Annotated in this window: 38 protein-coding genes and 5 pseudogenes (1 of these 43 running past the window's edge); 24 read left to right on the forward strand and 19 right to left on the reverse strand. The window is 45.4% G+C overall.

Annotated features, from left to right (window positions below):
• Nucleotides 1-159: 159 nt before the first annotated feature.
• A pseudogene (locus R7Z77_RS09835) lies at nt 160-465 on the forward strand (S1 RNA-binding domain-containing protein); the annotation flags it as partial.
• 400 nt (nt 466-865) lie between these two features.
• The gene (gene trpB / locus R7Z77_RS09840) at nt 866-2089 is read left to right on the forward strand and encodes a tryptophan synthase subunit beta (RefSeq protein WP_005375643.1); all 1224 of its coding nucleotides are present in this window, start codon (nt 866-868) and stop codon (nt 2087-2089) included.
• Nucleotides 2090-2220: 131 nt separating this feature from the next.
• Here the strand turns inward: trpB and R7Z77_RS09845 are convergent, their stop codons facing one another.
• Entirely contained in the window at nt 2221-3678 is a 1458-nt protein-coding gene (locus R7Z77_RS09845) for a DUF3360 domain-containing protein (protein WP_053303744.1), read from the reverse strand.
• Between the two features lie 418 nt (nt 3679-4096).
• Here R7Z77_RS09845 and R7Z77_RS09850 point away from each other — a divergent pair, with 418 nt between their 5' ends.
• Nucleotides 4097-4513 carry a VF530 family DNA-binding protein gene (locus tag R7Z77_RS09850; protein ID WP_005375544.1) on the forward strand — a complete coding sequence of 139 codons (417 nt, stop codon included), beginning with the start codon at nt 4097-4099 and terminating at the stop codon, nt 4511-4513.
• Nucleotides 4514-4664: 151 nt separating this feature from the next.
• Here R7Z77_RS09850 and R7Z77_RS09855 read toward each other — a convergent pair.
• The 5 genes and pseudogenes from R7Z77_RS09855 to R7Z77_RS09880 form a co-directional block, all read right to left on the reverse strand.
• Nucleotides 4665-5915 (reverse strand): annotated as a pseudogene (locus R7Z77_RS09855) (DEAD/DEAH box helicase).
• A gap of 393 nt (nt 5916-6308) precedes the next feature.
• Entirely contained in the window at nt 6309-6779 is a 471-nt protein-coding gene (locus tag R7Z77_RS09860; protein ID WP_017821094.1) for a hypothetical protein, read from the reverse strand.
• Nucleotides 6769-7679 (reverse strand): annotated as a pseudogene (locus R7Z77_RS28900) (hypothetical protein). Before R7Z77_RS28900 ends, R7Z77_RS09860 begins: the two are co-directional and overlap by 11 nt.
• 319 nt (nt 7680-7998) lie before the next feature.
• Nucleotides 7999-8244, reverse strand: coding sequence for a hypothetical protein (locus R7Z77_RS09875; RefSeq protein ID WP_033906842.1), 246 nt, complete (start codon nt 8242-8244; stop codon nt 7999-8001).
• Between the two features lie 40 nt (nt 8245-8284).
• The gene (locus R7Z77_RS09880) at nt 8285-8500 is read right to left on the reverse strand and encodes a DUF3820 family protein (protein WP_005375557.1); all 216 of its coding nucleotides are present in this window, start codon (nt 8498-8500) and stop codon (nt 8285-8287) included.
• 144 nt (nt 8501-8644) lie between these two features.
• Here R7Z77_RS09880 and R7Z77_RS09885 point away from each other — a divergent pair, with 144 nt between their 5' ends.
• On the forward strand, nt 8645-8953 hold the full coding sequence (locus R7Z77_RS09885; RefSeq protein ID WP_080276966.1) for a cysteine-rich CWC family protein: 309 nt from the start codon (nt 8645-8647) through the stop codon (nt 8951-8953).
• Between the two features lie 38 nt (nt 8954-8991).
• Here the strand turns inward: R7Z77_RS09885 and R7Z77_RS09890 are convergent, their stop codons facing one another.
• On the reverse strand, nt 8992-9336 hold the full coding sequence (locus R7Z77_RS09890) for a HopJ type III effector protein (RefSeq protein ID WP_017634382.1): 345 nt from the start codon (nt 9334-9336) through the stop codon (nt 8992-8994).
• A 199-nt stretch (nt 9337-9535) separates the two neighbouring features.
• Between R7Z77_RS09890 and R7Z77_RS09895 the strand changes: the two are divergent.
• Nucleotides 9536-11305, forward strand: a pseudogene (locus R7Z77_RS09895) (choice-of-anchor I family protein).
• Nucleotides 11306-11375: 70 nt separating this feature from the next.
• Here the strand turns inward: R7Z77_RS09895 and R7Z77_RS09900 are convergent.
• Complete coding sequence (locus R7Z77_RS09900) at nt 11376-11714, reverse strand: 4a-hydroxytetrahydrobiopterin dehydratase (RefSeq protein ID WP_053303750.1); 339 nt, start codon at nt 11712-11714, stop codon at nt 11376-11378.
• Entirely contained in the window at nt 11704-12498 is a 795-nt protein-coding gene (gene phhA / locus R7Z77_RS09905; RefSeq protein WP_053350625.1) for a phenylalanine 4-monooxygenase, read from the reverse strand. The genes R7Z77_RS09900 and phhA overlap by 11 nt, the downstream gene beginning before the upstream one ends.
• A 222-nt stretch (nt 12499-12720) precedes the next feature.
• Here phhA and R7Z77_RS09910 point away from each other — a divergent pair.
• Nucleotides 12721-14694, forward strand: a pseudogene (locus R7Z77_RS09910) (acetoacetate--CoA ligase).
• A gap of 149 nt (nt 14695-14843) precedes the next feature.
• Here R7Z77_RS09910 and R7Z77_RS09915 read toward each other — a convergent pair.
• The gene (locus R7Z77_RS09915; RefSeq protein WP_054728907.1) at nt 14844-15419 is read right to left on the reverse strand and encodes a class I SAM-dependent DNA methyltransferase; all 576 of its coding nucleotides are present in this window, start codon (nt 15417-15419) and stop codon (nt 14844-14846) included.
• Nucleotides 15420-15590: 171 nt separating this feature from the next.
• Between R7Z77_RS09915 and R7Z77_RS09920 the strand changes: the two genes are divergently transcribed.
• Together R7Z77_RS09920 and R7Z77_RS09925 are read left to right on the forward strand one after the other, a co-directional pair.
• Nucleotides 15591-16469 carry a LysR family transcriptional regulator gene (locus R7Z77_RS09920; RefSeq protein ID WP_053307827.1) on the forward strand — a complete coding sequence of 293 codons (879 nt, stop codon included), beginning with the start codon at nt 15591-15593 and terminating at the stop codon, nt 16467-16469.
• Between the two features lie 176 nt (nt 16470-16645).
• On the forward strand, nt 16646-17539 hold the full coding sequence (locus R7Z77_RS09925) for a cation diffusion facilitator family transporter (RefSeq protein WP_005389400.1): 894 nt from the start codon (nt 16646-16648) through the stop codon (nt 17537-17539).
• Between the two features lie 151 nt (nt 17540-17690).
• On the opposite strand, the gene yddG is transcribed toward R7Z77_RS09925, so the two are convergent.
• Nucleotides 17691-18593, reverse strand: coding sequence for an aromatic amino acid DMT transporter YddG (gene yddG, locus R7Z77_RS09930; RefSeq protein ID WP_005389394.1), 903 nt, complete (start codon nt 18591-18593; stop codon nt 17691-17693).
• A 120-nt stretch (nt 18594-18713) separates the two neighbouring features.
• Here yddG and R7Z77_RS09935 point away from each other — a divergent pair, with 120 nt between their 5' ends.
• From R7Z77_RS09935 to R7Z77_RS09955, 5 genes are all read left to right on the forward strand, one after another.
• Complete coding sequence (locus R7Z77_RS09935; protein ID WP_017634379.1) at nt 18714-18863, forward strand: hypothetical protein; 150 nt, start codon at nt 18714-18716, stop codon at nt 18861-18863.
• A gap of 12 nt (nt 18864-18875) precedes the next feature.
• On the forward strand, nt 18876-19526 hold the full coding sequence (elbB, locus tag R7Z77_RS09940) for an isoprenoid biosynthesis glyoxalase ElbB (protein WP_017634378.1): 651 nt from the start codon (nt 18876-18878) through the stop codon (nt 19524-19526).
• A 333-nt stretch (nt 19527-19859) separates the two neighbouring features.
• Nucleotides 19860-21008 (forward strand): L-threonine dehydrogenase, encoded by a 1149-nt coding sequence (gene yiaY, locus R7Z77_RS09945; RefSeq protein WP_005388247.1) that lies wholly within the window; start codon nt 19860-19862, stop codon nt 21006-21008.
• Between the two features lie 149 nt (nt 21009-21157).
• The gene (locus tag R7Z77_RS09950; RefSeq protein ID WP_213967844.1) at nt 21158-22234 is read left to right on the forward strand and encodes a PQQ-dependent sugar dehydrogenase; all 1077 of its coding nucleotides are present in this window, start codon (nt 21158-21160) and stop codon (nt 22232-22234) included.
• A 142-nt stretch (nt 22235-22376) separates the two neighbouring features.
• The gene (locus tag R7Z77_RS09955) at nt 22377-22991 is read left to right on the forward strand and encodes an HAD family hydrolase (protein ID WP_021707668.1); all 615 of its coding nucleotides are present in this window, start codon (nt 22377-22379) and stop codon (nt 22989-22991) included.
• Nucleotides 22992-23099: 108 nt separating this feature from the next.
• Here the strand turns inward: R7Z77_RS09955 and R7Z77_RS09960 are convergent, their stop codons facing one another.
• The 4 genes from R7Z77_RS09960 to R7Z77_RS09975 form a co-directional block, all read right to left on the reverse strand.
• Nucleotides 23100-23579 carry a Dps family protein gene (locus tag R7Z77_RS09960; RefSeq protein ID WP_033906834.1) on the reverse strand — a complete coding sequence of 160 codons (480 nt, stop codon included), beginning with the start codon at nt 23577-23579 and terminating at the stop codon, nt 23100-23102.
• Nucleotides 23580-23879: 300 nt separating this feature from the next.
• Nucleotides 23880-25880, reverse strand: coding sequence for a methyl-accepting chemotaxis protein (locus R7Z77_RS09965; protein ID WP_033906833.1), 2001 nt, complete (start codon nt 25878-25880; stop codon nt 23880-23882).
• A 121-nt stretch (nt 25881-26001) separates the two neighbouring features.
• Nucleotides 26002-26355 carry a hypothetical protein gene (locus R7Z77_RS09970; protein WP_033906832.1) on the reverse strand — a complete coding sequence of 118 codons (354 nt, stop codon included), beginning with the start codon at nt 26353-26355 and terminating at the stop codon, nt 26002-26004.
• 432 nt (nt 26356-26787) lie between these two features.
• Complete coding sequence (locus tag R7Z77_RS09975) at nt 26788-41736, reverse strand: tandem-95 repeat protein (RefSeq protein WP_318136647.1); 14949 nt, start codon at nt 41734-41736, stop codon at nt 26788-26790.
• Nucleotides 41737-41919: 183 nt separating this feature from the next.
• Between R7Z77_RS09975 and R7Z77_RS09980 the strand changes: the two genes are divergently transcribed.
• The 7 genes from R7Z77_RS09980 (at nt 41920) to R7Z77_RS10010 (ending at nt 51472) form a co-directional block, all read left to right on the forward strand.
• A complete protein-coding gene (locus R7Z77_RS09980; protein WP_031777210.1) occupies nt 41920-42288 on the forward strand; it encodes a hypothetical protein in 369 nt (122 codons plus the stop codon).
• A gap of 9 nt (nt 42289-42297) precedes the next feature.
• Nucleotides 42298-43647 (forward strand): HlyD family type I secretion periplasmic adaptor subunit, encoded by a 1350-nt coding sequence (locus R7Z77_RS09985; RefSeq protein ID WP_064354597.1) that lies wholly within the window; start codon nt 42298-42300, stop codon nt 43645-43647.
• A 3-nt stretch (nt 43648-43650) separates the two neighbouring features.
• Nucleotides 43651-45882 (forward strand): response regulator, encoded by a 2232-nt coding sequence (locus tag R7Z77_RS09990; protein ID WP_054577120.1) that lies wholly within the window; start codon nt 43651-43653, stop codon nt 45880-45882.
• A complete protein-coding gene (locus R7Z77_RS09995) occupies nt 45857-47281 on the forward strand; it encodes a TolC family protein (RefSeq protein ID WP_318136648.1) in 1425 nt (474 codons plus the stop codon). Before R7Z77_RS09990 ends, R7Z77_RS09995 begins: the two co-directional genes overlap by 26 nt.
• A complete protein-coding gene (locus R7Z77_RS10000; protein ID WP_053303763.1) occupies nt 47271-48857 on the forward strand; it encodes an ATP-binding cassette domain-containing protein in 1587 nt (528 codons plus the stop codon). The genes R7Z77_RS09995 and R7Z77_RS10000 overlap by 11 nt, the downstream gene beginning before the upstream one ends.
• A complete protein-coding gene (locus R7Z77_RS10005) occupies nt 48854-50992 on the forward strand; it encodes an ATP-binding cassette domain-containing protein (RefSeq protein ID WP_213967842.1) in 2139 nt (712 codons plus the stop codon). The genes R7Z77_RS10000 and R7Z77_RS10005 overlap by 4 nt, the downstream gene beginning before the upstream one ends.
• A gap of 105 nt (nt 50993-51097) precedes the next feature.
• On the forward strand, nt 51098-51472 hold the full coding sequence (locus R7Z77_RS10010) for a hypothetical protein (RefSeq protein WP_005375619.1): 375 nt from the start codon (nt 51098-51100) through the stop codon (nt 51470-51472).
• Nucleotides 51473-51498: 26 nt separating this feature from the next.
• On the opposite strand, the gene R7Z77_RS10015 is transcribed toward R7Z77_RS10010, so the two are convergent.
• The 3 genes from R7Z77_RS10015 to R7Z77_RS10025 all read right to left on the reverse strand — a co-directional run bounded on the left by R7Z77_RS10015 (nt 51499) and on the right by R7Z77_RS10025 (nt 54664).
• Nucleotides 51499-52389: an RNA polymerase sigma factor RpoD/SigA gene (locus tag R7Z77_RS10015; RefSeq protein ID WP_017635872.1), complete on the reverse strand. Its 891-nt coding sequence runs from the start codon at nt 52387-52389 to the stop codon at nt 51499-51501.
• Nucleotides 52390-52722: 333 nt separating this feature from the next.
• Complete coding sequence (locus R7Z77_RS10020; protein ID WP_054577116.1) at nt 52723-54165, reverse strand: diguanylate cyclase domain-containing protein; 1443 nt, start codon at nt 54163-54165, stop codon at nt 52723-52725.
• 202 nt (nt 54166-54367) lie between these two features.
• A complete protein-coding gene (locus R7Z77_RS10025) occupies nt 54368-54664 on the reverse strand; it encodes an alternative ribosome-rescue factor A (RefSeq protein ID WP_017635870.1) in 297 nt (98 codons plus the stop codon).
• A gap of 365 nt (nt 54665-55029) precedes the next feature.
• Between R7Z77_RS10025 and R7Z77_RS10030 the strand changes: the two genes are divergently transcribed.
• From R7Z77_RS10030 to R7Z77_RS10045, 4 genes are all read left to right on the forward strand, one after another.
• A complete protein-coding gene (locus R7Z77_RS10030; protein WP_005375625.1) occupies nt 55030-55239 on the forward strand; it encodes a cold-shock protein in 210 nt (69 codons plus the stop codon).
• Between the two features lie 89 nt (nt 55240-55328).
• Nucleotides 55329-55874: a YaeQ family protein gene (locus tag R7Z77_RS10035; protein ID WP_005375627.1), complete on the forward strand. Its 546-nt coding sequence runs from the start codon at nt 55329-55331 to the stop codon at nt 55872-55874.
• Entirely contained in the window at nt 55861-56403 is a 543-nt protein-coding gene (locus R7Z77_RS10040; RefSeq protein ID WP_017635869.1) for a hypothetical protein, read from the forward strand. Before R7Z77_RS10035 ends, R7Z77_RS10040 begins: the two co-directional genes overlap by 14 nt.
• A gap of 111 nt (nt 56404-56514) precedes the next feature.
• Complete coding sequence (locus R7Z77_RS10045; RefSeq protein WP_054574391.1) at nt 56515-56874, forward strand: glutaredoxin family protein; 360 nt, start codon at nt 56515-56517, stop codon at nt 56872-56874.
• A gap of 191 nt (nt 56875-57065) precedes the next feature.
• Here R7Z77_RS10045 and R7Z77_RS10050 read toward each other — a convergent pair whose 3' ends face one another.
• Nucleotides 57066-57671, reverse strand: partial view of an OmpA family protein gene (locus R7Z77_RS10050; RefSeq protein WP_025768460.1) — the 3' portion only. It continues 21 nt past the right edge of the window; 606 of the gene's 627 nt are visible here — the last part of the coding sequence; the start codon falls outside the window, past its right edge; it ends in the stop codon at nt 57066-57068.

Consider the following 57671-nt stretch of genomic DNA (forward strand, 5'->3'; position numbering starts at 1 on the left):
GCATCAGACTCGGCTGCTTAAGCTTCTTGGTGTTCTGTATGAAGCAGTTTATTCCTAAATTGGCTGCGGAATCTCGGGAATATAAGAGAAAAAATGAAATTAAATATATCTGCTCAATCAATAAATTCTAATAACTACGAGCACATAATCCCTAGCTGAGAGGTTGAGTCAGCACTGAAATGTCATTACATGAAGCCATTTATCGGACAACACTTCATAGGGACAGCGTGTGGAGTCACACACTTCGGGGTATTTGTTGAGTTAGGGAACCGAACCGAAGGTCTCATTCCTTTATCAAGTTTCCAAAATGGTGAGTTCGAATTTGATGCAGTCAAACAAAAAATTTCCAGCCAGAGCGCCACGTTTACTTTAGGAGCTAAAGTGCACGTGTTGGTTAAAGACGCCGATTCGAGACAAAGAAAGATCATGTCCAACTTAAAAGACGCGGAACACGCGGTAGGTTAGCCTGTTTTAGGTTACTTTCTAATCCATTAATCAAAAATAAAAAATAAGCTTTTAATACCGCAATTAACTTGTGACATTTCGCTGACATCGACTCATTCTAAAACCCTAATATCTGACAAAGGAAACGAATCTAATTTTTGTTTCCAGACACCATCGCAGAGTGTATTTCCAGCATTCTGTTTGCCTCGAGAGGTTCTTATGACAGCCTAGGATCTCTCGAGGCTTTTTTGCATCTATTCAAACCACCTGATTCTACATCACAACTATTATCCCCTACACAAGTTGTACTTTTTAACTAGTGCACTAGATCGCGAACTCTGATTTAAGCAACTGATCACACAACCACTTCTAAATTTTGGGTATAAAAGTATCAATACTTTCGTTAACTAGGATGTAAATAATGAAAAACTCGTTTGATCTCACTATGCCCAACGAAGAAGGATACTTTGGTGAATACGGTGGTAGCTTTGTTCCACCTGAGCTTGAACAAATCATGCATGACATCAACGCAGCTTATGAGGAATGCAGCAAAGATCCTGAATTTAAAGCGGAACTCGCTCGCCTGTATAAGCACTTTGTTGGACGACCTAGCCCAATCTTCCATGCGGAAAACTTGTCTAAAAAATACGGAGCAGACATCTACCTAAAGCGCGAAGACTTAAACCATACAGGCGCACATAAAATTAACCACTGCTTAGGGGAAGCCATTCTCGCTAAAAAGATGGGTAAGAAGAAACTAATTGCAGAAACTGGCGCAGGGCAACACGGTGTTGCGCTTGCTACAGCCGCGGCATTGGTTGGCTTGAAATGCGACATTTACATGGGTGAAGTTGATATCGCCAAAGAACATCCGAATGTCGTCCGCATGAGAATCCTTGGTGCTAATGTCATTCCTGCCACTCATGGGCGCAAAACCCTCAAAGAAGCGGTAGATTCTGCATTCGAAGCTTATCTGAAAGATCCTGATACACAACTTTATGCGATAGGCTCTGTCGTTGGCCCTCACCCATTCCCTAAAATGGTACGAGATTTCCAATCAATTATCGGTAACGAAGCACGAGTTCAATTCAAAGAAATGACCGGCAAGTTACCCAATAATCTCGTCGCATGCGTTGGAGGTGGTTCTAACGCGATGGGGCTATTTACTGCTTTCTTAGAGGATGAACAAGTCGCCATTCACGGCGTTGAACCTGCGGGCCGCTCTTTGCAAAAGGTTGGCGAGCATGCTGCAACACTCACACTCGGTGAGCCAGGTATCATGCACGGATTTAAGTCTTACATGCTTAAAGATGCGCAAGGCGAACCTCAGGAAGTGTACTCTGTAGCAAGTGGCTTGGATTACCCATCGGTTGGGCCTCAGCATAGTTACTTAAAAGACATTGGCCGTGTCAATTACGGCTCAATCAGTGATGACGAAGCGATTGATGCCTTCTTTGAGCTGTCTCGTGAAGAGGGAATAATCCCTGCTATTGAATCCTCACACGCTGTCGCTTACGCAATTAAACTCGCACAGCAAGGAGAAACCGGCTCGATTTTGATCAACTTATCAGGCCGTGGTGACAAAGACATTGATTTTGTCGTTGAACACTACGGCGCAAAATACGGCATTGAATCACTCATATAGCCTAACTCCGTAGCCTAACCCTACATGCAAAAAGCTACCTGGTACTAGGTAGCTTTTTGTTTTTGTCTACTATTTTAAGAAGCAAGTCCCTTTACTCACTGCTCTCACTATACCTTTAGAGCATAATTCGATTAACCGATAAGAGCTGGAATGCCTGGAAGCTGACCAACAATAGCAAGGGAGCCTGCACATACGATAAACGCAGTGCCAGGAATCAGATATTTATCTTTGCGCGATAGTTCGTTAGCACGCTCATGGTCGCCGATAAGCCCGAGGTTATCCAACAGCATCGTGATTGCCCAACCGAAGACTGGATTAACGAATGCACAGGCAAAAATACAGATACCTGCACTGAGTGAATCTTTATGCTTATGGATCATCTGCATACCCGCTTCAAGGAGTGGTAAGAATACACCCACAATCAAAGCAACGCGCAGAACAGGTTCCCACATTGCTAGATCCATTGGGTAGCCAATTACCGCCGCCGCAATACACATGAAACCCGTCAACAGAGCGCCACCTGGAATAGGACGCTTGGCAATTGCGGCAGGAATCATGTACGTTCCCCAAGAAGAAGCTAGGTTTCCGCCCCCTAAGAGTGAACCAACCCCCTGACGAACAGATGCTCCGACCATCGTGTCGTCGACATCCATGAGTACACCTTTCGCTTCTTTTGGGTAGTTAAGTTCTTGAAACACACGATGGCCGAGATAATCAGGGGACCACATAGCGACTGCCAGTAGAGCAAATGGAGTCACGGCAATAAAGTGCTCTAGGGTTGGCCAGCCTAGCTGCCAGCCTGTATCTTCCCCCCACCAGTAGAATGGACTGAAATTAGGTAGGCCCGGTTCTGTGGTAAAAGCAAACTCAGCGCCCATCAAATAAGCAACAATACCCGCGAGTGCAGAGCACAATGGGATAGCGAGCCAACGTTTATTGATCTTGGCTAAGTAAGCGTAAACCATAACGGTTAGGCCTATGACCACAAACGAAATGTAACCTTGGTCCGTACTTGCAGCCCACGCTTCCGTCTTATTAATTTGCCCGAGCAACCCAACGGCACCAAGGTAGATCAACAACCCTCCTCGAACCCCGATACCAGTAAGAGTCATGAGTTTAGAGCCACCTTTGGTTAAGGCGAGAATTAACCCAAAAACACACACCATCAAACCTAGCGCGAGAGGGTGCCCTCCTGCAGCTGCAATCATAGGAATCAGCGGTATCATTGGGCCATGGGTTCCCGCTAAGTTTGCATTCGGGTTTAGGATGGCAGAAAACAGTATGACGAACAGGGCTCCAGCGATAAGTAATTCGTAACGCACGTTTTCTGCGATGAATTCCGGAGATAAACCAAACTGAGCAGCAAAAGCGGAAACCATGGCAGTGACCATAACCACTTTACCAATGGTTGCTGCTAATGCCGGTACCCAGTCTTCGATTTCAATACTGTAATCACGTGAAGGCAAATGAATTCCCCAGCGACGGAAACTCATGACGGTTAAATCATGATTTAGAAAGTCTTCTCGGCTTTCAAATTCATGCGGTTTTTTGCGCACATCCCTGTAAAAAGTCTTACTTTTGTCAGACATTGAGTCATCCTTTTATGTTTCAACGTTGAACTACGTCAACTAGAGTTTCGCTTGGTAGACAGGCCTTCGACCAATACGAGACAACACCCACATCAAACTTCTAGGCCATACTAAGAAAGCGGCATGAACCAATTTTGATTTTGAGCTTATTAAGCATGTGTTGCTATGGGTAGGAATATTAGACATTAGTAAAAGAACAACAAAAATCTCACTTATTACACAATAATTTAACATCGAGCTGGGACGCTTGAACTTTTAAGAGTCATTTTTGAGCAGAGAGCCAAGTAGAGCGGCCAATTCCGATTTATACTTTCAAGGTAGAGAGCACTGTGCTCGCATCCATCGCAAAGTAACTATAGATATCTCTACATTGTATACTTTGTTAAACTCCGCCCTTTAATGAGTAAGGCCCTTAAAAATGATGACTGACGAAGAGAGAATCGAGCTGCAACAGAACAATCCACTGCACGGATTAAAGCTAGAGACTATGTTGCAAGAGTTAGTGGATTTTTACGGCTGGGACATTCTAGATACAGCAATGCGTTTTAATTGCTTTAACACTAAGCCTTCGATTGCAAGTAGCGTGAAGTATTTAAAGAAAACCGAATGGGCGAGAGAAAAATTAGAAAACTTTTACCTTTATCGCTTTAAGCGCATGCCACGCGCGAGCGAAGAAGAATACAACTTACCACCAAGAGCTCGTACCTTCCCTCATGGCCTTGAACCTAAAGAGCCAATGCCGCTAACCGTTGACTCTATTCTTAAGTCACAAGCCAAAGCAGCGTCTGCATTTAAAAAGCGTTCACCTCGCGGACGCCCTGCTCGTCGCCAATAACACTATCTTGAAAAGCAATAGAGCCCTACTGGTAGCTCCAGCAGGGCTCTATTGTTCTTTAAAGGAATGGCTAGAAGCGAAGACTCAAGCTAGTGAGCATTCCTTTTCTCTAACAACTCCCGTAAGTAAACTCACATGTAGTTTACGTTTTCTATTGATTACGCTTTTTCTTCTTTTTACCCGTACCTGCCGGCTTCGCTCGCGGCTTCATTGGTAAAAAGTAGGCTTCACTCTGATCGTCTTCCACTTCAAAACCGACTACCTGCTCGCGTTCAAGTTGGAACTTATTTTTCTTTTCTATCACTTTGAAATGGTGGTAGTCGTCGTAATCGATAAGAGATAATCCTAAACCTACTTCACCAGCACGACCACTACGACCGATTCGATGCATATAATCAGCAGGGCTACGCGGAAGATCGAAGTTAATCACCACTGGAAGTTTTTCAATATCAAGGCCGCGTGCTGCGATATCAGTGGCAATAAGAACTTGAATCTCGCCAGACTTAAAACCGTCAAGGACACGAGTACGAGCGCCCTGCCCTTTATCACCATGGAAAACTTCAGCGGTAATACCGCGTTTTGACAGCTATTGAGCTAAATGGTTACAGGCATTCTTAGCATTCACAAAAATCAAAGTCTGTCGCCACTGATGCTGTTTGATTAAGTGCGCGAGTACCGCCGTCTTCTCACCTTTATTTACACTAAACACGCGCTGCACCAAAGTGCTGGCTTCTGCGCTCTGCAACTGAACATCAACAGGGTCGCGGAGCAACTGCTGAGCCAGCGTCGTGACTTTATCAGGGAAAGTAGCAGAAAATAACAGCGTCTGTTTCTTCTCTGGTAGTAACGCAAGAATCTTATTGAGTTCTTCGGTAAATCCGAGGCTCAACATTCGGTCGGCTTCGTCAAGAACAAGCGTTTTTACTTGGTCCAACTTAATCGCGTTACTGGATACCAGATCAAGTAATCGACCCGGCGTTGCAACAATAATGTCACAGCCACCACGAAGCGCCAGCATTTGTGGGTTCACCGATACACCACCAAATACGGCAACCGTTTTGATCTTATCTCTGAGATGGTATGAGTAAGATTTGACGTTATATGCCACCTGTGATGCCAACTCACGAGTTGGTACTAAAATCAGGTGGGAAACGAAGTTGCCACGGCGATTGTTTGATTCGTCTTGCTGAACAATTTTTTGCAAGATTGGCAGCGAAAAAGCAGCGGTTTTACCAGACCCCGTATTGGCACCACCAATAATATCTTTCCCTTCAAGGATATCAGGAATAGAACGGGATTGAATGGGCGTCGGTTGGCTGTATTCCAACGCTTCTAGTCGCTCGACTAATGTTGGAATCAGGCCAAGATCGGCAAATGTCGCTTGCTGTGTTTTATCTGTCATTACGATGAGTGGCTCAGTGCTAGTAAAGGCCGTGTATCTTATGCTATTTCGCGTCTGGATGTTAGAGATAATGGCCCAAACAGAAGATTGGTGAAAGAAGCACTATAGAGTTCAGGAATTTCCTTTCACTAACATGAGTTAATGGTTTCGATAACCAATACTCTACGACCAAGATGGTAGCGTTCGCGACAAGCAAAGGGAAAAGGAGCCAGGCACTCTGACTCCTGTAAAGCAAAATACAGCTTGAGAAAACCCTATAGCTTATAATTGGACAAAAATGCGTTACGACAAATAGAATATTAGCAACTAATGGATAACTTCAAGTATTGAGAGCTAGCGCATGACATGTACATACGCTAGCAGGGTGCTTGTGCCAAGAGCTTGAAAGATGATTTAATCGCACGAACTAGGGTCTAAAACATACGTCCGACTTGAGGATTTTAATGTAAGTTCTTGTTCAGAAGTACATTCAATATAGTCATATTGCTTTATTTTTTCTCTCGTGTTGTTATCTAACCATATGGCAGAGGCAATAGAACTTAATACTATTATCGCTATAGAATATAGCCCTGTTTTTGTCGAAAATGGTACTTTTAGTAATAGTTCTGTTGACCTGTGTAGCATAGCTATGGGAATGATCGCTATAAAACCAAATATTAGAAGGCCTACAAAAGAAGCAACATTGTTCACTAAACCTGCTAGTTTTACTTTAGGAATGATACCGATTGAGTTGTTAATGCTAATTAACTCATTAATTGAGCTGTAGCTCAACCACACCATAAAAACCATAAGAGGCCAACTAGCCATCACTTTAAGCCAACGCTTTATCTTTAGTCTTCGGTTAAATTTTTCATTAGAAATCATTAATAGTTTTCTCTACTTGATTCTTCATCGGTTCCGTAAATTTAAATTGGTCATCTAGTTTAGATATTTCCTTTCCTACAATAAACGCAGTAACAGCGAAAATACCAAGTGTTAGAGCGGTTGGCACAACAAGTACCGTACTTAATGTTGCGACTCCCAGAATAGTTATTCCTTGAGCGATAACTCCTGCGGCAATGCCCTTAGATATATCCGCTGTAAATTGGCCGACCACTTCACCTAGCGTTTTTTCATCATGTAGAATGTAGTCAACCGCATTAACCGCACCACTAAACACAAGTTCAACATAGATGTTGCCTTTCAAGAAACTGACATTGCCTTGAACAGTATTTAGAGCATGACCAATTTTAAGCATTTGTGGTGTTGCTTCTTGCCAACGGATACCTAGGTCTAAATATTTAGGCTTGTAGTTCTCAACCACAATATTCATTACACCATTGATATTGACAGCTTTAGCGGTTGCCCCCAACCGCCAAGCTCTTTAGCGACCTCATAAGCGCCTTTAAGCCCCATGCCTACGCCAGTGTAGTCCTTGCCGTTCGAAAGTTGTCCATGCGAGTCTTTGATGAGCAAGTCTAAATACTCGTTACCTTCTTCAACAGTCAGTACCGCAATACTCACGTTCTCTTGTTGAGAGGTGTCCCACTGATATTCTTTAGCTTGCTTTTGTAAATCATCGTTCCATTCTTTTTCTGTTAGGTCGTAAGCTTGTTGGACCGCTTTGCGTTCAGCAAGAACGCGCTCTCTATTTTCAGCCCATCGTTTCTCATCGCTCGCGGTAGATCTCAGCTCTTCCTGACGTTCTCAGCGTTGACGTGCTGCTCGTTCTCTAGTGGTTTCTTGTCTTTCTTCTGGGGCTACAGGAGAGGATTCATATCTCATGGGAGTCGGTTTTACTGATAAATAAAAAGGATAATAACAATATTTTCAGTGATTTATCATCCCCAACAAGATTGCATGATGATTTAACCAATTAAATAGGCAGTTTGACTAATCAAACAAGCACAATGAAGGCTCAATAGTGTTGAGTTACATTCAATCGGATAACTTTTCGTAGGGTAAAACGTACGAACCAAATTTTGTAGAGTATTTATTCCAGTTCTTTTTTGGGGCATAAAGAGTTAGCCTAACGGTCTGGCTCTTTTGAATGAAAAAATAGTCTGGTGGGAGAACTTGTAAGGCTGTGGCAGGTTACACTCACTTACTCCTTAGGCAGGTGACCAGTTTCCTTCGCAAGCTTTTGCATCGCCTCGGCAAACGTTGTTGTCCCGCCTTTAGCTTTAAGCTGTATTACCTTATATCCCAACTTTTCCAACGCTTGGCGCTCTGCCAAAACAGCTTTGTCATTGTGTTGGCTACCTTGAGCTGGCTGATGAATGTAACATCCCTCTAGTTTACCATCTTCGACCAATTGGTGATGTTTCAGTGCATCGATATCAAAATTCATAATAAGTCTTTTCATTAAGAGTGGGAGTTTCTGTGGCTAGTTACATACGCTTCAAAGGCTTCACGACACTATCTAAGCCTTCAATTTTGAGCGCTAAACATAGCTTGAGCAAATCCCCTAGCTCGCCGCTTGGCCAGCCCTTTTTATCAAACCACAGTAAGTATTCTTCAGGCAGGTCGATTAACACTCGCCCTGCATATTTCCCAAATGGCATTTGCATTCTAGCGAGTTTAATGAGGTTTTCTTTTTCTAACATAAGTGACAGAGAGTTAAGGTAACTCGTCCAAGGGTAACACTGGTTCTCCCTCCTCACCAGCAAATCGCAGTCACGTTTATTTTTGGCGGCCTTGACTCGCTTTATGCTAGAGTACGCGGCATAAAAAATGAGAACGAGAAAGCAATGAAGTCACCTTGTCGAGCTGCATGTAAAAATAACGCCGGAATATGCTCTGGTTGTCACCGAACGATGGATGAAATCATCCAATGGAAAGACAAAACCGATCTCCAACGAGATGCGATTATCGAACAAATCGCAGGAGAAGATTCAACGCACAGTTGTCCTGAGTGCGGGACTCAAGCCCATTGTGATATCGCCGCAGGCAAAGAGACATGCTGGTGCTTTACTATAGAAACCCGTGATTTACCCAAGCCAAGCGCCAACCAGCTGTGTTTGTGCCGAAAATGTCTAGAAAAAAAGCCAGTCGCGTAATACGACTGGCTTACTGATCATCGTTTTCTGACTGGTGTTTATTTAGCGGTTAAAGCGGACGCTTCAAACTTAATGCCTTCCCACCCTGTCACCATAAAATTACGAATATTCTGGTGATCGCTGTTCTCTGGATACTGCAATACATCTTCACGATAAAAACGGCCAAAGCAGGCTAGCGTCGCTTCTTTGTCTAGGTTGTTTAGCAAACCGAAAGCGAAGATCTTACACGAACCGTTGTTCTCGCCTGCATTGTTTTGTGTCTCACCATTTACAAAAGCGGTTGGCTCAAACGTATAGTTATCTTCGATCACCGCCATCGTTGCTTCAAATTCGACCTGCTCTGGTGACGCTGCCAATAAATCTAAAAACGATTTTAATTCCATTATTCCTCTATCCCTACTTCATCATATTGATGACACATTAGTTTCATAAAAAGCCAATATAAGAGTCATCAATCATACATATATTCAGAGCCTTACCAAATCACACGTCATTCAGCGCTCTATCATTCCAGTTGCGGAAATGGACAGCAGCATAAAACCCATGCTGATTGACAACCTATCGGATTGATAAGGAGATATCATGATCACCCCTTTAAAGGCAATCGGTGCACTCGCATTGTCATCACTTGCCATCGCGTGTTCATCACAACCCGAAGATACCGTGGCTTCATTCGCTACACAATGCAAACCTACCACTGCGCCCGTTACTGGGGAAACTTCAATTCAAGGGTTAACGTTTATCGGGACATCCGTTGCTGATGCTCCATTCGATACATCGGCAGCTGAAATCGTGAGTTATGACGCCTGTACAGATAAGCTCTATGTGGTGAATGCTCAAGCAAAACGTATCGATGTACTTTCTATGGATGACAACGGCGTACCAACGCAAAGCGCATTCATTGATCTCAACAGCGCTGGCGAAGCAGCGGGCATTGAAATTGGCGCAGCAAACAGTGTCGCTGTATTCAATGGTTTGGTAGCTGTTGCGATTGAAAACAGTAATAAACAAGCGAATGGTATTGTTGGCTTGTACCGCTCCGACGATTTGTCATTAGTCATGACGTTTCCAACTGGCGCATTGCCAGACATGGTTGACTTCTCGAAAGATGGCCGATACATCGCAACCGCTAATGAATGAGAACCAAACAGCGATTACAGCATTGACCCTGAAGGTAGTATCACTTTGATCGATCTGAGCCTTGGTGTTACTCAAGCAGAAGTGTCACAAATTGGCTTTAACGAATTTGATGATTCACGAAAAGCAGAGCTTCCAAAGAATGTGCGTATTTCGGGGGCAAACGCCACCATCGCACAAGATCTAGAGCCGGAATACCTCACTTTTGCAGATAACGGCAAAATCTATGTCGCGCTACAAGAAAATAACGCCATGGCAATCGTCAATCCAGAGAGCAAATCAGTAGAGCGAATTGTTGGCTTGGGTGAGAAGTCTTGGTCGGGCGCTAAACTCGATGCATCCAACAAAGACAAAATCCTTGGGAACTTGAAAAGCTACCCACAACTGGTTGGCTTATTTATGCCTGACACTATCGACAGCTACTCAGTGAATGGGAGTACTTACATCGTATCGGCAAATGAAGGCGACGGGCGTGAGTACGGATTCAAAACCACTCAAGAACTGTGCGACAAAGCTGGCTTTATGTGGGATGAAGACGATTACCTCGGTACAGATGAATATACATCTGAGCAAGGAACCTGTTTAAGCCATATTGATGAAGTGCGCGGTAAGAAGCTGAAAGTGGCAGCAGAACACCCATTGGCAGAGGCACTAAAAGACAACAAACAACTCGCGCGTTTAAAAGTGATTAAGCCGGAACAAACGCTTTCTGCACAAGAGAATGTTCAATCATTTGGCGCGCGTTCATTTTCGATTTGGGATGAAAACGGCAAGTTGGTCTTCGATAGTGGTGACGATTTCGCGACTATCGCGCTGCTGAATGAAGGCAAGAACTTCAACAGCACCAACGATAACAATAATAGTGGCGATGACCGAAGTGATGATAAAGGTATTGAGCCAGAGGCGATTGAAGTAGCACAAATTAACGGTCGTCATTACGCGTTTATCGGCTTGGAGCGTCAAGGCGGTATCATGATTTATGACATCACAGACCCGAAACAAGCGCAGTTTATGCATTACGTAAGCCGCCGTGATTACAATCAGCCAGTATGTACAGAAGTCGAAGATGGCGAATGCATGAATGACACATACAATCCAAAAGCAGGCGATTTAGGTCCAGAGTCCATTAATTACTTTACCCGTAACGGTGGTCATTTTATCGTCGTTGGCAATGAGGTATCGGGCACGACATCCGTCTTCCGAATCAATCTATAAAGTAATGTAAAAGTCATTTAGAACCAAAACGCCCGACATAAGCCGGGCGTTTTTTGTATGAGGTAATGTCCTACTCTGCCGATGCTAGCGAGTCACACTTTGATGCGCAGATAAAATCGTTTTTATGCAGACCTTTGATAGAGTGACTCCACCACGTTACGGTAACCTTACCCCATTCCAACAAAATAGAGGGATGGTGGAACTCATCTTCTGCCAGTTCCGCGATTTTGTTACTGAAAGCCCATGCTTGTTTGAAGTTCTTAAATTTATACACCTTTTCTAGTTGAGGTATGTCTTCTCTTTCAATGATCTGCCAATCAGACAATTGCAGCAGCAGAGATTGTTGTTCTTCTTTGCTTAGTGCAATGGCATCGATACTACAAGCTTCGCATTTTTGTTCATTCAACATGAGCAGGTTCCTTTGGTTCAAAAAGTGGAGGAAGCAGTCCAGCTTCAATCGCTAGATCGGCTTGTTTCAATAAATTTAACTGACTGATTTTAAAAAGCTGAGAAAAGTCATCAATCACGTAGTACTTCGGTTGCATGATGTCGATACGATAAGGCGTTCTCAGCACTGTTTGTAATTCAAATGGGTCGCGAATTGCTACATCACTCTCTAATGCGTAGAGGGTTTCGCCAGGAGATGAAAGAATACCACCACCGTAAATTTTGGTTTTGTCCCCTTCTTTCACCAAGCCAAACTCTACGGTAAACCAGTAGAGGCGAGCGAGATAGGCTCTTTGTTTTGGGGTAGCGGCTTGCCCTAGTTGACCATAATGCTCGGTAAATGCAGCAAAGTCTGGGTTGGTTAACATCGCGCAATGACCAAATATTTCGTGGAAGAAATCTGGCTCCTGTAAGTAATCGAACTCATCTCTTGTACGCAAGAATGTGGCGACTGGAAAGCGCTTATTACCGAGTAGATTAAAAAATCGGTCGAAATCAATAAGCGCGGGAACGGGCTCCACTTGCCAACCTGTTGTCTCCATCAAGACACGATTAATTTCTGGTAACTGAGGAACGCGGTCTTGAGGTAAATCAAGCAGCGTCAAACCGTGTAAATAAGCCTCACAAGCTCTGTTTTGGATCACACCCATTTGTCGTGTTACCAAATCTCGCCAAATGGCGTCTTCTTCACGGCTCCATTCAACCCTGCCTTCCTGGTTTACGGGTTTAGAACGATACTGGGTCATGGCTCATCTCCATTAACAAATCCTTTACATTAAGCCTATCTGTAGTCTTAAGAGCTTCCAATCCCTGCGCGATTTTCTCAGCATCATCCCGATGTAACATATTGTTTACAACTCATCGTAACTGCATGATTTTTATGACACGATATAATATCTGGCTTGTTTGACTTTATCGTGTATTCCTCTCAAACTAAAACCTGTTATCACTTTGTTATAGAGGGACCTATGCGCGAGAGCAGCAAAGTATGGCAACCGAGCGAAAGTCGTATCGAAGAAGCCAACATTACATAGTTTATTGAACACATTAATCGACAAGGAAATACCCTTGAAAGTTTCGCTGATCTGCATCAATGGTCACTCGATCATGTAGAAAAATTTTGGCAGGAAGTTTGGCTATTCTGCGACGTCATTGGCACTCAGGGAGAGACCATAAAAGAGCGAGCAGAAAGTCGCTGGCAGCAACCCGTCGAAAATAGGGATATAAAATGGTTCCCAAACGCGCAAATTAACTACGCCGAAAATTTGCTAACCTACGCGTGTCACCAACCCGATGATCTCGCGATTTGGTTTGAAAATGAACGTGAAGAAAAACAGACCTACACATGGAAACAATTGTGCGAAGAAGTTTCGAGTGTGCAGCAATGGTTGAAAGAATGTGGAATTAAGCAAGGTGATGTCGTCGCTGGTTATTTACCTCACCTACCTCAAACGGTGATAGCTATGCTAGCAACCACCAGTTTAGGGGCGACCTGGACTTCCACCTCACCTGATTTTGGCGTCGAAAGCGTTTTGGAGCGCTTTGGTCAAGTGAAACCCAAAATCCTGTTTACTTGTGATGGCTATACATTCAATGGCAAAACTTTCGATATGTCTGAGAAAAACCAGCATATTGCGGATCATCTTGATGGTCTTAAACAAGTTTGCCAAATTAGCTACCTTAAACCACACATTTTTGAATGCGATGTCTGCACCCAAGATTGGCAAAATGTCCTGAATCAATACACCCCCGAAGCGTTGACTTTTACTCGTGTGAATTTTAACGATCCGCTATTTGTGCTTTATTCTTCAGGCACAACAGGCAAACCGAAATGCATCGTTCATTCCGTCGGCGGAACGGTGCTTGATCACTTGAAAGAGCATCAACTGCATTGCGATATCCAACCGAACGACCGAGTGTTTTATTACACGACCTGCGGTTGGATGATGTGGAACTGGCACGTTTCTTCACTCGCGAGCGGTGCATGTTTGGTGATTTTTGATGGTAGCCCTGTTTACCCCACTCATGATGTGCTCTGGGACCTCGCAGAACGAGCCGAAGTGACGCTGTTTGGAACCTCAGCAAAATACCTAGAGGCGCTGGAAAAAGCATCTTTTTCTCCGCAGAATAGTGATGCATTTCCAAGTCTGAAAACCATTTTCTCAACGGGCTCTGTTCTGTATCCAGAACAGTTTGATTATGTCTATCAGCACATTAAAGAAGATGTACACCTCGCCTCGATTTCTGGCGGAACAGACATTTGTGGCTGCTTTGTTCTGGGCAACCCTATTTCTCCCGTTTATCGGGGAGAGTGCCAATCAGCAGGGTTAGGGGTTGATGTCCGAGTCTTTAACCCACAAGGTAATAGCGTAATGGGAGAGCGCGGTGAGTTGGTTTGTGCCAATCCATTACCCAACTTCCCTACTGGCTTTTGGAACGACACCGGTGAGAGATATCATCGCGCTTATTGGGATAAATTCGACAATATTTGGCACCACGGCGATGATGTTGAACAGACCAGCGTTGGGGGATACGTGTTTTATGGTCGAAGTGATACCACGTTGAATCCCGGTGGCGTAAGAATCGGCACGGCCGAAATCTATCAGCAAGTGAACTGTATAGACGGTATTCTAGATTCGATCGCAGTAGGAAAAGAAGTCGATCGCAACGAACAAATATGGCTGTTTGTCCAATTAGTCAAAGGGGAAGAGCTCAATGACGAGATGATCGCTTCCATCAAAGCACAGCTAAAGTCTGCATGTTCTCCAAGGCATGTACCTAGTGCGATTTACGCAATAAGCGATATACCTAAGACACGCTCAGGAAAGCTGGTCGAGTTAGCCGTTAAGCAAGTTGTTAACAACCGAAACGTCGAAAATTTAGGCGCAATAGCCAACCCTGAAGTGCTGGAGGAGATACGCAGGATAGTCGTCTCAAAATAACCTCCGAAGACTTAGTTGTTCGAGTATGTCCTTGCCTGCACCATGACGACTTGTTTAGAGCAAGTGAAGTTACACATACCCTCAGCAGATAAGAAAAAAGCGAGCTTGTTAGCTCGCTTTTGTCAATTTTTGTTCTTTATTCAGCGGTATTAGCGACGACCAAGCCCCATTAATACCGACATTGTTTTACCATCAGATGTAATGTCAAAAACGTGTCGCGATTCAACTTCAGTAAAACCCGCTTCTTTCAGTGCACGCTCAGACTTCGCAAGGGTAAAACCGTCTTGTTCACATTCTGCAATCCAATCAAAATGAACAAAATAGCCGCCGTGGTTAAGTAGAGAATGCGAGATCGTTAATGACGCGTCTAAGTCTTCCACGAACGCTAAAACTGATGATGCAACCACCAAGTCGAACTGTCCACGAAACGCAGGGTGCTGAGCAACCAAGCCGCGAGATAGTGCATCTACCACAGGTTCTACGTTGACGAGCTCTTTTTTATCGAGTTCCTCAATCATGGCTTCCGATGCGTCTAATGCTACGATGTCTTTAACCATCGGTGACAATCGTTGACTTAACTGCCCTGTTCCGCATCCAAAATCTAGTACTTTAATGCCATCAAGCTGAGTTAGCTGTTGTAACTGCTCAAACACCGACTGCGCAAATTGCTCTGTTGCTGGATTTGATTCCCAGTTTTTTGCTAAGCCGTCCCAATCTTGTGCCATCGTGGCCTCCATGTTCACTTTTTGTAACCCACATAGATTACCGCAAAACCGTTAAAAGACCATAGACTTATCTGGCGGATTCGCGTTTTTTTCGATAATCTTTCATGGCTTTGGGAGCGCATCTGCATAATACCCAAATTATTTGAATTCATTTATTGGTTGTGTCAAATCATGAACTTAACTCAAGTAGAAGCCTTCTGCACCATCGCTGAGTGTGGTTCTGTTTCTGAAGCGGCAAGGCAACTCGACTGCAATCGCACCAAACTCAGTATGTCGATTAAGGCATTAGAGAAAGATCTCGACGTTGAATTGTTTAACCGAACTGGCAACCAGCTCACCCTCTCTGAAGCTGGGAAAGCCATTTACAAAGATTGCGAACACCTACTTATCATCGCACAACGGGTCAGAAAGACCTGCGCTCAAATCTCGGAAGGGTTTAACGCGGAAGTTTGGGTAGCACGTGACGACTCCTTACCTGATGATCTCTGGCAAGAATTATCTCATACATTGAATAACCGCTTTCCTTCAACAACCTTCAACTTAATCTTGGCATCCAGTGGCGACTTAGCCAACTTGGTCAGTACCCACCAAGTAGATTTTGCTTTCGGCGTTGATTATGAGCGAGTAGACGATCCTCGTATCGTATACAACCCGTTAGGCAAGATACGTATGATGTCAGTATGCAGTGTAGAACACCGCCTAAGTAAGATGCGCCGTGTCTCAGACGAAGATCTACGTAGTCAAATGCAAGCACTAATGGTGTACCTAAATGAGAAAGACAACCCTGAACTGCAACCTTTCTCGACTCGATATATTGGTTTTTCGAGTTTTGACTACATGCTGAACACCATCTTAGAAGAAGACGCTTGGGGCGTGCTTCCAGAACCATTAATCCGCCATTACCTTCGTCAGCAGAAGCTCGCCGTTATCAAACACACATACGGATTGACGCAAGAAGACTACTGTATGTTTTCACCTAACGGCCATGCTGAGCATCCTGCAATGACGTGGTTAGCAGATAAATTGAGCGAGTATTTATTTGACTTCTAAACATTTTATCAGTGAGCGTCAATTTTACTGACACCAAAAAACAACAGTAAGTCGTTGTTTTGTAAGAACATAAATAAAAACGCATTTTTTTAGATTAGTTACTGGTCACTTTGTGGTTGCCTAAATTACCTTATGAGCGAAGAATAGTAAGGTATTAAAATTCAAAGGCATCTTTTATGTGTGACAGGACAAGCAAAAACGAAAACCGTATTCTAACCATTTCAGCCCTTTTGGCATCTGGGTTCGCTGCTGGTGGTATGGTACTTGGCTTGCTTGTAGGCTCAATTGTCATCGTTTTTGACGGTGTTTACTCTTTGGTCAGCTTACTGTTAACTTTATTGTCACTGGCCGCTTCTTACTATATTAACAAGCCTTCAAAATCTGTATTCCCATTTGGAAAAGCGGTCTTAGAACCAATCGTTATTGCGATAAAAGCAGCCGTCATTTTAGTGGTTGTAAGCTTCTCTCTCTACTCTGCGATATCAGCATTGATGTCTGGAGGTCGCGAGGTCGATGCTTCTATTGCGACCTTATTCGGCATCGTGAATGTTATCGGCTGTGGTTACGCTTGGTGGTTTATGGCGAAACGCAGCCGCCGCTTCTCATCAGGCTTGATTGAAGCGGAGAAAAAACAGTGGCAAATGGATACTCTGCTAAGTGTGGCGGTGACCGTAGGATTTATCTCGGCTTGGGCTGTTTCACTAACGCCATTCTCTGAGTATGCGGTATATGCCGATCCCATGATGATGGTTTTAATGGGCTTTTACTTCCTCAAAGTACCGTTCGATATGCTAGTAGGTGCCTTACGTGAACTACTAATGATGACACCAAGCAAAGAGCTGTGTCAGAGCGTTGGCAAAGATGTTCTTGAGATTGAAAAAGTGACTGAGCATCAATTGAAACTGGCTGGCGTAACGAAGGTGGGCCAAGAGCTACGAGTAAATGTGGACGTACATATTGATGACGACACATTGGAGCTTGATACACTAGAGCACACTCGTAAGCAGCTTATCAAGCGACTGTCGAAGCACAGATTCAAGCTTCAACTACACTTGAACGTCGCTTATTAGAGTGCCACCAAAGAGCCGTTAAAACTCAATAAAAAGCTCCCAATCTCGGGAGCTTTTTTAATTTTTTCGATTTAGTTGCTTCGTATTCGAATACAGCTCGCAAGGGAGATCTGTTCGTTGCTCACTTAAATTCTCTGATCTCGTTGGTAACTTACCCAGCCGCTTCGCGCTTCTCTTTGGTGACTAACCAACACATCAGCGAGCCCACCGTTACCATCACAACGCCCTGCCAAAAGCTATGGCTCAGAGTTACGCCAAGAATAATGGAAGAAAATAAAGCGGAAAAAATGGGTGTGAAGTAAGACAAGGTGGCGAGAAAAACCATATTGCCGCCAACGATCGCGATATTCCATAAACCATAACCACCAGCCATTAAAGCCGCAGAGGCCACTAAGTACCCCATCGCTTCCCAACTGAATGTCATTGGTGGCTCATCCGTAAACGCGTATTTGACCCAAAGCGAAACAGCTGTTGCAATAAAAAACAGGGTAATCGCATTATGTTTAGATTGCTGCCTTTGGGTTAAGTTGCAATAAAAAGCCCATATAACCGCGCCAGCGAAAGCCATAAAATACACCAGAGGGTTACTACTAACATTGGACATGATCTGAGTTATGGATAAGCCATTCTCACCGCTCACAGTCCAAGCAACCCCAACAAACGCCAGCGTAACTGCGGGATAAAGCAACCAGTTTGTTTTTTTATTGCTGCCAAGGACCGCAAATAAAACCGTCAGTGCGGGCCAAAGGTAATTGACAATCGACACCTCAATTGCCTGCGCGCGCGAGTTGGAATATCCCAAAGATAGAGCGAGAAATATTTCATAACAGACGAACATCGCACCACCAAGCGCAAGATACTTGGGAGAAAAGTAAGACAACTTTGGAATACCGACCACGATAAGAAGGAAAACAGAGCTAAGAGAGTACAACATGGCTGCCCCGCCTACAGGACCTAAACTCTCCGTAACCAACCTCGCGATGCCAAGCAGACAACTCCAAGAGAGAATCGCGATACAACCATAAAGTGTGAAACGAAATTGCACTGATTTCATGTGACCTACCACTCACGAATGCCAAAGGAAACGTCAGCTTAACTCAAAAATGATCAGGTTCAACGTACTGTTTTATAAAAATCAGTATAAAAATCATTCTATTAAGCCGTTGGAGTCGATATGAAACATTTTCTGCCCTCTAGTGTTATGCTTACACCCTTTGTTGTGCGCTACTATGATGAAGATGACAACGAGAGTGAAAACGTTAAAACACATTCGGAAACGCATGGTCTAGATAGCGAAGAGCAATCTAAGGAACGTTCAGAGTAAAGGAATCCAAACATGAAAAAAGTCGCAGTCATTTTAAGTGGTTCAGGCGTTTACGACGGTTCTGAGATCCACGAAGCAGTGTTGGCGCTCTACGCCATCGAGAAGGCAGGTGCAACTTGGCACTGCTTTGCACCTAACATTGACCAACTCCACGTCATCAATCACCTAACTGGTGACGAAATGGATGAAACACGTAACGTATTGATCGAATCAGCTCGTATTGCACGCGGAAATATTGACGATGTCGCCAAACTTAACGTCGATGAATACGATGCCCTACTGCTTCCAGGTGGGTTTGGTGCCGCGAAAAACTTAACCGACTTCGCTGTTTCGGGTGCGGAGTGCTCCATTAACACACACGTAGCTCAAGCTTGTCGCGCGTTTGCTAATGCGAAAAAACCAGCTGGCTATCTGTGTATTTCTCCTGTCATTATTCCGATGATTTATGAGCAAGGCGTGAAAGGAACGGTAGGCAACGATGAGGCAGTCTCAATAGCATTTAATCAAATGGGCGGTGAACACACCACGTGCCCTGTCGAAGACATCGTTTTTGATGAAAAACACCTCGTACTTTCAACCCCTGCTTACATGTTGGCAGAGAATATCTCTCAAGCGGCTTCAGGTATCGAAAAGTTAGTATCAAAACTGATTAAAATAGCTTAATTATTAGTAGTTAGCTTATAAAACACTTCCCTATCCCCATTGATAATTAAGTTATTAATGGGGATTTTTTATACTTTAGTCGAATTTAGAGATATATCCGCGTCAGAAGTCAATTTCTGCCAATCGTTTGCGTCCATAGTTTCATATTTGTTCTACTTTATATCAGTGTTGCACTTATACGCAGTGCAACAAGATCACTGTCACAGTTTTTCTCTTGCAAGTACCTCTAAGTGGGTAAACTTGCTTTAGATCAACTTCAATCTGGAAACGAATGTGCGACAGTAAATGGCAAATTAAGAAAGATTATTAAAAATAACGACGGAGCTATCCAATATGACAAGTGCATTTTTTATCCCTACGGTAAACCTAATGGGCGCTGGTTGTTTGAAAGACGCAGCAGACAGCATCCAATCTCAAGGCTTTAAAAAAGGTTTGATCGTTACGGATAAGATCCTTAACCAAATCGGTGTAGTCAAACAAGTTCAAGACCTTCTCACTGAGCGCGATGTAGCAACCGTTGTGTTTGATGGCACTCAACCAAATCCAACTATCAGCAACGTTAACGACGGCTTAGCACTTCTTACTGATAACGAATGTGACTTCGTTATCTCTCTAGGCGGCGGTTCACCACACGACTGTGCGAAAGGTATCGCGCTTGTTGCTTCTAACGGCGGCAAAATCGCAGATTACGAAGGCGTAGACCAATCTGCAAAACCAATGATGCCACTTATCGCGATCAACACGACGGCGGGTACTGCATCTGAAATGACGCGTTTCTGCATCATCACTGACGAAGAGCGTCACATTAAGATGGCTATCGTTGATAAGCACACAACACCGCTTATCTCGGTAAACGATCCAGAGCTAATGCTCGCTAAACCTGCTTCGCTAACTGCGGCAACAGGTATGGATGCCCTAACTCACGCGATTGAAGCTTACGTATCTATCGCGGCAACACCAATCACTGATGCAGTAGCAATCAAAGCGATTGAGCTTATCCAAGCTTACCTACGCACAGCAGTGAAAAACGGTGAAGATCTAGAAGCTCGTGAACAAATGGCATACGCACAGTTCATGGCGGGTATGGCGTTCAACAACGCTTCTCTAGGTTACGTACACGCAATGGCACACCAGCTAGGTGGTTTCTACGACCTTCCACACGGTGTTTGTAACGCGATTCTTCTACCTCACGTACAGCGTTACAACGCGCAAGTATGTCCTGAGCGTCTACGTGACGTAGCAAAAGCAATGGGCGTAAACGTAGAAGGCATGTCTGCTGAAGAAGGTGCAGCGGCAGCAATCGACGCTATCGTTACTCTAGCGAAAGATGTGGGTATCCCAGCAGGTATTAAAGAGCTTGGTGCGAAACTAGAAGACATCCCAACACTAGCAGACAACGCACTGAAAGACGCTTGTGGTTTCACTAACCCTAAACAAGCAACTCACGAAGAAATTTCTAAGATCTTCGAAGAAGCGATGTAATCTCGCTAACTAAACAATTCTCTAGCCTTAATTCAATCCCCGATCTCGTATCGGGGATTTTTTACATTCATATACAAGTGAATCTCTGCCAAACATAGTCTTTTAGTGTTAGCTTTTAAGTATTAATACGATTCATATTGGAAGGAACCATGAGAACGATTGCTGCTACCCTACTCGCTTGTTTATCCTGTTCTGCCAACACTGCCGAATACCGCGCCAACGAAGTGGCGAGTGGATTTCAGATCCCTTGGGGGATCGAGTTCTTAGATAATCAACGCGTTATCGTCAATCAAAAGAACGGTACGGTTTCGTTGCTGGATATCACCACAGGCAAACCTCAAAAGCTGTTTAACGTTCCCGATGTGAACACCAGTGGACAAGCCGGCTTATTGGATGTTGCGCTCGCACCGAATGCCGATAAGCAAAACCCGCAACTCTTCTTTACCTACAGCAAGCGTACGAGCAAAGGCAATACGGTGGCGTTAGCGACGGCGCAATTGCAAAACAATCAGCTTGTAGGTTGGAAAGATCTCTTTGTTGCTGATGCCTTCACCGATACAGGTCGCCACTACGGCAGTCGAATTTCATTTGTAGACGATAAAGTTTACTTCTCAATCGGTGACCGTGGCGAACGTGATAATGGACAAGACACTCAAACCCATGCTGGCAGTATTCTACGCCTTAATCTTGATGGTTCGGTTCCGCAAGACAACCCATTCAAACCTTCCGAAGCTCGTCATGAGATATGGAGTTACGGGCACCGTAACCCACAAGGTATGTTTTACGACGAAGCAACAAAACAGCTGTGGTCGATTGAACATGGACCACGGGGTGGCGATGAAATTAATCTAATCAAGAAAGGCGCGAACTACGGCTGGACAAAAGTCTCTCATGGTAAAGAGTATTGGGGTCCGTTGGACGTCGGGGAAGCTAAGTCGTTACCGGGAATGGAAGATCCAAAACTGGTATACATCCCTTCTATCGCACCAAGTAACATGATTTTGTACCGTGGCGATAAGTACCCTGAATTGGACGGAAAAATCCTCGCCGGTGCATTGAAACTGGCGCACATCAACGTAGTTTCTATTGAGAATGGCAAGCTCACCGAATCAAAAAGATTGATGGAGAATCTTGGTGAGCGAGTAAGAGATATAACCATCAGCCCCGATGGTTATATCTACTTTTCTACCGACAGCGGCAAAATCTTTCGTCTTGAGGAAAGGTAATCAAACACTAAAATCGTTAAGACTATTTAATTTGTGACGTACTAGTGATTTATTTTCGTACAATCCAAGCAGAAGAATCTAAACTTAACAATAACCTTTTGTTTTTTAAAACGATAGTTCGGTTAAGTTGTACGAGGTCATTATGATTCCATTCCCTTTACAGCTCGATAAAATTAAAGCCGTGGTGTTTGATTTAGACAACACCTTGGTGAGTTCTGATATGAACTTCGGCGAATTGCGACAACAGCTTGGCTGTCCGCAGAGTGAAGATCTATTGGATTTTGTCGACGCACTTGAGCACCCTCATCATCGAGAGCACGCTCATAACGTGATATTTGATTACGAGATTTCTGATGCTGAGCAGTCTGCTCCAATGATTGGCTGCCATGAATTACTCGCCCACTTGCATCAAAATGAAATCAAAACCGCTATCGTGACGCGCAACTGCCAAATCGCCACGCAGCGCAAACTAGAGCACAACCAAATCTCAGTGGAACGAGTCATCACTCGTGAATGCTTCCCGCCCAAGCCAGACCCATTGTCTTTGCAGGTGTTGGCGAAAGAGTGGCGTTTGATGCCTAATGAAGTGCTTTATGTCGGCGATTACCTTTACGACTTGCAGGCAGCGTATAACGCGCAGATGCCCTCTTGCCTTGTTCATCACGGTAATCAAGAAACCTTCAATGATTCAGCCTCATTGGCGCTTAATGAACTCAGTGATTTATTGAGCCGTTTTGAATCCTTACCACGCAAATAAAGCACACATATAAAATACGCAAACAAAAAAAGGGGCACCAACGTGCCCCTTATGACTTATTCCCGATTGTTTCATGCGTTCCCAAGGATTGCTTGGGTGATGCGCTGCTTAGCCTTGTAGGTAAGCGTTAAGCATCCACATTAATTTTTCTTGCTCACGGATGTAGTCACCCATCAATGCCGCTGTACCTTCGTCATCTGCTTCACCCGCGTTTTGTAGAATCTCACGCTGTTTTAGAAGTAGAACGCTAAAGCCTTGAACCAGACCTTGTACACACTCCTCACCAGAAGTCGCGTTTTGATGTTCTTTAATTTCACTTGCTTCCAAGTAGTTGCTGAATGAGTGCGCTGGCGTATGACCCAAAGTTAGAATACGCTCTGCAAGCTCATCGATTTTTGTTTGTAGATCAGTGTAAATCTCTTCAAATTTTACGTGCAGTTCGAAGAATTGCGCACCTTTAATGTTCCAGTGGTAACCGCGAGAGTTCATGTACAACACTTGGTAATGCGCTAGCAGTTGATTTAACTGTTGAGCTAGTTGTGCTGATTGTTCGCTGTCTAGACCAATTAGGCTTACTTGTTTGTTCATAATGTTGCTCCTAGAAGGATGATACCAATCGTAGTAACGAACTATTCTCTTACCGGGATTGGTATAAAGTTTAAAAATTCTTTTGCAGTATTTGCTGCCGATGGAGTCATATTACGACTCTGACTCGGTGAAGAAAATTTGGTTTTAGCTATGATTTAAATAGCCAAATCCAATGAGCAAGCAGACGAATATCGGCGTATCATCCAACAAAAAGCCCCAATCCTTTTTGTGTAAAAAGAATTGGGGCTTTTTTACTATTTGGTTAACGTTCAAAAGTAGATGAACAGACGTAAACCTTATCTATGCCGTTTTGAAAGTTGCCATCTGTTGATTCAGCTCAGTAACTTGCTCTTTTACTTGCAATGATGTCTCTGATGCACGTTGGCTGTTATTCGAAACCTCATCCACTGATTGAGTTATATCGGACATCAATCCAGTGATCGAGTTGGTCGCATGAGATTGCTGCTCTGCCGCTGCCGCAAGCTCTGCCATTTGTTCATTCAAAGAACCAATTTGTTCAGTAGTGACGAGCAAACGAGTTACCGCTTTTTCAATGTGCTCAGCGCCCTGCTCCGCAAGTGATTGGCTGTGTTCAATCTCCTCAACCACCGAATTGGTCGAGCGTTGAATCGCGTTGATAATGCCGTTGATTTCTGTCGTCGATTGAGTAGTGCGAGTCGCTAACATACGTACTTCATCCGCCACAACTGCAAAGCCTCGTCCTTGGTCGCCCGCACGCGCTGCTTCTATCGCGGCATTCAATGCCAGTAAGTTAGTTTGTTCTGCTAAGCCTTCAATCACCTCTGTAACTCGACCAATGGCTTCGCTCTCTTTGCTTAACTGCGTCACTTGCGTGCTCGCGGTTTCAATGCTGCCATGTAAGCTTTCCATGGTGACTTTGTTTTGCTCTAGTGCATCGCGACCTTGTTCAATCTCGCCTTTTGAATCAGAAAGCTTCTGTACTGATTGATTGGCTTGATCTAGGGTGTTACGCGCGGCTAAAGCGATTTCATCCAATTGGCTTCCCATTTCAACAATGCTGGTCTGTTGCTGTTCAACATTCAATGAAGTGACTTGCGCCGATTCCAATAAAGCTCCCATGCTGGTATCCACTTGGTGCGCTTTCTCACTCACCCCTGCCACGATGCTCGCTAACGATTGGTTCATGCGGTTAATCGAATCGGTAAGGTCTGCCAATTCATCTTTCCCAACAACAGTTAACGGAGGCTGAGAAACATCTCCTGAAGCGATCGTCTTGGCTCGCTCGGATAAGTTTTTCACTCGGCGACCAATGGTGTTGCCCATGTATTTTGAAATCGCTACTGCGGCAAACAAAACTAATGCTGCTGCAATCAACATAGTGGTCAGTACGTTCTTGATCGACTGATTAATACCCTGTCCACTTTGATCAGCACGACTTTGCTGAGCCAATACGATCGTTTCTAAACTTTGGTCTAGTGCATCCGCTGCTGGCAACAGTTCATTCGCCATTAACAAGTTTGATTCGTTCCATTCTGGCGATTGACGCAATGCAATCACCTGCTCTGCTAAAGGAAAGTACAGTTGCTGCATTTCTTTAAACAGTGACCACAGTGATTGGTCGTTATCGGTAAGTCTGTCGAGTTTGCTATCGATTTCCGCCACAGATTGATTGTGGTATTTAATCAAGTCGTGGTATTTGTCTAGATGATCTTGCTGCCCGTATAACAGGAAATCTCGCAGTGCAGACAGTGCATTGGCGAGCGAGGTATAGCTGTCGGCATAAACTTTGAACAGACGTTTTCTGTCTCCACCGAATGGGTTTCCTGACTCTTCGTTGATTAAGCTTTGAAGCTGGTCAAGTGCCACTTCTGCAATGGGTGCCGCTTCGTTAATAAAGAGGTTGTGTGCGGGTAAGTTCTCATCACTGTGGCTAAGTTCAATCAGCTTGTTTAGAGAAACTTTTACCGCGTCCCACTGGCTTTGGATCGCTTGAAAATCCTGTTCAGAGATCAACGCCTGCAACGTTGGAAGCGACTCGTCTGTAGATGCCATGATATTACGCACGTCCTCACTCAGACGTGCGCTCGCCTCTTCATCGCCACCTAGCAACATGTAGGCTCGAATCGAGGACAGCGACGCTTGAACGGACTGTTGGATGCCGCGACTGGTGTCGACGGTCGGTAAATCGGATTTAAGTAACGAAGAGGCGTATTGCTCTACGGTAGTGACGTTGCGATACGTGAATACCGCTGATGCCATAAAAAGTACGGCTAGCAGCACAAAACTGAGCTGCAACTTCCCTGATATCGTAAGGTTCATCCATAAACTCCTGACAACGATGAGCCTTAAATATAACGATGTTTACAAAAATGTTAAATACAGGTGTCAAAAGTTACTAAGAAAACCATGTAAACCACTATTTTAAGCCTATAAATAGGGCTTATTCGAAGTATGGTATGCGCTCACTACGTAAAATCAGATAATTAACGTAAGTCGTTTCTAAGCAGTCTTGCTCCCACAACGAAAGAATCCGCTTAGTGGCGAAGTAGTAATCTTTATTACGCAGTAACACGCCCACCGTGCGGCTGAGCTGCTCAAAGCGCTGTTGCTCATTAGCAGAGATGTCATTGTCCTCATTTTCAATGATGGGCGCCAATCCATCGGCAAACCAATTGTTCAGAATTTCACGCATCTCAAGTTCTGACTCCGGTACATCGATACTCGACAACTCGCGATGCTGTGGTGGTGGCACTATGTACTTCGATGCTTTTGGCGAACTGACATAACGGTACATGTCGCTCCTCCTTGTAAATGACTCTTATACCCAAGTGACTTCAAGATGCAGGATTCAGAGCGTTGTCATTGATTCGGGGTCAAGGAAAACAACGCAGCGTAATAGTCAGCTCTTTCCAAGTTGTTTGACACAGAAACCGAGTCAATGACACGCTCCCGAAGGGCGAGCTGTCTTGGTTTGTATACTTTGTTGTCGATTCTTGATTTAGACCCACTAGACCTTTAAATCGCCGCCGCGTCTACAAACCAAGCCATTCTCGCTGAACCTAACATCTCGAGGTTACTTGGGTATAAACTAGCTAAGAATACTTTTTTCAATTTCCAAGTTTTTTTCTAGAGCTCATAGAAAGAAGCCCAACAAAAAAGCCATGCAAAGTAGGCTCTGCATGGCTTTGGTTTGGGCAGCAATGACACTGCCCTCGTCTAGGACTGGTTACATTGAGCTTTGATCGAAATCGTTGCCTTGGTCAGTACCCGTTTGAGTATCCGAGTCGAAGCTGCCAGAGTCATCCGTGAAGTCAACACCTTGATCTTGACCTCCTGCACTTGTCCAGTCGCTGCCGCCAGATTCCATACCCGCCATATCTGGTTGCTGATCTTGAGCAGAACCTTGCATGGTGTATTGATCATCGACTTCAACTTCAACTGTGCCACTCGCACCTTCTACTGCGCTGCCCAATTCGTCGTAACCTTGGAATTGGATTTCGCTCGTACCTTCGTAACCTTCTGGTAGGTCAACTGATACTGGTTGGTTGAGGTTGCCACTTAATGTGAAGCTACCATCGCCATTATCCAGTGCGTTGCTTACCGATGCACCATCAGGTAGACCGGACATTTCTGCATAATCCACCGATTCGTTACCACTGACCTCATCTGGAACCGAGATAGAAATAGTATCGCCTGGTGCTGCAGTCACATCAGCTGCGCTCTCCTCTTCACTGTCTGCACCGTTTGCTGCTTGCTCTTCAGGCTGTTGCGCTTCGCCGACTTGCTGCTCTGATGATGCTTGAGCAGTTTGGATTTGTGGCTCGTCGCTTTGCGCTGAATCGTCCGCAACTTGGATGCTCAGATTCTGAGTCGATACTTCACCGTTATCGTTGACCTGAACATCCATAGCCAAATTGCCATCGAAGTCATCGTTCGGCCAGTATGTCCACTCTTCATCACCTGATTTCGCAAAGAAACCAGCATCGTTTGCATCGGCGACATCCAACACTTCTGCAGAAGGGCTAATGCCAAGCTCATCAATCAGCTGCGCTTCCGTTAGTGTTAGTGAACCATCATCAGCCAGTGCGTAGCCTTCGCTGGTTGTGGTTTCACCTTCACCTTGGATGTCGACATTAAAGAAGCTCTCAATGCGGTTTTCACCGTCACTTGCAATGAAGCCAACTTGAACATCTCCGGTGTAGCCTTCTGCTGGTGTGAATTGGTAGTTACCTTGGTTATCGGTCTCTATCACACCTTGACCTTCCATTAGGCTCACTGACTCAATGCTCAAGCTGTCGCCTTCTGCATCGCTCAAGGTCGATAGCATGTCATCACTGGTGAACGACAAGGTGCCATCCGCTGCCATTTCTGTGGTAGAAATGCTGTCAATTTCTGGAGAAGCATTCTCTTGTGGTGCGTCTTCTTTCACGACCACGCCTGTTTGCTCATCATGAAGCACACCGTCTTTATCAATCACGTACGCGATATCCGCTTCACCAGTAAAGCCTGGTGCTGGATTGAATGTCCATGTGCCATCACCGTTATCGACTATCTCACCTTGGCTGCGATCAGCTAGATGAACGAATTTCACTTCATCACCCGCGTCAGCGTCTACGTTTTCTGCCAATCCGATTAGGTCATCAGCGGTTAGGATAACGGGTTCACCCGCTAGGGTTTCGAAGTCACCTGAATCGATACCATCTTCGAACTCTTCTGGCTCGTCACCATAATCCACCGTTGTTGCGGTCACGGTTACGAAGAACTCGCCATTAAAGTCAGCCGGAGGCGTCATTTGCAAGTCTGAAATATCCCACTCGTTCAAGTCGATGTATTGACCCGGTTCCGTAATGGTAATGGTGTTCACACCATCCGTAACTTCGAAGCCAACAGGGAAACCAGTCATCACTAGGTTACTTAGCGTTTCTGAATCGTCGATTAGACCGACATTCAAGCCTAGGTGACCCGTTTCGTCCTCACCGAAGACTAACGGACCATCATGGTCGGTTGTGATGACCGCGCCATCCGCAACAGGGCGAACAAACACTGGTACATCAAGTACTGTTTCAAACTCACCGTCACTTACCACAACTTGCAAGTCAGAAACCCCTGCAAAATCGCCAGTCGGTGTGAATGTCCAAGTACCATCACCGTTGTCTGTTACCTCACCACCATCTTCACCTTCTGCGGTGATAATGCGTGATACGACTAGGTTTTCAGTATCGATATCGCCGAACAAGTTCATCAGGTCGCCAGCGTCGAAGGTGAATGCGCCATCTTCGTCGGTTGCCATAAAGGCATTACCCACATTGAATGGAGCATCGTTGACTGGAATAACATCCACATTCAACGAGCCTTCAACCACTTCTTCACCATCCGTCGCGGTGTAGCCCAGTTCCACCAAACCATTAAAGTCTTGAGTGGTCACCAAGTGGTACATACCATCTGGTTGCTGAGTTAATGTCGCGCTTGCAGGAGCACGAACCGTGATGCTTTCTACGCTGATTTCGTCACCATCAAAATCCGTAACTTGATCAGCGATGTAAGCTGGGTCAATCACCATGACCACATCTTCTTCGCCTTGCATCTGGATGGTTGGCGCTTCTGGTGCATCGTTAACCGCTTCGACGTTTAGATTGCCTTCAACCGGCGTAACTAAATCACCATCGCTGACGCCGAACGACATTGGCACATCACCATTGAAGTTCTCTGCCGGAGTGAATGACCAAGTGCCATCACCGTTGTCTAGCAAGTCACCGTATTGCTCATCAATCACTAGGTCGACAGCAGACAGTTCATCGTAGGTGTTATCGATGTCTGTCGCGTTAGCAAGCAACATGTCCTGCGTGATAAGAATGGTGGTATCTTCGGTGCCAGCAATATTCACTGGCGTTGATTGCGGCGCATCGTTAACTGGGTTCACCGTTAGGTCAACGCCCACTTCCACGCTCGCACCATCGTTATCAATCAAGTCGAAGCTTAGGTCGATATCGTCATTGAAGTTCGCATCAGGCGTAATCGTAAAGCTACCATCTTGGTTCTCAACAACGGTTGCATTGGCAACCGCGGTTAAGTTCACCGCTTCTAGATTATCGCTGTCTACGTCACCCGCTTGAGCCAGTAACTGCTCTTGACTCAATGTGATTGAACCGTCTTCATCGACGCTGTATGCCAAATCGCCAGATACCGGAGCATCGTTGACTGGCAATACATCAATGTTCGCGTTGGTTGTCGCAGTTGCACCGTCTTCATCAGCCACTACTACGTCTAGGCTTACACCACCGTTGAAGTTTTCATTTGGTGCGAAGCTATAAGTGCCATCGTCATTCGCCGTTAGAATGCCGTCGCTACCACTGTAAGAGACGCTTTCTAGGCTCACGTCACCTTCCACATCGCTTGACTGCGCTAGCAGTTGCTCTTCCGTGAAGATAATGACTTCGTCTTCATTGACAGAGTAACTTGTCGCACCTGCGATTGGTGGATCGTTCACCTCAAGAACGGTAATACCCGCAGTGGTTGAGTCTGTCGCACCCTCTTCATCGACAACTACAACATCTAGGCTGACTTCACCATTGAAGTTCTCGTTTGGCGAGAAGGTGTAAGTACCATCTCCATTGTCTTGGAACACGCCATCTGCGCCACTGTAGCTGACACTATCAATCGCGACTTCGCCTTCAATATCTGACGAGTTCGCTAATAATTGCTCATCGCTGATAGTGATCGAGTTGTCTTCGTGTACGGTGTAAGACGTGCTACCTGCCACCGGTGGATCGTTCTCTGGCGTCACGCTTACATCGATATTCGCCGTCACGGTATCTGTGCCATCGGAAACATCGAAGGTAAAGTTCACGTCGCCATTGAAGTTCTCGTTTGGCGCGAAGCTGTAAGTGCCGTCACCATTGTCGGTTAGGACACCATCAGCACCTGTGTAGGTCACACCTTCTACCGATAGGTCATCGCCATCGATATCCGTTGCGCCATCAAGCAGATCTTCATCAGTGAACAACAAGACGCCATCTTCGCCAATGGTGAACGCTTGATCTTCTGGCTGTGGTAGGTCGTTAACTGGATTAACCGTTAGATCTGCCGTCGCGACCAAGGTGTCAGAACCATCACTGACATCAAACGTGATATCAATGTCACCATTGAAGTTCGCATCAGGCGTAATGGTGAAGCTGCCATCGTCGTTAGCAGTCACTGTCGCATTACCATCCACAAGCAAGTTTTCAGCAACAAGGTCATCGCCGTCCACATCGCTCGCTTGAGACAACAATTGCTCTTGGCTCAATGTAATGGTGTTATCTTCATCTACGTTGTAAGCCAAGTTACCCGATACTGGTGCGTCGTTGATTGGCAATACATCAACAGTGATATAGGTGTCGACTTCTGCGCCATCTTCATCACGAATAGTCACGTCCAACGACACTTGGCCATTGAAGTTCTCATTCGGTGCGAAGCTACAAGTGCCATCGCCATTTACTGAGAAGATGCCATCTGGACCGTCGTAGCAGATGCTTACAAGCTCAACATCCCCTTCGACATCCGAAGCATTCAGAAGCACTTGTGATTCACTGAACGTTAGAACTTGGTCTTCATCGATGGTGTACGCAGTTGGACCTGCGATTGGCGGATCGTTCACCTCAAGTACCGTGATACCTGCGGTAGTTGAATCCGTCGCGCCATCTTCGTCGATTACAACAACATCTAGGCTCACTTCGCCATTGAAGTTCTCGTTTGGCGAGAAGGTGTACGTGCCATCACCGTTGATTTCCAGCACACCATCGTTACCGCTGTAGCTCACGCTATCAATCGATACATCGCCTTCAATATCCGATGAGTTCGCTAGTAGCTGTTCATCACTGATGGTGATCGAGTTATCTTCATGCACTGTGTAAGACGTGCTGCCCGCAACCGGTGGATCGTTCTCTGGCGTCACACTCACATCGATATTCGCGGTCACGGTGTCCGTGCCATCGGAAACATCGAAGGTAAAGTTTACGTCGCCATTGAAGTTTTCGTTTGGAGCGAAGCTGTATGTGCCATCGCCATTGTCAGTTAGGACACCGTCCGCGCCAGTGTATGTGACACCTTCTACCGATAGGTCATCGCCATCGATATCGGTTGCACCATCAAGCAGGTCTTGATCAGTGAAGGTCAACACGCCATCTTCACCAATGGTGAACGCTTGATCTTCCGGCTGCGGCAAGTCATTAACTGGGTTAACCGTTAGGTCCGCCGTTGCAACAATAGTATCGCTGCCATCGTTGATATCGAACGTGATATCAATGTCGCCATTGAAGTTCGCGTCAGGCGTAATGGTAAAGCTACCATCGTCATTAGCCGTAACCATCGCATCACCGTCAACCACTAGGTTAGAAGCGGTTAGTGCATCACCTTCTACATCCGTTGCTTGTGCCAACAATTGTTCTTGGCTTAGGGTGATTGAGTTGTCTTCGTCGACACTGTAAGCCAAGTCACCCGATACCGGAGCATCATTGATTGGCAGAACATCAATGTTTGCCGTCGTCGAAGCGGTCGCACCATCTTCATCCACGACTACAACATCAAGATTCACTTCACCATTGAAGTTTTGGTTTGGTGCAAAGCTAAACGTACCATCACCATTGTCGGTAAAGATACCGTCGGAGCCGCTGTAGCTGACACTATCAATCGCCACCTCACCTTCAACATCAGAAGCATTCGCCAATAGCTGCTCAGAGCTAATGGTGATGACTTCGTCTTCGTTAACGGAGTAGCTAGTCGCGCCTGCGATTGGTGGGTCGTTCACCTCAAGAACAGTAATGCCAGCGGTAGTTGAATCCGTCGCCCCGTCTTCATCGACTACGACAACATCTAGGCTGACTTCACCATTGAAGTTCTCGTTTGGTGAGAAGGTGTAAGTACCATCACCGTTGATTTCTAACACACCATCGTTACCGCTGTAGCTCACGCTATCAATCGCCACTTCGCCTTCTATATCAGACGAGTTAGCCAACAGCTGTTCGTTACTAATGGTAATCGAATTGTCTTCATGAACGGTGTAAGCCGTGCTGCCTGCAACCGGTGGATCGTTCTCCGGCGTCACGCTTACGTCGATATTCGCCGTCACGGTATCCGTGCCATCGGAAACATCGAAAGTGAAGTTCACGTCGCCATTAAAGTTCTCGTTTGGTGCGAAGCTATATGTGCCATCACCATTGTCAGTAAGAACACCGTCCGCGCCTGTGTAAGTGACGCCCTCAACAGATAAGTCATCCCCTTCAATATCGGTAGCGCCTGTTAGCAGATCCGCATCAGTAAAGGTCAGCACACCATCTTCACCAACAGTGAACGCTTGATCTTGTGGTTCAGGCGCATCATTAACTGGTGAAACCAATAACTCAAGGTTGGTTGAGACAACATCATCGCCGTCAGACACATCGAACGTAAAGGTGATATCACCATTAAAGTCCGCATCTGGCGTTAAGGTGTAAGTACCGTCGCCATTGTCTGTGATGGTGATGTTTTCATCATCCGTAGCCAAATTCAGCGCTGTCAGTTGGTCTCCATCCAAGTCACGCGCATTAGCGAGTAAATCTTCTTGCGTAATTAGGATTGAACCATCTTCTTCAACCATCGCTGAAACAGGCAATGCTTCAGGCGCATGTTCAATGTGGGCACCTGTTGCATTGACGTAGATGGTTTGAGAAACGGTTTCAGAATCATTATTTGATAGCTCTGTTGCCGTTGCCGTTACATTGATTTCTAGCTGTTGGTTAAAGTCTTCTGGCAATTGAATCTGTAGCTCTTGTTCAATTGCTGTGGTTGGAAGTGTTACAGAACCATCTGGACCTACTGTTACTTCACCGCTGTAGATCTGGCTGTTCACTTCACCGACATCAATGGTGAAGTTGAAGTCGGTGTAATCGGCATCGCCGCCACCGTAGAGATCTTCAAAGCCGTAAACCAGTTCACCGTCTTCGTTCACAGTAGTTCGGGTATGTTCAATACCATCTTGGTTGAGCTCTGAGCTTGAACCACCATGGAAGACTGCATCACCGAATTGGCTTTGAATCACGGTTTCAGAACCATCAGCGCCAACAAACACGAGTTGTGGGTCAACTGTATCCATGTTCGCAGGAGAGCCATCTGCTGCACGGAACTCGTACTGACCATCTTGCATGGACGCAAAGTCATTGAAGTTATGACCGTTAGGAATCAAGAATAGGTTGAAGCTTTCCCCTTCCGAGATTTGGAAGCTGAACTGATCTTGTCCCGGAACGAGGTCACCGCCGCCGCCAACTTGAGAGGCGTTTTCGTACACCACTTCAACGCCCGTGATGTTGCCATCTTCATCGACTTTGTAGTAACCCGCTGTGTTTTGGTAACCCGCGGTTTCACCTTCAAACGTAACCGTGATTTCAGTATCGTTGAAACTGGTGATACCGTTGTCTTGATCGTTAAGCACCCCTTCGTTGTCGTAGCTGATCACCGAACCTTCAGGAACACCATCCACGGTCACAGTCAGCGTTTCTGACAAGTCTTGGTCAACCAATGCTGCGGCAATGTTCACTTCAACAATACCGCCTGGCTCAACCAAGATCGCTTGGTCATCCACATTTCGACCATCGCCATCAGTGATGACTAGGTCTGGCGCATCTGCCACGGCTTCGATATGGACATTAATGTCTTGCTCAACTTCATCAGTACCGTCAGAAACCGTAAAGCTGAACTGCAAGTCACCACTGAAGTGCTCTTCTGGTACGAAGCTAAATGTACCGTCACCGTTGTCCGTTACAGTACCTTCATCACCCGAGTAGTTAATGCTGGTAACGGTGAGGTCATCACCATCAATATCAATCGCGCCACTTAGCAGATCTTCTTGCGTGAACAGGATGCTGCCATCCTCTTCAATGTGGTACATGCCAGGTGCAACAATTGGAATGTCATTAACTGGGTTCACCGTCAATGTCATTTCATTGGCAACACTCAATTCACCGTCGCTCACTTCATAAGTAAACTCGATGTCTCCATTAAAGTGCTGTGAAGGCGTAACGGTAAAGGTGCCGTCGCCGTTATCCACGATAGAGGCGTTCGGATCATTGCTTTCTAGTGCCGTTGCGTATAGGTCATCACCATCTTGATCGCTGGCATTTTCAAGCAGCATTTCTTGTGTCACGAGAATAGAACCATCCTCGTCCACGTCTGCCACGATTGGTGCTGCTTCTGGTGCATCGTTGACGAACTCAACTTTCAAGTCGATGTTTGCCGCCACCACATCGGTGCCATCGCTCACATCAAACGTAAGGTCAACATTACCAAAGAAGCCCTGCTCTGGCGTTAACGTGTAAGTGCCATCGCCATTGTCTGTTACTTGAACCGTATCGCTTAAGCTCGTCACGTTCACAACAGATAAATCATCGCCTTCGATGTCCGTTGCTTGAGCCAGCAGCTCTGCTTCAGTAATCGTGATAGCTTCGCCATCTTCTGTGGTGAAGGACAAATCAGGCACATCTGGCAGGTCATTCACTGGGTTAACGGTGAGGTTTAGATCCGCAGCGACGGTTTCAATCGCGTCAGTTACGTCATAAGTAAATTCGATTTCACCAAAGAAGTTTTCGCTCGGTGTAATCGTGAAGCTACCATCAGCGTTCTCAACGATGGTTGCATTAGGATCGTTGGTCGACAGGTTCACCGCTTCAAGGTTGTCACCATCCACGTCCGTCGCGTTCGCCAACAAGTCTTCTTGAGTGATGGTAATTGAGCCATCTTCATCGACGACCGCATCAACAGGCCCGCTTACCTCTGGACCTTCGTTGACGATCTCAACATCGATCTTCGCAGTGCTTGGTGCGCTTGCTTGACCATCGCTGATGTCGAAGGTCAGGTTCACTTCACCGTAGAAGTTCGAAGTTGGCTCGAAGGTAAAGGTGTTGTCGCCGTTGTCTGTCAACGTACCTTGTGACTGGTCAACAAGCAGTAGATTCTCGATATGCAGAATGTCGCCATCCACATCGGTCGCACCTGATAACAGGTCTTTTGCTTCGATGATGATGGTGCCGTTTTCTAGCATTTGAGTATGCAGCGGTGCACCAGGAACTGGCACATCGTTGACCGGAATAACGGTCAGATCTAGATGGGTATCGACTTCATCGGTGCCATCGAAGACTTTGTAATCAATGTCGACTTCACCATTGAAGTTTTCATTCGGCATAAAGGTGTAAGTGCCGTCGCCATTGTCGACAAGCTCACCGTTATCACCGCTGTAAGAGATATCAGAGATAGACAGCGCATCGCCTTCCACATCACTTGCATTGGCAAGCAGATCGTCCGCGCTAAACGTAATGCCCACATCCTCATCAGTCGACAACACAATCGGACCAGAAACGATTGGCGCATCGTTTACTGCTTCGAAGTTGATGTTGATGATGTTGTCGTCAGTGAGTTCACCATCCGTAACTTGGTAACCCAGCTCAATCTCACCGTAGAAGTTCTCATCTGGTGTGACTGTCCATGTACCATCGCCGTTGTCGGTTAACGTAGCGTGCTCCGCGTTATCCCCCACCAGCTCAAGGTTTTGAATATCAAGAACATCGCTATCGATATCACTCGCTTGTGCTAAAAGCTGTTCTTCTGTGATAACCACAGAGGCAAACTGCGTAGAACCTTCGGTATCAATGGTCACATTTGGCAGATCAGCCGTCAGTTCGATTTCACTGTCACCTTCACGGATATTCAGTTCTACCGTTTCCGTGATTTCCGTGCCGTCCACGCCAATAGATGTGAACACCGCTTCATCATGACAAGTTTGCGAAACCGTCATGTTTTGAACCACGTAAGTACCGTTACCTTGAATCGTACCTAGCTCAAAGTAAGATACCGGCTCGTTCACCGTTAGGGTGTAATCCGTCTCATAACTACCACGATCTTCTTTGTGGTAAGTCATCGAGTCGATCAAGTCACCATCAGAGCTGAATGCGCGAATTTCGACTTCGGTAAAGTGGCGAGACTCCTCCATAAACCAGCCGCCTAGACCATCTAGGTGGAAACTGATTTCGTTGATGTCTTGACCTTCAACAGTCACAGTCAGTTTTTCATCACCGCTCAAGCCTTGGCGGTCAGTATCGCCAATACCGTGACCGATGTGTGTTTTACCATTCCACGCACCGAGTGGGTCATCATTACTTTGAACAGTAACTTTCAAATCGCCATCAACAAACTCACGTGTGTAAGGGTCAACAGCTGTCCCCCAATCATCAAGGCTGGCGTTGTCGTCAAAGGTACCAATTTGACTCGTATGCGTACCGTTTGCCAATGCATCATCATTTGGAATGAAGCGCACTTCCGTGTCTGCAGGAACCTCCTGCCCGACTTCTAGCTGTACCCATTCGTCATTTAGATTCGCTTCAATGATGCCGTTTTCAGGGGCTTGGTCGAGACGTAACGCAGGCTCTTCACGCAGAGAAACACCCACTGTTTGGTCTTCTTCTGCTTGAATAAAGATCTCGTCGCCCGCTTCTGGCGCATCGTTGACAGGATTAACGGTCAGATCCAACGTGGTCAGAACATCATTTTCGCCATCGCTGATGTTGTAAGTAAAGTCCAACTCACCGTTAAAGTTTTCGGTGTGCGTAATGGTAAAAGAACCATCGTCATTGGCTACGATCGTCGCATCCGGGTCATTGGTTTGTAGATTGCTGGCAACAAGGTCATCACCTTCAATGTCTGTCGCATTCGCAAGCAATTGTTCTTGCGTGATGGTGATGGCGTTATCTTCATCCACCTCCGCTTGAATGCCTGACGTTTCTGGTGCGTCGTTCACCGCGATAACATCGATGCCTGCGGTTGTTGTATCCGTTGCACCATCTTGGTCGATAACCGTAACGTCGAGAGAAATGTTACCGTCAAAGTTCTCATTTGGCGTGAAGGTATATGTGCCGTCGCCATTGTCCACGAAGCTACCGTCGTTACCAGAGTAGCTAACATTCGCCAAGGCTACATCGCCTTCCACATCAGAAGAGTTAGCTAACAACTGCTCGTCACTAATGGTGATTTGACCGTCTTCTTGAACCGTGTAAGACGTAGAACCGGCAACCGGTGGATCGTTCACTGGTGTCACGCTGACATCAATGAATGCTGGTGTTGAACCTGTGCCGTCAGACACATCGAATGTGAACTGAACATCACCGTTGAAGTTCTCATTCGGCGCGAAACTATAAGTGCCATCACCATTGTCGGTAAGTACACCATCCGCACCTGTGTAGAGAACGTTTTCGATAGACAGATCATCGCCATCAATATCCGATGCACCTTCCAATAGGTCTGCATCCGTGAACAGCAAGGTGCCATCTTCTTCTACCGTGAACTGTTGATCTTGCGCTTGTGGCAAGTCATTCACAGGATTAACCGTAATATCCAGACCAACTTGTACCGAGCCGCCATCGTTATCAATGATATCGAAGGTCAGATCTAGGTCACCGTTGTAGTTTTCATCTGGTGTGATGGTGTAGCTGCCATCATCGTTGTATTGAATTGTCGCGTTGTCATCTGTCGATAGATTGATGGCTTCAAGGTTCTCGCTATCAATATCGCCCGCTTTGGCAAGCAGTTGCTCTTGGCTTAGCGTAATTGAGCTGTCTTCGTTGATGGTGTAAGCCAAATCACCCGATACTGGTGGATCGTTGATTGGCAATACGTCGACATTGATGTGCGTATCAACGGTTGCCCCATTCTCATCTTGAATGGTCACATCCAACTGAACTTGACCATTGAAGTTCTCGTTTGGCGCAAAACTACAAGTACCATCGCCATTGACGGTAAAGATACCATCCGAGCCTTCATAGCTGATGCCAACAAGCTCTACATCACCCTCGATATCAGATGCGTTGGCAAGAATTTGTGACTCACTGAATGTCAGTACTGAATCTTCATCAATCGTGTAAGACGTTGGACCGGCAACTGGAGGGTCATTCACTTCAATGACGGTAATGCCTGCGGTCGTTTCGTCAATCGCTCCTTGCTCATCCGCCACAATCACATCAAGGCTGATGTCACCACTGAAGTTCTCATTCGGCATGAAGGTGTAAGTGCCGTCACCGTTGTCTTGGAATACGCCATCGGTGCCTGAATAGGTCACGCTATCGATGGACACTGCACCTTCCACATCTGAAGAGTTAGCCAGAAGCTGCTCGTCGGAAATGGTAATCGCGTTGTCTTCATCAACCGTGTAAGACGTTGAACCCGCAACCGGAGGATCGTTCACTGGAGTGACGCTCACGTCCACGTTGGCTGGTACGGTCTCAGTACCGTCAGAAACACCAAAGCTAAAGCTGACATCGCCGTTGAAGTTTTCATTTGGTGCAAAGGTGTAAGTACCATCACCGTGGTCAGTCAGCACACCATCGCTGCCTGTGTAGCTAATGCCATCAACCGTTAAGTTATCGCCATCGATGTCGGTCGCGCCAGCAAGCAAGTCTGCATCGGTAAACTGAAGCGTGCCATCTTCTTCAACACTGAACTGCTGGTCTTGAGGAACAGGAAGATCGTTAACTGGATTAACCGTTAGATCCGCCGTTGCTTGGATAGTGTCTGTGCCATCTGTAATGTTGAATTGGATATCAATGTCACCATTAAAGTCCGCATCTGGTGTAATCGTGAAGCTGCCATCATCGTTCGCTGTGACGGTTGCGTTTCCATCTACAGTCAAATCGCTAGCAGTCAGGTCATCGCCCTCAATATCAGACGCTTGAGAAAGAAGCTGCTCTTGGCTGAGCGTAATTGCACCGTCTTCATCAACGCTGTAAGCCAAATCACCCGATACTGGCGCATCATTGATTGGCAATACATTCACATTGATGACGGTATCAACTTCTGCCCCATCTTCATCTCGAATGGTCACATCAAGTTGAACTTGCCCGTTAAAGTTCTCGTTTGGCGCGAAGCTGCACGTGCCATCATCGTTAACGGTGAAAATGCCATCCGGACCATCGTAGCTAATGCCAACAAGCTCTACATCGCCTTCCACATCAGAGGCATTCAACAGCACTTGCGACTCACTAAAGGTCAGAACAGAATCTTCATCAATGGTGTAAGAAGTTGGTCCTGCGACTGGTGGATCGTTCACTTCCAGCACCGTAATGCCAGCAGTGGTGACATCCGTTGCGCCTTCTTCATCAGCGACGACAACATCAAGCGTCACTTCACCATTAAAGTTTTCATTTGGAGAGAAGGTGTACGTACCGTCGCCATTGATTTGCAACACACCATCGCTGCCAGAGTAGCTCACGCTATTAATCGAGACATCCCCTTCTAGATCCGAAGAATTTGCCAACAGTTGCGCGTCAGAAATGGTAATAGAGTTGTCTTCGTGAACCGTGTAAGACGTTGAACCAGCCACCGGAGGATCATTCACCGGCGTGACGCTAACATCTACATTCGCTGAAACCGTATCTATGCCATCAGATACGTCGAAGCTGAAGTTCACATCGCCATTGAAGTTCTCATTTGGCGCAAAGCTATATGTGCCATCTCCATTGTCAGTTAGAACGCCGTCGGTGCCTTCATAGCTGATTCCCGTTACAGAAAGGTCATCGCCTTCAATGTCGGTAGCACCTGCAAGCAGATCTGCATCAGTAAATTGAAGAGTGCCGTCCTCTTCCACACTGAATTGTTGGTCTTGAGGAACAGGCAGATCGTTGATTGGATTAACGGTTAGGTCAGCGGTTGCTTGAACGGTATTCGTGCCATCTGAGATATCGAAGCTGATGTCGATATCACCATTGAAATCTGCGTCCGGCGTGATGGTGAAGCTACCATCGTCATTTTGAGTCACCGTCGCATTGCCATCTACCGAAAGGTTAGAAGCCGTCAGTGCATCGCCTTCCACATCGGAAGCTTGCGACAACAACTGTTCTTGACTCAAACGAATCGAGCCATCTTCGTCCACCGAGTAAGCAAGATTGCCAGACACTGGCGCATCATCGACTGGCGTAACACTGACATCAATGTTGGCAGAAACCGTATCCGTACCGTCGGACACATCAAAGCTGAAGTTTACGTCACCATTGAAGTTTTCATTTGGCGCAAAAGTGTAAGTCCCATTACCGTTGTCGGTCAGGATGCCGTCGCCACCGTCGTAGCTCACACCTTCAACGGTTAGGTTATCGCCTTCAATATCCGTTGCGCCAGCAAGCAGGTCAGCATCGGTGAAGATCAGCGTGCCGTCCTCTTCCACCTCAAAGGTTTTATCTTCAGGCACTGGTGCGTCATTGATTGGACGAACGGTTAAATCGATAGAACTTGAAACGGTTTCTTGACCATCACTGATATCAAACGTTAAGTCGAGTTCACCATTGAAATCAGTATCAGGTGTGACGGTATAAGTGCCATCACCATTATCCACAACGGATGCATTAGCACCCACTTGCACGTTGAATGCGGCAAGATCATCGCCATCAACATCACTCGCGTACCCGAGAAGTTGTTCTTGAGTGAAGGTAATAGTGCCATCTTCATCCATGATGTATGCCAGATCTTGCCCTACTTCTGGCGCGTCATTTTCACCTTCGACTTTAATTTGGAACGTTTCGCTCGTAGTTTCGGAGTCGAAATCGTCTTCTACTTGCGTCGTGGTTTCTTCGCTGGTGTCTTGTACATCCACCGCGAAGCTCTCTTCAGTGGTTTCTGAATCTAGCTCGTCACCACCTTGAGAACCTTCAGAGTCTGAAGAAGCACTTGGCGCAGATGAAGTTTGTACCGCTTGTCCTTGCGCTTCATTGCCTTCTGCGTCCGAACCACCTTCAGAGCCAGAGGCATCACCACCACCGACCGCTTGGGCACCCGCCCCAGAATCCGAACCACCGCTGCCCAGAGCCTCGTCACCTGATTCTCCGCTAGAAGCTACACTATCAACAACATTGGATTGTGCAGCGTCAGAGTCGCTGCTACTTTCAGTATCCTCTTCTTGAACTGCGCCACCCGAGCTCACTGCTTCTTCTTCCGTACCCGCGCCACTAGGATTTTCTTCCATCGCACGATTGGCTTCATCAACAGCATCTGCACTTTCAGCACCAGTCGCTACAGTCGAAGAGACGGTCGACTGCTGTTTTTCTTCTTTTGTCCCCGTATCCTTCGTTTCTGTTTGCTCTACCGCATCGTTAAGCTTTTCATTGTCTTTTTCTTGATTAGTGTCGCCTGCCATTACAGCCTCCGTTGCTTTTTAGCTAACTGATCGTATTTAGAGGCAGTAAAGGACACCATTTTTAGAAACCAACTTTTTTATACAACTTTTTTCATACCTTTCGAGTTCCATAAAAACAAAAAAATTTGAAAACCCAGTATAAAGATCCTTACTTGTTGTCATTAAAGCAATTAGTGCGGTGGGATAATGATAAATATGACAAATCTGTTGCGCTCAGTCGACAACAGCCATAAAGGGCTGCAATTGCTATTAGGCGATTTTTACCAAGATTTCAGTGACGCAGGGATTGATATTGAGATGCTGCATAAACAAAACCGTTTTGAAGCACTCAGATGTTATTCAAAAAGACTAAAGACCATTCTCGTCTTGTTATGTGATGACGACTTACCACCAAAATTGGCAAAGCTTGAACACTTAAACAAACACCATTTCCCTGCTCCTAATGAATTGATTGAGGACGTTAAAACCGAGCTTAACAACGTAAACAAACAAATTAGCCAGCTGTTAAAAATCGAAAATTCAATCGATAGCCGCACAGGTAGTGAATCGTAGGGGTGGCTCATGAGTAATAAGCAAATAGAACATCACCTCAAAAAGGCGCTCGTTTCGAACAACGAAGCTTCGAAGGTAACAACAGACGATACAATCGTGCTAGCCAGTGCAATGACCAGCGTACACAAAACCTTGCTGGTTATCTTTTTGCTTTCCATGGTGGCTATCGCCGTGGCATCTCAGGCTCGTATCGACATTGTGGTGTCGGTGCGCGGTGAGCTATTGCTCGAATCTGACATCGAAAAAGTGCAACACCTTGAAGGCGGTATTCTAGAAGAAATGCTAGTGCGCAAAGGCGAAGTAGTTTACGAAGGTCAGCCTATTGCACGCCTTCGCTCTCTGGATAGAAACACTCAACTCGATACGGTAAACACAGAGATCATTCAGCTAGAGCTAGACAAGATTCGTTACGAAAGCCTGCGCGATATGTTGGAACCCGATTTTTCTGCCTACATCGAAAAGTACCCAGAATTAGTGCAAGTCAACATGAATACCTGGCAGCAAGAATTTTCTAAAAACCGTTCCAATGAAGAGTTGATCACTCACGATATCCAACATAAGAATTCGCTTATTGATTCAATGCTCAAGCGCCGTAAAAGCTCCGAGAACCAGCTCTCCTTGATACGCAAGCAGCTCAATATTAAGAACACCTTGTACAAAGAGGAAATGGCGTCTTACGTCGATGTTCTGAATATGCAGGTTCAAGAGTCAAACATGGTGCGTGAGATAGAAAACCTTGATGAGTCGGTCATGAATGAGCGCTTCCAACTCGACAAACTAGAGAAGCAGTACCGAGACTTGGTGGAGAATCGTAATGCCGAGTATCAAGCACAAATCATTCAAGCAAACAAGGACTTAAAGTTGAAGCGTATATTACGTCCTCAACACTCAGATAAAGTGGATCGCCTCGTGGTTTACGCCCCTATTGACGGTGTAGTAGATAAAGTGCACTTCAACTTCCGCTCCGCTGTGATACCGCCAGGTGAAAGCATCGCGGACATTGCACCGATCAATAACGCCCTTCACGGAGAGGCGAAGATCCCGCGTAAAGACATGGGTTTTGTAGAAATCGGACAAGCGGTCAAAGTGAAGATGGATACCTACAACTTTGCCAAATACGGATTTTTGGAAGGTCGAATTGCATCGATCAGCCGTTCTTCTTATGAAGAAGAAGACGCTGAATTCTACCTCGCGGAAATCCAAATCAGTCAAAACTATCTAGAGCGCGGAGGCACACAATACAAGCTGTCCCCTTATATGGAGTTTACCGCAGACGTGAAAACAGGTTCACGCCGGGTTATCGAATACGCAGCGAAGCCGGTTATGTCGGCTATCGAAGACGCATTCGATGAGAGGTGATGGATGAGTAGCAAGCCTTCTTACAATATTTCCGTTCCTGTTATGCGCCTAAGCATTGCTTTCAGCTTGATGCTGGCTGCCCTCGCCTTTTATTTGTATATCTCTTGGGACAAAGTGGATTCAGTCGAGAAAGTGCAAAACGCGCCTCTTTTGGTTCAAGCTCAACAGCTCAACCAAACTATCGAGTTTGATATTCAAACGCTTCAACGCTGTTTAAGCGCACGTTATTGCAGTACAACAGAGCTTGATTTTGAGGTTCTGAAAGACGAAATTGACCAATTTAAGTCGCTCGCGTCACTCAACAAAACCGAGTTTAGCTTGGTGGGCGCGACCGAATACACGCAGCTTGAACTGGCAATCAATCGCTTCTCAGACAGCCAAAAAACACGCGACGATGTGTTGGCACTGTACCTCTCGCTCACCAATAACTACCTACAAATGGACGACAACTACCGGACCATATTTAACAACCATGCGAGCGACCTAATGATGGAGAAAAACGAGTTCTTCATTTGGTTGTTTGTGGTCGTTGTCGTACTGGTTGGTATCGCAGTGCTATCGAACTTGGTGGCAATCCTTAAGCTGAAAAAATCCAGCTCGAATGAGCGTGACATTGACCAAGAATTCGATGAGCTTTATCAAGAGCTCAAACAACTGGATTTACAAAGGTTGGAAGAGTTGCTGAATGAAGTGAGCATCAATCCGAAGCAGCGTCAGATCTACTCTCACCTAAAACTGATTTTCAGCAAACTCGAAGAACAAAAACGCAATAACGATCTCTACAAGCAGCTCTATGCTCTGATTGGTTACGAGATTCGTGGCATCACCAACACCATTAACGGCGGCGTGCAATATCTCGTTCAAGAGACCGATGAGAGCGGCGTGTTGATGGCGCAAGATATAACCTCGGCTGCCAATACCCTGTCTGAATTGGCAGAGAACTACAACCGACTCATTTCACAAGGGACCGAGAGCAAATCGAAAGAGTTTTCACTGCTGAATGTACTGTCTGAATTGATGATTCACATCAGTTCAAAAGTGCAGCGAAATGAAGGTGAGCTAGACTGCTTTATCTCAGATAACTTACCAAACCGTGTTGAAGGACAATCCACCAGCTTATTCTGGGTGTTGTTCCTACAGCTATCAAATGCCATCCAACTCAAAGCCGACAAGAAACTGTTTGTCACCATTGAATCAGGTGCGGCGTCAGACATTGAAAATACCCGCCTGACCATCAATCTAAACTTCTTAACCACGCTGGATGTGCCGCTTGCCAAGCTCAATACCCTACACTGGAGCGACCATAAACAGCACACTGCAACCAAAGACGATTTGGCGAAAAGCGTGTTGAAAGATTATGGCTATTACGAGAGCCATTGGTATCAATCGGGCAATCAGGAACGTTTTCAAATTCAGCTCGATTTGAAAGCCAAAAGCTTCCACACCGAGAAAACTCGCTTCGACAATAAGCGCCTATTACTGTGTGCCAACTCTCAGCTGCGCATTGATGTGATGAGCAAAATGTTAGTCAACTTGGGCTTAGAGATTACGCCAATTCGAACGCCGAACGAACTCTTCTCTGCGGCAAAAACCTTTGGCGAATACGATGCCATCATGCTGACCGACACGTTCGAGCCAAACAAGCTGCCCTCACTGAGCAAAACGGTGAAATCGCAACTGCGCAATCACCCGAACACCAAGTTGCTGCTCTCGGTCACTAGCACTCAGCAAGCGCAAGAGAGCCATACCTTTGTCGACAAGATTCTGAACTCCCCTGCGATTCCGTATGAGTTTATCCCCAATCTTTTAGCAATCATGGAAGCGGAAGCCTCAGAAGATCAGATGGAGAACAGCTCATTCCTGATTGTGGAAGATGACCGTGTTCAACAGATTCTACTCAAACGTATTTTGAGCAAGCAAGAATACGAAGCCGACACCGTTGGCGATGGCGCAGACGCTGTTCAGCACTTCATGAATCAGCGCTCGGACATCATTTTTATGGACTGCATCATGCCTGGCATGGGCGGTATTGAAGCAACCAAACGCATTCGACAATATGAACAAGAAAGCGGACAAAACCCTTGCACCATCATAGGTGCGACAGCATTGACCAGCAGTAATGAACACCAAGCTTGTATCGAAGCTGGAATGGATTACGTGATCAGCAAACCTTATAAAAACGACGAAATCATCAAGGTGATCAACAAGTATGTGGCGGTACAGAAACTTAACTAGCTGCGTATTGGCAGCGCTTACATTGAGCAATGCTCCTTCGGCAATGGCAACCACCTTGCTTGAGGCGGTCAAACTCGGCTTGGAAAACAATTTATCTCTGCGCGCTAGTGACAAAGGCGTGGAAGAAAACGAATACAACATCGACATTAGCCGTTCTAAGTTTCTACCCTCTTTAAACGGTGCTGCTGATACCACATGGAATGAAAACGAAACCATATTAACGGGAACACCGGATACACGTTCTAGCTACAACTCAAACAGCTACAGCGTGTCTTTATCGCAATCGGTGTTTAACCTTGGCGACATCTTCAAATACGGCACCGCGAAACTTGATTTCAACATTGAAGAAATCAAACACGAGAACAAAATCCAGAGCACCATTTCTGAAATCGCGACGCAATATTTCGAGTACCTGAAAAACAACGCGCAAATCAAAGCCACCAAAGTCGAGCTTAAATCATCTGAAACACGTGAACGCCAAATGCGTCGCAACGTGGAGCTTGGCAACACTGCGGCGAGCGAGTTGTATGAGGTAATTGCCCAGAAAGAAGGCATTGCCAATCGCTTAAGAACCTTAGAGAAAGACCGGCGCGTAATTTTGAACGGTTTAGAGATTCAAGTTCAATACCCAGTCACCCCATCACAAGACATCTACGAAAGTGTTCCCTTGGATGAAATCAGCGAATCCGAACAACGTGAGATTCTTGAACAAGCTTTGAAGCTCAATAACGACTTATTGGTTGCGAAGAAAACCGTCGAGCGCAGCCGAAGAGGCTTGAAAGAAAGCGGTTCAAACTTTGTGCCGACCGTATCGCTCTCTGCCAGTTACCGTTACGACGATGCGAACAACTATGACCGAACCGACCCAACCGCAACAGGGGACAGTAACTCGACCAGCGTCGGGTTGAACTTGAATGTGCCAATTTTCTCCGGCGGTTCGGATTACTACGGTTATCAAAAATCGTCGACTGCCATCGAGCGAACCGAGCTGCTGTACCAAGATTCATTGTTCGCGACGCGCAATAGCGTTAACACCTCAGTACTCAACATTAATGACTTCTCCCGCGCCATCAGCAGTTACGAGAACATCATCCGTGCCAACTACGCTTCCTACAAAGGCATTCAACGCGCCTATCAGCTTGGTACGCGAACCATTACCGACTTACTGGCAGCGGAAAGTAAACTGTTCAGCGCGCTACGTGATTACGAGAGCGCGCGCTATGACTACATCATTGAATCGATCAATCTTGAGCAAATCAAAGGCATGCTATCGGTTCAATCCATCGAAAGCATCATGCAGTTGATGAGCGATATCGAAGGCAGAAGCAATCAAGACTTAGTTCCAAAACACCTTCTCTCTAAACCATCGATTAAGAAAGGAGGTCGCAATGCAAACTGAGCACTTTTCCCAAAAGATTAACTTTGCTGACAAGTGTTATCTGACTTTCTCAACGGTCATCTCAACACTGTTTGGTTTAGTGCTGCCCTTTTCGATTCTTATTATCTTTGACCGTGTTTTACCTAACCAAGCTAAAGACACGCTGTTTCTTCTGTTTGCCATTATCTTGATCACCATCTTCCTCGACTATCACTTAAAGAATCAGGAAGAGAAGATTTCGTCGGTGATCATGAAGCAATTCGAAACCAACTTAACCAACAAAGTGTTTCAATCCATCTGTTTGGCTGAGATATCGAAGTTTCGTCGCCTAGAACCCGGTGAATACTTAGAGCGTATTGCCACCATTCCCGAGATTAAATCCTTCTTTGGCGGAGAATCTGTACGGGCATTGATCAACCTTGCCGTCAGCATACTGACCATTCTGATTATCGGTGTGATCAACATTTGGGCGGGAGTGACCATCTTGCTCGCCTCCATCATTTTGGCGGTGTTCGCACTGAGCCTATCTAAGCAGAAAATCAACAGCTTAGAAAACAAATCCGACATCGAAGGCTTAACTACTTCTAAAATCATCGAGATCATCTCTAGCCCACTCGATATCAAAGCGCGCAATATGGAATATCGCGTTGAGAGCCTCATGACACAAATGGTGGAAGAGCGTGAAGTCGAGAACATCAAATACGAGCAAATTGAATCGAACTTCAGCCTTATCTTGTCGCTCATACAACAGCTCTCCATTGCTTGTGTGGTGGTAGTTTTGGCAACGGCAGTTATCAACATGCAATCTAGCCAAGGCATCATGGCTGCCATCATCATGCTTACCAACCGCTACTTCGCGCCATACCAGCAAGTAATGCGCACGGTGAGTCGATGGGAGTTGAACAAGCTTCATATTCAACGTATCGCCGAGCTGCTTGAGCTTGCGGCATCTGTAGAACAACAAAATGATACGACAGAAGTCGAGCGCATCTCGGTGAAGTATTCGGAAAAGCAACGCATCGAGTTTGAACGTGGTCAGGCTTACTTGCTGACGGGGAAAAGCGGCGCAGGCAAAACCCATCTTGCCAATTGCATTACGCGGCAAAACACCGACAACAAACTGGACATTAAGATCAACGAGACACCACTCGATGACGTCAACTACAACGTCTGGCGTAATAGCGTGCTCATGGTCGACAAAACCAGTTCGTTCGTCGAAGGCACCATCATCGACAACTTGACTTGTTTCCGCCCAAGCTTAAATAACACGGCATTTGCGCTTTGCGAAACCATGAACATCAAAGCACAAATCGATGCCCTTCCCGCTGGTTTTTACACCGAGCTTAAAGGACATTTACGCAACCCATTCTCTCGCCAAGTCGCTTATGCCCTGTTGTTGGTGCGTGCCTTACTCGCGAACAAACGTGTGTTGATCTTCGACGACATCGACTGTGTTTATGATGACGACTTTGCTCGATTGGTTTTGACCAGTACTGCCTATCGCGCCAACGACAAAATACTCATCATCGTCAGCAATAAGATGGACAAGCTCAATCATCGCCTCAAACGCGTCAAACTTACCGGAGGTGACCAATGAGTATTTTGGTTGATTTTAATAATGTCCCTCAGCGCTTGTTGGACTTTGAGGCTCGCAGTTATGACGAGCGATACAATCAGTCACCTTTGATTCGTGGTTTAGCTTACACCCTCATTGCGCTTGAATGGGAAGGCACACCTTCTATCCTCAGTGACGCTTTTATCCCTAAACCAAAAGACAGCGACAGTTTTGTTGCCACGATTGAACGCCTTGGTTACCGTTGTGACGTCACCAAATTAAAAACGTTGGAACACATCGAGGGGCACCCTCATCCTTGTTTTATCGAGATCGAAAACCTCACTGCGATTTTCTTGGGCACCAAAGACGGCAAACTGATCCTGTTTGATTACACCAATAACAACACCATTGAATACCCGCTCTGCAAGAAGCCATGTTTGTTGGTCTCGATCAGCGAATACTCGCGCTTGTTCCGAGAGCCGCCACCTGAATCTCAAGACCGCAGTAACTGGATTAAATACGCGTTTTATCGCTACAACAATGAACTCAAGAGCCTGATTATCCTCAGCTTCGTGGTCAGTATTCTCGGCGCACTCCAGCCCTTTTTTATTATGAGTGTGTACAACTTCGCCTTGACGTCTAGCTCGCAAGCCACGCTCTATTGGCTCACGTTGTTTGCCGTGATTGTTGGGTTTTCGGAATACTTTTTCAAGAAAATGCGGGTCAACATCATCGCCACATCAGGGAAGGATTTGGCGGTGCATATTTCTCAAAACGTAATATCCAAACTGTTGTGGCTTCCTTATTCGATGACATCTACCGCTGGTGTCTCTTCTCAGTTAGCACGTTTGAAAGACATCGACACTTTCCGCCGTTTGGTAACCGCAGAGTCAACATTAAGCTACTTCGACATGCCGTTTGTTATCGTATTCATTATTGCCATTGCTCTTATGTCTGGTACCGCAGCGCTAGTCGTTATGGCGGGGTTGATTCTAATGTTGGTGTTCTGTGTTTATTCTCGTTACATCTACTCGCAAGCCACGTCCAAGAGCTCTCGCGCCAACGCCATGGTTTCTTACCAATGGAATGAGATTCTTCGTGGTATAAAAACCATCCAAGGCTTGCCATTATTGCGTGTTATCCAGTCCCGCTTTAGCGCATCGCATTTACAAAGCACCAACGATGCAGAACATGTTTCAGTGACTAATAGCAGGGTTCAGGCAGCAGGCGGGAGTTTGATTCAGGTTATTGGTACCGCAAGTATCGTCGCGGCCGTTATCGGCGTGATGGACGGCACCTCCGATGCAGGTGCAATGCTTGCTACCGTAATTTTAGTCTGGAAGGCGTTGGGGCCTATTATGGGCATCTACAACTCTATTTCTAAGTTCCAATCCATTAAGGCGTCTTCTGCGCAAATCAACAACCTTATGGCGATGAATGACGATAAGCTAACGTTAGAGAAAAGCCCCCCTATTCGCCTATTTCAAGGTAGTATCGTCGGCTCTGGTGTGAGCCATCGTTATAGTGGTGCGGCAACAGGCTTAACTAATCTTGGTTTTAAAATTCCACCGGGCGCAAAAGTTGTGATTTGTGGACCAACAGGTTGCGGTAAAACGACGCTCATTTCTATTATCGCTGGGCTAGAGGAACGCTATCAAGGCTCAGTTTCGGTGGACGGTTATAACATCAAACAATTCAACAGTTACCGCTATCGAACCTCGATTAACTACATCCCGTTTAACCTGCATATTTTTGAAGGCTCCTTGGAGACTAACTTCATCTTGCATAATGGGTTAATCCCAACAGAAAAAATGCGTGAAATGGTGAGTTTCTTTGAGCTCGATACATGGTTGCCACAAGGCCTGGACACTCAATTGAGCGTTGATATCTGTAAAAGTTTACCAAATGGTATTCAACAAAGACTGCGGCTCGCATTAGGGCTAGGTAACTGCGAACAATCTTTGATTATCATTGACGAGCCATTTAATGGTGCTGAGCAAGAAAACTCGCACTACTTCAAGCGGTTATTCAGCGACAAACTACTCAATAAGACCGTTATTTTCTCAACGAATGATTCGGGCATGATCTCTACATCCAACATGAGCTTAGTCTTGGAGCCAGATGGCAACCTGAAATATTTCGGGTTAACCGATAAGTACTTAAAAAGTCTAAGTTAAGTTCGGAATGTGGTGTGGTTCATCATTCATAATTGAGCACGGTCATTGACAAAAATGTAAACGATGAGACTATTTACTCTGTAAGCGCGTACACTAAGGAATCCGATGTATACATTTGTTGCAGACAAATTGGATGTGGTTTATTTATCAACGATACCAGAAAACTACCAGTTACAAGACTTTGACGTGCCTGAAGAAGAACTCGAAATTCGTGAAATTGTAGAGGTATGGTATGAGTGTGCGTTTCTTCCTGACTTTAACCTTCAACACATCGACATCGAAAACAAAACCGCATTAGTCGAGACACAAGCGCAAGTCGTAAACAACTACACAAGTACGCTCGCTTTTTTACTCAAAAGTCGTACTTATCGCGCAGCACTTAACCGATTATTGAGTGTATGGAGATTGGAGGCAGCAGCTAAAGCACAGCTTGAGCTGCTGTTACTTACGGAAGAACAGAGTAGCAAGCCAGTAAATTAATCGGCTAGGATAAGGGGCTAAAAATCTTAAACCCAACCATCGAATCGGAGACGTTTCTGCACGCGTTCAACCGCCTCTATCTGCATCTGACGAACACGCTCGTTAGACACGTTTAACAACAGGCCTATTTCCGACAAGGTTTTCACTCTCTGGTCAAATAATCCGAATCGATGGATTAAGACTTTCTGCAACTTAGTTGGCAAGGTTTTAATAATATTTTCAATAGCTTGAGTAAAGCACTGATTTTCACAGTCTTGTTGTGGATCTGGCGTATACTCACTTTCACACAGTTCAAGAACAAATGGAACACGATGAAGGTCCGCAGTGGTCGATACATCAATAAAACCACTAAGAGCAACAAGTTCATCTATACGCTCTGCTTTCACCCCTGAGCAGCGTGAGAGTTCAGAAATAGACAACTCCTTGCTCTCACTTTTTGACGCATCGAGCTTTTTTAAAGCCAGGCTATTTATCTCTTTGCACACATGAGCAGGTAAACGTACCGTGCGGCCATTGTTCATTAATGCCGCTTCTATATTCTCGCGAATCCACCATACCGCATAAGTAGAAAAACGGTAGCCTGGCTCAGGATCGAACTTATCGACCGCTTTTATCAAACCAATGTTACCTTCTTCTATTAAATCGAGCAGAGTAAAGTTATTGCCTGGCCGTTTGAGGTAGCCTTTTGCGATTTTCACAACAAGTCGAAGATTAGACTCAATCAACATTTCGCGCGCTTCTTCATCACCAGCTCGATTAAGTTTGGCGTAATGCAACTCCTCTTCACGAGACAACAAATCAATCCCCACAATATCTTTGAGATAGTGAGCATAAGGGTCTTTCCCAACTGACAACGATTCTTTCATTGACAGTTCATCCGTGACAGCTCGGAACCTAGCAAAGCATTCGTTGTTCATTCCCCGTCCTTCTCAAGCCAACTTATTTCTTATCTTCTTTAATTGTTTTTGTACAACACCGTATGCATCATGCTTTATATGCATTACTTTACACTGAGTGTAGACAGGGGTTCTGATCTTTACCAAGAAATCGCTTATCACTTTAAAACAATTACTGCTTCTATGATAAAAACGTGAGCAGGTGGGGGGTTATATATATGAAAGTGCGAATATTTGTACGCAAATTGGCCTCAAAGAAAACAACGCAACGTAATCGTCAACGCTTACCACGTTACTCTGACTAAACCTTTGAGGCTTGAGGATGGTTTGAAGTATCAGTTGAATTAGCGAGACCTAATTCACTTGACGAAGCGCAGGTTGAAGCTGACAGTCTGTTATAACTTGGAAAACTGCACGATTCTTTCCTTCAGACTTACCTTGATACATCAAGTCGTCAGCATCTTGCAAGCTCACGATGTGGGTAAACTCAGGATAGTAAGCACAGCCCAAACTGATACTCAAATGAATTGCTTGTCCGCCCAGTATAACAGGCTGATCGTAAACGGCTTTACAAAGCATATTGGCAAAATTGAGCGCTTCTCGCTCTGACAGAGACGACGTAACGAGTGCGAACTCTTCTCCTCCAATTCTCGCCAATGTCATTCGGTCATCAGTCATCGACTTAGCGGCTTCTGCGATGGCAACTATTGCTCGGTCTCCAGCAAGGTGGCCATATCGATCATTGATTGATTTAAAATCATCAATATCAAACACCATCACCGTTAAGTTTCGCTTCAAATGATTCAGTAGCGCCAATTGCTCAATCAGGTGTCTACGGTTGTATAGCTTTGTGAGAGAATCCGTCAACGTCATCTCCAGCAATTGCTGATTGGCAATCGTTAATTGCCTTGTCCGAAGAGCAACCATACGTTTGAGAGCAAAAATATGATAAAGCGTTGCGACCGCCATAATGAAAATAGCAATAGGGAAAAGATAAAGTGGATAAACCGTTTTCACCACACTCCAACGGGTGAGGATCCGCTCACGATCCGTATCGATGACTTTTTCAAACGCTCGTGATACCTCTAAAATGGAAGTTGCACTGTGCATTCCTGCTGCAATCCGAAGATCTTTACTATATAAGCTAATTGTCGGGACAAACATACCCGCTCCCGGCGTGGTTGCCATATAAAAGTTAGCAACTTGCAGGTCTGCAACAAAGTACAGCACCTTTTTATCGACGGCGGCTTGTATCATCGAATCATTGTTAATGTATTCTGCGATAGGTGCATTCGGATAATTCGTCTGAACAAACTCAGACTCGTAACTTCCTTTAACAACGCCAATTGGCAGCGTCATTTCGCCAGTTAAAACACTCCTGATATCAACCGAAAGTACATCTTTATTTACGTACAGTTTGGTTTGGATAGGCATTATGACTGCGCCAAAGTCCATATACTTCGCTCTTTCGGGCGAGTAGACAAGTCCTCCGTGAAAGTCAGCCTTACCCTCTTTTACGGCTTGTAAAGAAGCATCCCAATCCAAAAGGAGAAACTGAACGTCGATTTGGTTGTTCGCCGCGTACTCTTTCCAAAAGTCGATTAAAATACCTTTAGGTTCACCATCTGGGCTAAGGTAAGAGAACGGCTTCCACGCTTTGGAGTTAGCAACAATTAAAGAATGAGACTCTGACTTGTGTGCATGCGCCATCGGACAAATGGACAGCCACAGTAGTAATAAAGAAGCACACGCTTTTTTACATTTGCAACCATAAGTACCATAACTCGTCGATGACATACCTACTTCTCACCAGTCTTTTTAAACCATAATCTCGGCTGTTTGATTAGACTAAAGATATAGTAGAGTTGCATAAGACAGGAAGTGACGCTTATTGATATGAATCTAACTTAGTAAGTTTTAGTACTTAATTGGTACTTTCAACGCCTAGTTCGCTGAAGCAGTTGAAGCAGTTGAAGCAGTTGAAGCAGTACATGATAAATTAGGAAAACTTATCTGGTACTAAAAATTGAATATCATCAGTTTTGCAAACACCTAGTACCAACAAAAAAGCCCTATTCAAAATCCACCTTGGGGAGAACTTTGAATAGGGCTCTTTGCCTCTATGCTTCATTTTACGGCTGAAGCTACCTTTACCTTTTTTCGCTTTAACGACTCGTGTTTGGAACAGCTGACTGGTAACAACCGCTTTTAACGCGTTGTCTTTGATTTCACCTCTGCCGAAGTCGGTCTCATGTTGTGAGCCACTCGGTTGAGGACTGATTTTACGCTTTGCCATAAATCCTCCTTAATGGTCGAACCAGATTGGACAATAATTATATAAATAAGTCAAATTTATAGATTTAGTTGAATTTTATGCTAAAAAACTTCACATCACCGTCATTTATTTGAAATTTAATCAAAAACATGCTGGTTAAATAGTGACTAAATACAAATATTTGTCCATAAAGCACTAATATATGTTGACTCTTCGTGGAATTAACCTAGACTCAAACACGGCTAGAAAGAAAGTTCTTTGTTTTCACATTTCGTTGGATTACTTGTAACCCGTCGTCCTGTGGTACGCAATAGCAATTTATTTTTCCACGCTATAAGCGCCGTTGAGGCGAAAGATTACATTATTTAGATATTTAGGAAATAGACATGTCTAACACAGCTACTGGCACAGTTAAGTGGTTCAACGAAACTAAAGGCTTCGGTTTCATTCAACAAGAAAACGGTCCTGACGTATTTGCTCACTTCTCTGCAATCACTGGTGACGGCTTCCGTACTCTAGTTGAAGGCCAGAAAGTAGAATTTGTTATCTCTCAAGGTCAAAAAGGCCCTCAAGCAGAGCAAATCAAAGTACTTTAATTCTTAAAGAATTTGATACGATAGCCAGCTTTTAAAGCTGGCTATTTTTTTGCCTAAAACTTATTTTGCCAACAAAACGATATAAATCTATGGCTCTTAAACCAACCATTTACAAATTTCGTATCGCCATTTCCGATATGAATAATGACTATTACGATTCTAAAAATCTAACTATCGCCCTTCATCCTTCTGAAAAGCCGCAACGAATGTTGGCTCGCATTCTAGCTTACTGTTTAAATGCTCAAAGCAATCTGGAGTTTACAAAAGGACTCTCTACGATTGAAGAGCCTGATTTATGGCATGTTGGCGATGATCAAAGCATTACTCACTGGATTGAAATTGGCGAACCAGAACCAGACAGAATTAAGAAAGCTTCTCGCCTCGCAAAGCATGTAAAAGTTTACACTTATAACACCAAAGCGGCTGTCTGGTGGGACAAAATGTCAGGAAAGTTCTCAATGCTTCCCGTCAACGTAGAGAGCTTTGACTATGACGCTATCGACTTGATTTGTCAGCATCTTGACCGAGGTACTAGCCTTTCTGTTATGATTACTGGCAGCTCAATTTTTGTTGATATCAATGATCAACATATCGAAGTAACGGTGAAGGAACTAAAAAACCATGACGTCTCTTAGTGAACTGAGTCAAGAGATGGGATTTGAAGAAATCCCCTTTGTTAAAGAACATAAAGCAGCAAAGCGGCGTTGGTTAAAAGAACAGTCACAACTATTTACAAAAGTTTGTGAGAACAAACCCACAACAGCACCTACTCTTCACCTGCTTGGCCTTTTGACCAAATCACATATTGAAGCAAGTGCTAACTACGAGCAACATGCTCACTCTACCCAGCGTATGCAGCAAGTTCTGACTGACTCCTTGGGTAATGAGCACGCGGATAAGTTTACTAACCAATCTGCTGAAGACCTAATCTTAGTCACCCACCTTTGGTTATACACGCAAGGCTATTTAAATATGGATTTCAGCTTGGCGCACGATCATGCCGAGCAGACTCAAAATACATTGCAGCACGAACTTGTCATGAAACGCATGGACGTTGATGCATTCAGAACCGAACTCATGCAAAGTTTTTATCAAGGTAAAGAAGCCCGTCCGGCTTCAGCAAGTGGCTTTTGGGGTTGGTTTAAACGTCTATTTTCCGCATAAAATACATGGTTTTATCCATTTCAAACAACTGATAGACTTCACGTCCAGTGCAACAAGCATCATGATTGCATTCTTAAAGGACAATTACCCAATGAACATCAAGGGATCATTATGAAGTTTATCCGTTGGATTTTAGGCAAGGTTATCTTATTGCTGAACGCGGTGTTCTCACCTCGTGGTATTAAGCGCACCGCAGAAGAACAGCAACGTATTGATGAAAAAGCGAAACAATACGCACTTTACCAATTTGAAGCCTGCCCTTTTTGTGTAAAGGTCCGCCGTGCAATGAAGCGTCAATCGGTGAACATTGAGCTACGTGATGCAAAAAATAACCCGACTCATCGAGCTGAACTAGAGCAATGTGGTGGGCGAGTTAAAGTCCCTTGTCTTCGTATCGAAAAAGATGGCGAGACACAGTGGTTATACGAGTCATCTGACATCGTCGCTTACGTTGAAAAAGAATTTGCCTAAGTTCCCCCTATGAACATTGGCGGATGTAAAAGAGGCACCTAACGGTGCCTCTTTTCTATTTTTTCTAGCTAGATGTTGCCGTGCGAGCTTTCCTTATTCAGTCTTCTTGCTCAACTCCGAACTTAAACTCCACTAAGCAAATAACGGGTATGCAAGAACAACACAACGAAGATTACCGCCTAACGTCTGCGTTATTCATCCACGATCAATGTTAGCTCTACGCGCCGATTGCAAGCTTTACCACTCGCTGTCGCATTGCTGCACTTCGGTACATACTCCCCGAAGCCTCTAGAAAACACTCGTTGACGTGGAATACTCGTCGCCAATAGTTGTTTTTCTACTTCACGAGCTCGCTTTTCAGATAGCGTGTCATTGAAGCTTTCAGCTCCCGTGCTATCCGCATGACCATCAATCACGACATCAACATCAGTTCTTCCAGCCAGATAGTGACCAATGTTTCGAATCCAGTCTTGAGATTGAGCAGATAACCGTGCAGAACCCGTTTGAAAATGCACTTGCTCTTTCAAACGTATCATCAGGTGACCACCACTGAGCGTCTCGTGAGGAATGTTATGCCTGCTCAGGAACATTTCCAGAGAGGTCACGTTTTGCGACTTTTTTACTGACGCCCTCGCCGTTTGATATGAACGAGGGGAAGAAGCCACATTGGATGCGCTCGGGTATCCCCACTCTGGGTGTCTCAGCTCAGTGTTTGATTTAGGAGCTGTATCTAAAATGTTCCCACCAGGGACCATATCTTGATCGAGGCTGCTGCACCCGGCCAGAATGCCACAAAC

This window comes from Vibrio sp. 1401, from assembly GCF_033340295.1.

Bases quoted from the DNA above. Each gene is read 5' to 3' on its own strand.
- R7Z77_RS09900 (WP_053303750.1), bottom strand. From the start codon at position 11,714: ATGTTGAATGAACAAAAATGCGAAGCTTGTAGTATCGATGCCATTGCA.
- R7Z77_RS09990 (WP_054577120.1), top strand. From the start codon at position 43,651: ATGAGTAGCAAGCCTTCTTACAATATTTCCGTTCCTGTTATGCGCCTA.
- R7Z77_RS10035 (WP_005375627.1), top strand. From the start codon at position 55,329: ATGGCTCTTAAACCAACCATTTACAAATTTCGTATCGCCATTTCCGAT.
- yddG (WP_005389394.1), bottom strand. From the start codon at position 18,593: ATGAAATCAGTGCAATTTCGTTTCACACTTTATGGTTGTATCGCGATT.
- R7Z77_RS10040 (WP_017635869.1), top strand. From the start codon at position 55,861: ATGACGTCTCTTAGTGAACTGAGTCAAGAGATGGGATTTGAAGAAATC.
- R7Z77_RS10020 (WP_054577116.1), bottom strand. From the start codon at position 54,165: ATGTCATCGACGAGTTATGGTACTTATGGTTGCAAATGTAAAAAAGCG.
- R7Z77_RS09935 (WP_017634379.1), top strand. From the start codon at position 18,714: ATGAAACATTTTCTGCCCTCTAGTGTTATGCTTACACCCTTTGTTGTG.
- R7Z77_RS09890 (WP_017634382.1), bottom strand. From the start codon at position 9,336: ATGGAATTAAAATCGTTTTTAGATTTATTGGCAGCGTCACCAGAGCAG.
- yiaY (WP_005388247.1), top strand. From the start codon at position 19,860: ATGACAAGTGCATTTTTTATCCCTACGGTAAACCTAATGGGCGCTGGT.
- R7Z77_RS09925 (WP_005389400.1), top strand. From the start codon at position 16,646: ATGTGTGACAGGACAAGCAAAAACGAAAACCGTATTCTAACCATTTCA.
- trpB (WP_005375643.1), top strand. From the start codon at position 866: ATGAAAAACTCGTTTGATCTCACTATGCCCAACGAAGAAGGATACTTT.
- R7Z77_RS09975 (WP_318136647.1), bottom strand. From the start codon at position 41,736: ATGGCAGGCGACACTAATCAAGAAAAAGACAATGAAAAGCTTAACGAT.
- R7Z77_RS09995 (WP_318136648.1), top strand. From the start codon at position 45,857: ATGTGGCGGTACAGAAACTTAACTAGCTGCGTATTGGCAGCGCTTACA.
- R7Z77_RS09985 (WP_064354597.1), top strand. From the start codon at position 42,298: ATGAGTAATAAGCAAATAGAACATCACCTCAAAAAGGCGCTCGTTTCG.
- R7Z77_RS10025 (WP_017635870.1), bottom strand. From the start codon at position 54,664: ATGGCAAAGCGTAAAATCAGTCCTCAACCGAGTGGCTCACAACATGAG.
- R7Z77_RS09955 (WP_021707668.1), top strand. From the start codon at position 22,377: ATGATTCCATTCCCTTTACAGCTCGATAAAATTAAAGCCGTGGTGTTT.
- R7Z77_RS09960 (WP_033906834.1), bottom strand. From the start codon at position 23,579: ATGAACAAACAAGTAAGCCTAATTGGTCTAGACAGCGAACAATCAGCA.
- R7Z77_RS10010 (WP_005375619.1), top strand. From the start codon at position 51,098: ATGTATACATTTGTTGCAGACAAATTGGATGTGGTTTATTTATCAACG.
- R7Z77_RS09880 (WP_005375557.1), bottom strand. From the start codon at position 8,500: ATGTTAGAAAAAGAAAACCTCATTAAACTCGCTAGAATGCAAATGCCA.
- R7Z77_RS09845 (WP_053303744.1), bottom strand. From the start codon at position 3,678: ATGTCTGACAAAAGTAAGACTTTTTACAGGGATGTGCGCAAAAAACCG.
- R7Z77_RS10000 (WP_053303763.1), top strand. From the start codon at position 47,271: ATGCAAACTGAGCACTTTTCCCAAAAGATTAACTTTGCTGACAAGTGT.
- R7Z77_RS09860 (WP_017821094.1), bottom strand. From the start codon at position 6,779: ATGATTTCTAATGAAAAATTTAACCGAAGACTAAAGATAAAGCGTTGG.
- R7Z77_RS09950 (WP_213967844.1), top strand. From the start codon at position 21,158: ATGAGAACGATTGCTGCTACCCTACTCGCTTGTTTATCCTGTTCTGCC.
- R7Z77_RS09970 (WP_033906832.1), bottom strand. From the start codon at position 26,355: ATGTACCGTTATGTCAGTTCGCCAAAAGCATCGAAGTACATAGTGCCA.
- R7Z77_RS09875 (WP_033906842.1), bottom strand. From the start codon at position 8,244: ATGAATTTTGATATCGATGCACTGAAACATCACCAATTGGTCGAAGAT.
- R7Z77_RS10015 (WP_017635872.1), bottom strand. From the start codon at position 52,389: ATGAACAACGAATGCTTTGCTAGGTTCCGAGCTGTCACGGATGAACTG.
- phhA (WP_053350625.1), bottom strand. From the start codon at position 12,498: ATGACCCAGTATCGTTCTAAACCCGTAAACCAGGAAGGCAGGGTTGAA.
- R7Z77_RS09965 (WP_033906833.1), bottom strand. From the start codon at position 25,880: ATGAACCTTACGATATCAGGGAAGTTGCAGCTCAGTTTTGTGCTGCTA.
- R7Z77_RS10005 (WP_213967842.1), top strand. From the start codon at position 48,854: ATGAGTATTTTGGTTGATTTTAATAATGTCCCTCAGCGCTTGTTGGAC.
- R7Z77_RS10045 (WP_054574391.1), top strand. From the start codon at position 56,515: ATGAAGTTTATCCGTTGGATTTTAGGCAAGGTTATCTTATTGCTGAAC.
- R7Z77_RS10030 (WP_005375625.1), top strand. From the start codon at position 55,030: ATGTCTAACACAGCTACTGGCACAGTTAAGTGGTTCAACGAAACTAAA.
- R7Z77_RS09850 (WP_005375544.1), top strand. From the start codon at position 4,097: ATGATGACTGACGAAGAGAGAATCGAGCTGCAACAGAACAATCCACTG.
- R7Z77_RS09920 (WP_053307827.1), top strand. From the start codon at position 15,591: ATGAACTTAACTCAAGTAGAAGCCTTCTGCACCATCGCTGAGTGTGGT.
- R7Z77_RS09915 (WP_054728907.1), bottom strand. From the start codon at position 15,419: ATGGCACAAGATTGGGACGGCTTAGCAAAAAACTGGGAATCAAATCCA.
- elbB (WP_017634378.1), top strand. From the start codon at position 18,876: ATGAAAAAAGTCGCAGTCATTTTAAGTGGTTCAGGCGTTTACGACGGT.
- R7Z77_RS09885 (WP_080276966.1), top strand. From the start codon at position 8,645: ATGAAGTCACCTTGTCGAGCTGCATGTAAAAATAACGCCGGAATATGC.